Origin of the sequence: Methanosarcina sp. 1.H.A.2.2 (assembly GCF_000979975.1) — an archaeon.
Taxonomy (GTDB): domain Archaea; phylum Halobacteriota; class Methanosarcinia; order Methanosarcinales; family Methanosarcinaceae; genus Methanosarcina.
Map to the genome: position 1 here is coordinate 1 of NZ_JJQL01000070.1, position 57,671 is coordinate 57,671.

43 protein-coding genes, 1 tRNA gene and 1 pseudogene (1 of these 45 running past the window's edge) are annotated in these 57,671 nt (G+C 45.0%); 20 read left to right on the forward strand and 25 right to left on the reverse strand.

Annotated features, from left to right (window positions below):
• Positions 1-8: 8 nt before the first annotated feature.
• Positions 9-93: transfer RNA gene (locus EO93_RS10455), tRNA-Leu, on the forward strand.
• Positions 94-242: 149 nt separating this feature from the next.
• On the opposite strand, the gene EO93_RS10460 is transcribed toward EO93_RS10455, so the two are convergent.
• Positions 243-749, reverse strand: coding sequence for a gamma carbonic anhydrase family protein (locus EO93_RS10460; protein WP_048162491.1), 507 nt, complete (start codon positions 747-749; stop codon positions 243-245).
• Positions 750-939: 190 nt separating this feature from the next.
• Between EO93_RS10460 and EO93_RS17495 the strand changes: the two are divergent.
• Positions 940-1,090 (forward strand): annotated as a pseudogene (locus EO93_RS17495) (IS110 family transposase); the annotation flags it as partial.
• Positions 1,091-1,148: 58 nt separating this feature from the next.
• Here EO93_RS17495 and EO93_RS10465 read toward each other — a convergent pair.
• The 9 genes from EO93_RS10465 to EO93_RS10505 form a co-directional block, all read right to left on the reverse strand.
• Positions 1,149-3,041 carry a uroporphyrinogen decarboxylase family protein gene (locus tag EO93_RS10465; RefSeq protein ID WP_235284208.1) on the reverse strand — a complete coding sequence of 631 codons (1,893 nt, stop codon included), beginning with the start codon at positions 3,039-3,041 and terminating at the stop codon, positions 1,149-1,151.
• A 266-nt stretch (positions 3,042-3,307) separates the two neighbouring features.
• Complete coding sequence (locus tag EO93_RS10470) at positions 3,308-4,963, reverse strand: TCP-1/cpn60 chaperonin family protein (RefSeq protein WP_082107626.1); 1,656 nt, start codon at positions 4,961-4,963, stop codon at positions 3,308-3,310.
• On the reverse strand, positions 4,964-6,892 hold the full coding sequence (locus EO93_RS10475) for a hydantoinase/oxoprolinase family protein (RefSeq protein ID WP_048162493.1): 1,929 nt from the start codon (positions 6,890-6,892) through the stop codon (positions 4,964-4,966). It abuts the gene before it with no gap.
• 115 nt (positions 6,893-7,007) lie between these two features.
• Entirely contained in the window at positions 7,008-8,912 is a 1,905-nt protein-coding gene (locus EO93_RS10480) for a methyltransferase cognate corrinoid protein (RefSeq protein ID WP_048162494.1), read from the reverse strand.
• A gap of 339 nt (positions 8,913-9,251) precedes the next feature.
• Complete coding sequence (hypE, locus tag EO93_RS10485) at positions 9,252-10,298, reverse strand: hydrogenase expression/formation protein HypE (RefSeq protein WP_048162495.1); 1,047 nt, start codon at positions 10,296-10,298, stop codon at positions 9,252-9,254.
• Positions 10,299-10,347: 49 nt separating this feature from the next.
• Positions 10,348-11,019 carry a hydrogenase nickel incorporation protein HypB gene (gene hypB / locus EO93_RS10490; RefSeq protein WP_048136504.1) on the reverse strand — a complete coding sequence of 224 codons (672 nt, stop codon included), beginning with the start codon at positions 11,017-11,019 and terminating at the stop codon, positions 10,348-10,350.
• 219 nt (positions 11,020-11,238) lie between these two features.
• The gene (hypA, locus tag EO93_RS10495) at positions 11,239-11,640 is read right to left on the reverse strand and encodes a hydrogenase maturation nickel metallochaperone HypA (protein WP_048136493.1); all 402 of its coding nucleotides are present in this window, start codon (positions 11,638-11,640) and stop codon (positions 11,239-11,241) included.
• Entirely contained in the window at positions 11,633-12,751 is a 1,119-nt protein-coding gene (gene hypD / locus EO93_RS10500) for a hydrogenase formation protein HypD (RefSeq protein WP_048162496.1), read from the reverse strand. Before hypD ends, hypA begins: the two co-directional genes overlap by 8 nt.
• Position 12,752: 1 nt before the next feature.
• Positions 12,753-13,031 carry a HypC/HybG/HupF family hydrogenase formation chaperone gene (locus tag EO93_RS10505; RefSeq protein ID WP_048136492.1) on the reverse strand — a complete coding sequence of 93 codons (279 nt, stop codon included), beginning with the start codon at positions 13,029-13,031 and terminating at the stop codon, positions 12,753-12,755.
• Positions 13,032-13,888: 857 nt separating this feature from the next.
• On the opposite strand from EO93_RS10505, the gene EO93_RS10510 reads away from it, so the two are divergent.
• The 7 genes from EO93_RS10510 to EO93_RS10540 all read left to right on the forward strand — a co-directional run bounded on the left by EO93_RS10510 (position 13,889) and on the right by EO93_RS10540 (position 22,436).
• Positions 13,889-15,040 carry a hydrogenase small subunit gene (locus EO93_RS10510; protein WP_200898110.1) on the forward strand — a complete coding sequence of 384 codons (1,152 nt, stop codon included), beginning with the start codon at positions 13,889-13,891 and terminating at the stop codon, positions 15,038-15,040.
• Positions 15,041-15,047: 7 nt separating this feature from the next.
• Entirely contained in the window at positions 15,048-16,835 is a 1,788-nt protein-coding gene (locus EO93_RS10515; protein ID WP_048162498.1) for a nickel-dependent hydrogenase large subunit, read from the forward strand.
• 15 nt (positions 16,836-16,850) lie between these two features.
• On the forward strand, positions 16,851-17,663 hold the full coding sequence (locus tag EO93_RS10520) for a formate dehydrogenase subunit gamma (RefSeq protein ID WP_048136489.1): 813 nt from the start codon (positions 16,851-16,853) through the stop codon (positions 17,661-17,663).
• A gap of 99 nt (positions 17,664-17,762) precedes the next feature.
• The gene (locus EO93_RS10525; protein ID WP_048162499.1) at positions 17,763-18,248 is read left to right on the forward strand and encodes a hydrogenase maturation protease; all 486 of its coding nucleotides are present in this window, start codon (positions 17,763-17,765) and stop codon (positions 18,246-18,248) included.
• A gap of 348 nt (positions 18,249-18,596) precedes the next feature.
• A complete protein-coding gene (locus EO93_RS10530; protein WP_048136487.1) occupies positions 18,597-19,838 on the forward strand; it encodes a hydrogenase small subunit in 1,242 nt (413 codons plus the stop codon).
• The gene (locus tag EO93_RS10535; RefSeq protein WP_048162500.1) at positions 19,839-21,626 is read left to right on the forward strand and encodes a nickel-dependent hydrogenase large subunit; all 1,788 of its coding nucleotides are present in this window, start codon (positions 19,839-19,841) and stop codon (positions 21,624-21,626) included.
• A gap of 15 nt (positions 21,627-21,641) precedes the next feature.
• Positions 21,642-22,436, forward strand: coding sequence for a cytochrome B (locus EO93_RS10540; protein ID WP_235284209.1), 795 nt, complete (start codon positions 21,642-21,644; stop codon positions 22,434-22,436).
• A 485-nt stretch (positions 22,437-22,921) separates the two neighbouring features.
• On the opposite strand, the gene EO93_RS10545 is transcribed toward EO93_RS10540, so the two are convergent.
• A complete protein-coding gene (locus EO93_RS10545) occupies positions 22,922-25,420 on the reverse strand; it encodes a PAS domain S-box protein (protein ID WP_048162523.1) in 2,499 nt (832 codons plus the stop codon).
• 224 nt (positions 25,421-25,644) lie between these two features.
• Here EO93_RS10545 and cgi121 point away from each other — a divergent pair, with 224 nt between their 5' ends.
• The gene (gene cgi121 / locus EO93_RS10550) at positions 25,645-26,175 is read left to right on the forward strand and encodes a KEOPS complex subunit Cgi121 (protein WP_235283265.1); all 531 of its coding nucleotides are present in this window, start codon (positions 25,645-25,647) and stop codon (positions 26,173-26,175) included.
• 129 nt (positions 26,176-26,304) lie between these two features.
• Here the strand turns inward: cgi121 and EO93_RS10555 are convergent, their stop codons facing one another.
• Positions 26,305-27,033 carry a type 1 glutamine amidotransferase gene (locus EO93_RS10555; protein ID WP_048162501.1) on the reverse strand — a complete coding sequence of 243 codons (729 nt, stop codon included), beginning with the start codon at positions 27,031-27,033 and terminating at the stop codon, positions 26,305-26,307.
• 375 nt (positions 27,034-27,408) lie between these two features.
• Between EO93_RS10555 and glpX the strand changes: the two genes are divergently transcribed.
• From glpX to EO93_RS10580, 5 genes are all read left to right on the forward strand, one after another.
• A complete protein-coding gene (glpX, locus tag EO93_RS10560; RefSeq protein ID WP_048162502.1) occupies positions 27,409-28,497 on the forward strand; it encodes a class II fructose-bisphosphatase in 1,089 nt (362 codons plus the stop codon).
• Between the two features lie 279 nt (positions 28,498-28,776).
• Positions 28,777-30,084: a tRNA (N(6)-L-threonylcarbamoyladenosine(37)-C(2))-methylthiotransferase gene (locus tag EO93_RS10565; RefSeq protein WP_048162503.1), complete on the forward strand. Its 1,308-nt coding sequence runs from the start codon at positions 28,777-28,779 to the stop codon at positions 30,082-30,084.
• A gap of 381 nt (positions 30,085-30,465) precedes the next feature.
• Positions 30,466-34,596 (forward strand): hypothetical protein, encoded by a 4,131-nt coding sequence (locus tag EO93_RS10570; protein WP_048162525.1) that lies wholly within the window; start codon positions 30,466-30,468, stop codon positions 34,594-34,596.
• Complete coding sequence (locus EO93_RS10575) at positions 34,593-35,201, forward strand: sarcinarray family MAST domain-containing protein (RefSeq protein ID WP_048162504.1); 609 nt, start codon at positions 34,593-34,595, stop codon at positions 35,199-35,201. Before EO93_RS10570 ends, EO93_RS10575 begins: the two co-directional genes overlap by 4 nt.
• A 196-nt stretch (positions 35,202-35,397) precedes the next feature.
• A complete protein-coding gene (locus EO93_RS10580; RefSeq protein ID WP_052735439.1) occupies positions 35,398-35,751 on the forward strand; it encodes a sarcinarray family MAST domain-containing protein in 354 nt (117 codons plus the stop codon).
• Here the strand turns inward: EO93_RS10580 and EO93_RS16895 are convergent.
• Together EO93_RS16895 and EO93_RS18670 are read right to left on the reverse strand one after the other, a co-directional pair.
• A complete protein-coding gene (locus EO93_RS16895) occupies positions 35,681-36,088 on the reverse strand; it encodes a transposase (RefSeq protein ID WP_082107627.1) in 408 nt (135 codons plus the stop codon). The genes EO93_RS10580 and EO93_RS16895 overlap by 71 nt on opposite strands.
• Before the next feature lie 218 nt (positions 36,089-36,306).
• Complete coding sequence (locus EO93_RS18670; RefSeq protein WP_156161298.1) at positions 36,307-36,483, reverse strand: transposase; 177 nt, start codon at positions 36,481-36,483, stop codon at positions 36,307-36,309.
• Between the two features lie 53 nt (positions 36,484-36,536).
• Here EO93_RS18670 and EO93_RS18180 point away from each other — a divergent pair, with 53 nt between their 5' ends.
• Positions 36,537-36,713: a sarcinarray family MAST domain-containing protein gene (locus EO93_RS18180; RefSeq protein WP_235284213.1), complete on the forward strand. Its 177-nt coding sequence runs from the start codon at positions 36,537-36,539 to the stop codon at positions 36,711-36,713.
• Between the two features lie 210 nt (positions 36,714-36,923).
• Here the strand turns inward: EO93_RS18180 and EO93_RS10585 are convergent, their stop codons facing one another.
• The 3 genes from EO93_RS10585 to mmrce1 all read right to left on the reverse strand — a co-directional run bounded on the left by EO93_RS10585 (position 36,924) and on the right by mmrce1 (position 39,852).
• A complete protein-coding gene (locus EO93_RS10585) occupies positions 36,924-38,171 on the reverse strand; it encodes a nitrous oxide reductase family maturation protein NosD (protein WP_048162505.1) in 1,248 nt (415 codons plus the stop codon).
• A gap of 341 nt (positions 38,172-38,512) precedes the next feature.
• Positions 38,513-38,986: an MFS transporter gene (locus EO93_RS16910; protein WP_235284210.1), complete on the reverse strand. Its 474-nt coding sequence runs from the start codon at positions 38,984-38,986 to the stop codon at positions 38,513-38,515.
• Positions 38,983-39,852, reverse strand: a complete 870-nt coding sequence (gene mmrce1 / locus EO93_RS10595; protein ID WP_048162507.1) for an MmRce1 family CPBP family CAAX prenyl protease — start codon at positions 39,850-39,852, stop codon at positions 38,983-38,985. The genes EO93_RS16910 and mmrce1 overlap by 4 nt, the downstream gene beginning before the upstream one ends.
• A 414-nt stretch (positions 39,853-40,266) precedes the next feature.
• On the opposite strand from mmrce1, the gene EO93_RS10600 reads away from it, so the two are divergent.
• On the forward strand, positions 40,267-42,243 hold the full coding sequence (locus tag EO93_RS10600) for a metallophosphoesterase (RefSeq protein WP_048162508.1): 1,977 nt from the start codon (positions 40,267-40,269) through the stop codon (positions 42,241-42,243).
• Positions 42,240-45,476, forward strand: coding sequence for a DNA double-strand break repair ATPase Rad50 (locus EO93_RS10605; RefSeq protein WP_048162509.1), 3,237 nt, complete (start codon positions 42,240-42,242; stop codon positions 45,474-45,476). The genes EO93_RS10600 and EO93_RS10605 overlap by 4 nt, the downstream gene beginning before the upstream one ends.
• A 7-nt stretch (positions 45,477-45,483) precedes the next feature.
• Here the strand turns inward: EO93_RS10605 and EO93_RS10610 are convergent, their stop codons facing one another.
• From EO93_RS10610 to EO93_RS10635, 7 genes are all read right to left on the reverse strand, one after another.
• Entirely contained in the window at positions 45,484-46,278 is a 795-nt protein-coding gene (locus EO93_RS10610) for a C15orf41 family protein (protein ID WP_048162527.1), read from the reverse strand.
• 730 nt (positions 46,279-47,008) lie between these two features.
• Entirely contained in the window at positions 47,009-47,761 is a 753-nt protein-coding gene (locus tag EO93_RS10615; protein ID WP_048162510.1) for a hypothetical protein, read from the reverse strand.
• 60 nt (positions 47,762-47,821) lie between these two features.
• Positions 47,822-48,673, reverse strand: coding sequence for a ribose-phosphate diphosphokinase (locus EO93_RS10620; RefSeq protein ID WP_048136473.1), 852 nt, complete (start codon positions 48,671-48,673; stop codon positions 47,822-47,824).
• Between the two features lie 97 nt (positions 48,674-48,770).
• On the reverse strand, positions 48,771-49,238 hold the full coding sequence (gene moaC / locus EO93_RS10625) for a cyclic pyranopterin monophosphate synthase MoaC (RefSeq protein ID WP_048136472.1): 468 nt from the start codon (positions 49,236-49,238) through the stop codon (positions 48,771-48,773).
• 103 nt (positions 49,239-49,341) lie between these two features.
• Positions 49,342-49,527 (reverse strand): hypothetical protein, encoded by a 186-nt coding sequence (locus EO93_RS10630; RefSeq protein WP_048162511.1) that lies wholly within the window; start codon positions 49,525-49,527, stop codon positions 49,342-49,344.
• A 147-nt stretch (positions 49,528-49,674) separates the two neighbouring features.
• Positions 49,675-49,809 (reverse strand): hypothetical protein, encoded by a 135-nt coding sequence (locus EO93_RS18495; RefSeq protein ID WP_255350220.1) that lies wholly within the window; start codon positions 49,807-49,809, stop codon positions 49,675-49,677.
• Between the two features lie 53 nt (positions 49,810-49,862).
• Positions 49,863-51,365 carry a bifunctional ADP-dependent NAD(P)H-hydrate dehydratase/NAD(P)H-hydrate epimerase gene (locus tag EO93_RS10635; RefSeq protein ID WP_048162512.1) on the reverse strand — a complete coding sequence of 501 codons (1,503 nt, stop codon included), beginning with the start codon at positions 51,363-51,365 and terminating at the stop codon, positions 49,863-49,865.
• 1,008 nt (positions 51,366-52,373) lie between these two features.
• On the opposite strand from EO93_RS10635, the gene EO93_RS10640 reads away from it, so the two are divergent.
• Positions 52,374-53,840: a DHH family phosphoesterase gene (locus EO93_RS10640; protein WP_048162513.1), complete on the forward strand. Its 1,467-nt coding sequence runs from the start codon at positions 52,374-52,376 to the stop codon at positions 53,838-53,840.
• Positions 53,841-54,036: 196 nt separating this feature from the next.
• Here the strand turns inward: EO93_RS10640 and EO93_RS10645 are convergent, their stop codons facing one another.
• Positions 54,037-56,544 carry an oligosaccharyl transferase, archaeosortase A system-associated gene (locus EO93_RS10645; RefSeq protein ID WP_048162514.1) on the reverse strand — a complete coding sequence of 836 codons (2,508 nt, stop codon included), beginning with the start codon at positions 56,542-56,544 and terminating at the stop codon, positions 54,037-54,039.
• Positions 56,545-57,279: 735 nt separating this feature from the next.
• Here EO93_RS10645 and wecB point away from each other — a divergent pair.
• Positions 57,280-57,671, forward strand: the beginning of a protein-coding gene (gene wecB / locus EO93_RS10650; RefSeq protein WP_235284211.1) for a non-hydrolyzing UDP-N-acetylglucosamine 2-epimerase. 733 nt of this gene lie beyond the right edge of the window; 392 of the gene's 1,125 nt are visible here — the first part of the coding sequence; the start codon lies at positions 57,280-57,282; the stop codon falls past the right edge of the window.

Genomic DNA, 57,671 nt, shown 5'->3' on the forward strand with positions numbered 1-57,671 from the left:
ATCTAAATGCGAGGGTTGCCCAGCCAGGTCAAAGGCGCTAGGTTGAGGGCCTAGTCTTGTAGGAGTTCGTGGGTTCGAATCCCATCCCTCGCACTATAAAACTTTTTTTAATGGCAATTGGGATACACAGGTCTTAAATCGTTAATAGGATCTTCTTAAAATATATGGGAAAAACCCGTGTTTCTGCCATGATTGCCTACTATTCAGTTCATTGGGTTTGATATTGTAAAGGCATTATTTCTTCATCTTTTCCTATACTCTCGAACCATCTCTACGTACTCAGCCGCATTTTCTTTTATAGCCTCAACCTCTGCCTCGTTTGTCTCCCTTTTTACCGTCCCGGGGACTCCGATAATAAGGCTGTTAGCCGGGAACTTCTTTCCCTGGGGCACAAGCGCATTTGCTCCTACGATTGAGTTTTTTCCTATCTCAGCTCCGTTCAGCACAGTTGAGTTCATGCCGATGAGTACATTATCTTCTATCTTGCACCCGTGAAGCACAGCCCCGTGCCCTACTGACACATTATCTCCAACCTGGACTCCGTTTTCGGGGTCTGCATGAATCACCACGCCGTCCTGGATACTTGTCCTGTTTCCTATCTTTATTTTGTTCTGATCTCCCCGAAGCACTGCATTGAACCATATGCTTGAAAAATCCCCTACCTCAACATCCCCTATTATGTCTGCAGAATCCGCAACAAAAGCCGTTTCGGAGATTTTCGGGCTTTTGCCTTTAAAATCCATTATCATCTTTATCCTCCGCTTTCAAGATGCTATTTTTTTTTCTATATTTTTCTTCTTTACCGTCATTGTTTATGTCGTTTTTCGATTATAGCTCCTGCTATGCGTGGGGTCTTCTTTCTACAGCCTTAAAAACAGTTCTTACTTCAGATCGCATAACGATAAACAAGTGTCCATGAAAATGAGGGAGTAATGTAAATTGGCAGGAAAAATAAACAAATCTTGCGGTTTAGATATCCACAAACGTTTTGTCATTGCTACTCTCCAGTAGATCTGGTGATAAATAGCAACAACGTTTCGCCAGAGATGATGATGGAATATTAGACCTTAAAAATTGGGTAACATCAAAAAATGAAAAGGAAGGTGAGACTATTTGAGAAACATAGTCTCAACCATTTTCATGCTAAATCAGGCACACTGCCTGATGATTCTCTTCTGGAGTTCCGGCCCTTTCTCGGCAACCAGGTATGTTTCCGCGGTAACGGAATCGCATGGAGCGCCAGGCGGGACTTCACAGCCCGTGGAGATCACGTACTTGGACTGCATTCCATTGTCCTTCAGAGTATTCAGGACGCCTTCCATGAGCTGCATGGTGTTTTCCTGGATGTTCTTGATGCCTTCGGGTGAGTTGTCCAGGAACATGATGGGGCTCGTCTGGCCCATGAACATTGTTTCCTTGCCGTGGTTGTTGATGAGGTACCTGTAGTCCTTTGACCCCTTGTCAGCTTCGTGCGGGTAGTAGGTGTAGCTGTAAGCCTTTGTGTCCCATTTATGGATAAGGTCCCAGTGTGGGGCATCGGAACAGTTGTGGATCACGACAGGCTTGTTGTATCTCTTGTAGAGGGGTGCGATCCTGTTCTGCATTACAGCACCTTCGGTCATCATGTATTCATCGGCACTCAGGATGAAGTTGTTTGTCCAGAGGGTGACCATACAGAGGTTGTCTGGCTGGGCTTCCTCAAACATCATTTTCATGATGTTCTCCACATATTCGGTAGTCTTTTCAAGCCCTTTCTTCACGACATCCGGATTTGTCTTGATATCGGCAAGGACGCGGGATGCGCCCATGATCTGGGTAAGGGCAACCATCGGGCCTTCAATGAGTGCAGTCATCGTGGCATTCAGGCTATGGGCTTTTTCGGTTGCAAACTTGTTGCCCATGACCAGGTTATGGGCACGAGTGCCCTCCTTAAGGTCCGGGACCTCCAGTTTCTCATAGTCCTCAAGATGTCCCTTTGCAGCCGGGGTGTCCTCTTCCGGGTACCTTACATCTGCGCCGAAGTCGGCAGCGTCCACACAGAGGTCGGTCAGGCCCACGAAAGTGTCCAGGTTGAAGTACTTGATACCCGTGTAGACGCACTCTGCGTACTTTTCGGCGTTGGTTGAGTAATCCTTGTAGGTGCAGGGCACAAACTTCCTTGATACGCCGCAGGCAAGAGGTGCTATTGGCAGTCTGTCGACGTTCTTATCCTGGAAGGCGGCCGTGAACCTCTCAGCCTTAGTCATGGTTGATACGAATTTCGGCACAACAGCGTCGAACTCTTTCATGACCTTTTCAGCCGTCACCCTGCCAATATCCACAGAGGTTTTCGGAACCTTTGCGGCAAGGATCTTTCTGTATTTGGTCCTGGCAAGCGCAATCTGCTGTTCGCTCCACCTTTCCTCGGACGCTGGGAGTGTCTTTACCGCTTCAAGCGCCCACTCGGTTGCCGAGCTTGCGTCATGCCTCATTGCATCGGCCCCAATTTTCTCTGCAAAGTCTTCAGAGATCGGGGCTCCGCCCACAATGACCTTTACGGCGTCCCTGAGCCCTTCTTCCTGAAGCATTTCTATGACCTCCTCCATGCCTGTCATGGTGGTGGTCATAAGCGAACTCATGGAAATGATATCGGCCTTGTTCTCTTTTGCAGCTTCGACAAACTTTTCCAGGGGCGCGTCAGCCCCAAGGTCAATCACCTTAAAACCGGCAGCAGACATCAATGTTTTTACAAGGTTCTTCCCGATGTCGTGCACGTCTCCTTCAACTGAACCGATCACAAGGACCGCCGGTTTTTCCGCTCCCTCAACCTTCACATGAGGGGTCAGGATATCCATCCCTGCATACATTGCAGTGGAAGCGATTAGCAGTTGTGGAACATAAGCTTCTCCTTTTTCATACTGCTCACTAACAATTAACATCCCCCTGGAAAGCCCATGAATAATCGCATCATAGGCGTCTACCCCTTCATCGAGAGCTTTTTGTGCTAGTTCTTCTGCGAGTTCATCGTCTCCTTCGACGACAGCATCCGCTAAACCTTTCAATATTTCTTCCTTTGTCAGTATATAACCCCCTTAAATTGAATCTATCAGATTTCCAGCACTCTCCTTCCCGCAATAATGAAAAAAAATAACCGTCATCAAACGGGAAGAGTCGACAATCATTCTTTGTCGAGATATAAATAATCCTCAAAAATATAAAATTATATCATAACCCAGAAATAGGAACGGAAATCATAAGTCAAAAGCAAGAGAATGGGGGAAATCTCAAGAAAAAGCAGAAAAAGAGACCGGGTTTTATTTTTTGGCATCTACTTTTTTAGCCTGATCTCATCAACCCGCAGCACGCTGCAGGCGGTTTCTGTAGCGGAAATGATTGCTAGTTTTTTGATGCTCGCAAGATCGTAGACAAAAGGTGCGTCTGCCCGGACTTTACCTGATAGGTCGATTCTGGCTTCCTCCCCCCTGCTGTAGCAGGCAGCCATTTCGGTCATGGCGTCCAGCACGTTCATCCCTGCGTTTCGGGCCAGAGCCCTCGGGATTTCTTCAAGGGCATTTGCATACTCGAGTACTGCAAGCTGTTCCTTGCCTGCAAGGGTAAACGCATAAAGCCTGAGCATCTGTGCGAGGTCGAACTCGGCCCCCCCTCCGCCGGTGACGATCATTTTGTTCTTGAAAAGAAAAGCCGCATTGTTCAGGGCATCGTCCACGGCTTCCTCTACCTTCCCCAGGTCATATTTGACAGGTTCCCAGACCAGGATGCTCGTAATTGGCTGGTCCCTGACCCGGATAAACACGAAGTTTTCATAGCACTTCTTTTTGACCTCCAGGCTGTCAGCCCTGCCCAGCCTTTCGGGGACAAGCTCGTCGCTGATGGCCATGATCTGAGTTCCTGTGGCTTTTGAGAGTTTTTCCAGGTCTTTGAGTTTGAGTTTTTTAAAGAGCAGGATATCTTCCCGTGCCAGGGCCTCCTCTATGAGCGGGTCAACATCCCCCTCACAGAAGACCACATCTGCCTTGCTTCCGATGATTTTGTCCGCAAAGCCCCGCATAACTTCTTTTTGCTTATCCCTGAAGCTGTAGGCAGTCTCAAGGTCCAGAGCCCTCTTGTCATGCCTGGGGCTGAGGTACTCGCTTTTGAATTTAAGGTCATAGTTCAGGATCAGGATGGAAGGTCCGCTGAAAGCCCTGGGCATATCAGGCCTTGCAGGAGACTCGTCCATGATCACACCTTCAAGGTAATCGACCTCAGGCCCCCCGGATTTTTTGAGGACCTTGACATTTTCGTTCAGGTCCAGGCGCCCCTCTGGAGAGAGGCTGTTGAGGCGTTCGACCACCTTGAGGACCACATGTGTGAGTTCTTTTGCAAGCCCAGGCTGCATGCCCTTGCCAAGAGCAGCACCCAGCACGGCAGCATAGCTTTCTTCATACGACTTTGCAGGCCTGCTGCTGTATTCCAGCAGCTCGTAAGCCTTGTAAAACGCAAGCCGATACCCCCTAACAACCGTATTCGGGTGAACCCCGTGCCTGATAAGTTTGACCCCATTTGTGATCAGGGCCGCCGCCAGGATCACCGCAGTCTTGGTCCCGTCCCCGCAGGCTTTGTCCATTGACTTTGCCAGGTTTTTCAACGCCGTTACGGCTGGGTGCAGGATATCGATCTCTTCCAGGATGGTCTTTCCGTCACTGGTCACAACGATCTCGTTTACGGGATTGATGATGAGCTTGTCAAAACCTTTCGGGCCAAACGAAGAGCGAAGAAGCCTGTTAACCTCCCCGCACACCAGTTCAAGGTGTTCGGCCAGTTCCTCTCCTTTCACGAGCCCTTTTATCCCTATTTTTTCCCTGACGCTTTCAGCTAGCTGATCAAAAGCAGTGCCTGGAACTGTCTGTGACGTTTTTCCGGCTGCTTTATTAGACGCAGACTTGATAGCTGTTTGCGGGGCAGGCCTGATGTTCGATGCCATTTATTCCAACCTCAGAAGTGTTCCGATTCCAATTGCCGATAATCTCGTTTCAACAGGCTGGCCAAGGGTCGGCCCGATATTATCCTTTTTCAGATCAAAGTGAACCCTGTCAGGCCCCAGCCTGTAGGCAGCCATATGTTCCTCCACAAGGCTTCGCGTAAGCCCGAGCCCATACTCAAGCGCCTCCTCATAGTCCCCAAATACCACCCGTTCTTTTTCCGAAAACACAGCGTACTCGCGGCTTCCCGCTTCAAGCTGCCTGATCAGGATTTCAACCCTTTTGATAACTTTTCCCACCAGGGCCCCGATCGCATTTCCAACTTCATGGTGCTCGGGAACCCGGATCTCTGCATCAATTATTTGCTTCAATTCGCTTACATAGGCTTTTACAGGCGCCCCGATCAGGACAACAGGCACGTTTATCCTGAACCTGATGTACTCTGGCTGATCCATCACTTTTTCAAGATCAGTTTTCTGGAGTCCTTCTACAAAAAAGGATACAAGGTTCAGGGCAATATTTTTTGCAACCTGCTGCTTCACCCTGGAAGCAAAAGCCTCCCTGTCCAGCTTCAAATACCTGGCAAGAATCCCTGCTCCCTTTAAGGCTGCCTCCCGGTCCCAGGCGGTGTATTCCCCTAGCACGTGCAGGGCATCAGTCGGCGTAAATCCTATCTGGCTTATGGCCCGCCTTTGAAGGAGCGCCTTTAAGCTGTCTGAAAAGATAATAGGATGGCTTCCGATCTTCTCGGAGATTTCAAAAATCGAGACCGGCTCTTCCCCTATGATCTTTAAAAGCTCCTCTTCGGCAGGGCTGAAGTCCGCAGCCTTCAAACCTGCAGGCCCCCTATGCCTTACAAAAAAGTTTGTGGGCTGAATGACCTCTGTCATGATCCGGGGCTGGAATGTCTCTGTCCTATCCAGCTTTTCAAGGAGAGCCGGATAGCTGGAAGCAGTAAGGCACAGAGGTAGGACCCGCTGCGGCCCGATAAAGGCCTTTCGTTGCACCCAGACATGGCTGTCCCCTCCCATGGCTGAGGTATTCATTTTGATCGCCTTGACCATGGTCTTCCAGTCCCCCACAACAGCTCCGGAATCACTGATCTCGGGGATCCCTTCGGAGATCAGGGCGATATCCGTGCTCGTCCCCCCCACATCGACTGTGGCACAGGTCCTGAGACGGGTTATGTGGGCAGCCCCGACCAGGCTTGCCGCAGGCCCGGAAAAGATGGACTCCACAGGCCTTTCCAGGGCATCCTCGATTCGCACGAGGGAGCCGTCGCATTTCATCATCATAAGCCGTGCATCGATGTTTTTTTCCTGTATCACGGCCTTGACCGATTTTATAAAGCTTTCATTGATGGGGATCAGCTGGGCATTTAAAAGGGCAGTTACCGCCCTTTCATAGGCCCCCAGACCCTGGGAAAGCTCATGCCCGCAGACCACAGGAAGGTCGGTCAGGCTCCGGATGATTTCTTTTACTTTAAGTTCGTGTTCCGGGTTCCTGACTCCAAAATAGGAAGAAACGGCAAAGGATGAAACCCTGCTTTCAGTCTGGATCACAAAATTCCTGACAGTTTCGGTGTCAAGATCATCTATTTCATTTCCAGAGGTATCATGCCCACCGCTTACGGAAACCATGTGCCGTGTAGAAAGCTGCCGGGGAATTGAGTACCCTACCAGAATCAACCCTGCAGGGTACCCTTTGCCTTCGAGGGTGGAATTGGTGGCCAGGGTTGTGGAAACCGATACCAGATGTACTTCTTTCAGGTACTCCGGATTAAGGCCTGAAATTACATTCTTTATCCCTATTATCAGGTCAGAATAGGTTGTCAAAGCTTTATTCGAATCAAGAATTTCCCCGGTTGAAAGATCCATTACAGCGGCATCAGTATAAGTCCCACCAGTATCGATGCCAAGCCCCAGATTCATATTGCCCCCCAGAACCAGGATTAATATTGTCCCTAATTTCTATTGTTTTTTACTGCTTTATACCCTTACTTTCCCAATTTTCTTAAAAATCAGAAAAAAGAAATGGGGTGTCCGATTACCCCATGATCTGCTTCTGGAGGTCAGGCCCAAGCTCCTTTACCACGTTTACCATGGCTTGCACAGTATCCAGGGGAGCTCCCGGAGGTACCTCACACCCCGTTGACATGATATACTTGGACTGCTTCCCGTTTTCCTTCAGGACAGGCAAGACGTCACGGAGCAGGGTCTCGGTATCGTTCTTTATCTTCTGGACGCTTTCAGGCGAATTGTCCATGAACTGTACCGGGTTGACTTCTCCCATCATGCAGCAGATGTCCCCGTACCTGGGGATGAGGTCGGCATAGTTCTTGGAGCCTTTTTCCCTCAAGCTCGGGTAGTAGGCATAGCTGAACAGGGCCGTCTCGAATTTTTTGATCTGGATGTCGTAGTGGACGGCATCGGCACAGCTGTGGATGATGTACGGCTGGTTATATTCTTTAAAGAGCGGGACATGCCTCCTGGAGACGAGTTCCCCTTCGAACTTCCAGTAATCATCGTAACTCATGATGACGTTATTGGACCAGAGGTTATCTACGCAGAGCCCGTCACAGGCATCCTCCTCAAAGAACTTCTCCGTAACCGCACAAACATAATCCGCACACTTTTCCACGGCTTCCAGCACAAGCTTTGGATTGGTCTGCATATCCATAAAGACGCGGCTTGCCCCCATCAGCTGGGTCAGGGTCAGAAGCGGGCCTTCCTGGAAGCCAACCATCGGGGCGTTAAGTTCTTTCAGTTTTTCTCTTGCCTGTTTGGTGGCCTGGACCATTTCATAGGCGCGGGTACCTTCCTTGATTTCGGGGATCTCAATCTTTTCATAGGCCTCCAGATGCCCCGCCGAGGCAGGTGTGTCTTCGTCTGGGATCGTAATCTTACAGCCGAGATCTGCGGAGGTCACCGAGAGGTCGGCAAGTCCCACGAACATGTCAAGGTCCAGATACTTTACCCCGGCATAGGCGCTTGCTGCAAACTTCTCGGGGACTGTTGTGTATTCCCTGTAGGATGCAGGCACGAATTTCCGGAGGACGCCGCAGGCAAGCGGATACACAGGCAGGCGATCCACTTTCTTGTCCTGGAGAGCCCCAAAGGACCGATCGATGTGGGTCATCGCTTCTTTAGCCTTGACCTTCACGCTCTCAAACTCTTTTATGATCTTTTCAGCCGTCATCCTGCCTACGTCGACTCCGACCGATACCTTCCTTTTTGCCAGGATATCCATGTATTTCCGTTTGGTCAGGCTGATCTTTTCCTCACTCCACCGGTCAGCCACGGGCTCAAGCTCTTTTACGGCTTCAAGTGCCCACTCTACGGCAGCGGCAGCATCGGGCTGTGTGGCATCGGCCCCAATGGCGTGTGCAAACTTTTCCGAAACCGGAGCGCCTCCTACCATGACCTTAATGGCATCCCTGATCCCTTCCTCTTGAAGCTGTTCTATCACTTTCTCCATCCCGACCATGGTGGTGGTCATAAGAGCACTCATCGAGATCAGGTCGGCTTTGTGTTCCCTTGCGGTTTCAACGAATTTGCTGACTAGAACATCCGCGCCCAGGTCGATCATGTTAAATCCGGCCGCAGTAAGCATTGTCTTAACAAGGTTCTTGCCAATGTCGTGCACATCTCCCTCGATGGTCCCGATCACTGCAGTTGAAGGCCGTTCTGCCTCTATGACTTTCACATGAGGAATAAGGACGTCCATCCCCGCATACATCGCACTCGAAGAAATCATCAGCTGGGGAACAAAAGCTTCACCTCGTTCATATTTCTCACTCATGACTGTCATTCCCCTTGCAAGCCCGTTTATGATTGCCTCGCGTGCATCAACCCCTTCCTTAAGAGCCTGGTTTGCAAGCTCTACCGCTGTATCGTCGTCTCCTTCAATGACAGCATCCGCTAATCCTTTCAAAATTTCTTCTTTTGTCATGTAACCCCCCAAGGTTATTTTCAGTTGGATATTTCAGGATATTGAACGTTCTTACACAGAAAATGGTGAATAAAATTTATTGCTAATCGCAAAAAAACCATTATCTGCTTAATTAATATAAACTACCAAACTTATATAAATGTCTCTTTATATAACTTTGAAAAAATATCTCTCTATATACTAATTATTCGACTTCAATTCCAAAACCTGGTCAAAGATGGTGAGAAATAATGACATAAAGAGACCGAAATCAAAAAGGAGAAACGAGTAAATAAGTCCGCTTGAGCGAGCGCAGCGAGTGAAAAGGATGAGGGCTGTTGTGATTACATCGCAACTCGATTAACATACTCTGGGGATCGGATCTCCAGCCGGCACGTCCACATAGCGCATGCCGCCGAAGCGGTTTCTCAGGATTACTTCTCCTTTGTTTTCCGCAGTAATTTCTCCGATAAGGGCTGCGTCTTTGCCGTAGGGGTGCTTTCTGAGGATAGAGAGGACTTCTTCTTCAAAGCCGGCTTTCACTCCGATTACCGCCTTTCCCTCGTTTGCAACTTCGAGGGGATCCAGGCCCAGCATTTCGCAGGCTGCTGTGACTGCGGGCTTGAAGGGGATCAGGTCTTCTTCGAGGAGGATCCCTGTTCCGGCTTTTGCTGCCATTTCGTTGAGGGCATTTGCAAGCCCTCCGCGGGTCGGGTCTTTCATAGCTGTAATTACCGGTTCCCCTTCCTGCGTCCGGAGTTTCAGGATTGGTTCTATGAGTTTCCAGAGGGGCGCGGAGTCCGAGACAAGGTCGGTATCGAAGTCAAAACCTTCCCTGTGAGCCATAAGAGAGATCCCGTGGTCGCCGATCGTGCCTGTGACAAGGAGCCGGTCTCCTGGCTTCAGTCCCGAATCCCTTACAGGGCTGTCCGTTATGCCGAGGCCTGCTGTGTTCAGGATGATTGAGTCAAGGGCAGTTTTTTCCACGGTTTTTGTGTCGCCTGTAATTATAGGGACTCCAACTTCCGCAGCAGTTTTGTCCATTGTTTTGATTATCTCTTCAAACTCATGAATTGGAAAACCTTCAGGGACTATGACTGCGCAGGTAAGGGCAAGGGGCTTTGCTCCCATCACCGTGAGGTCGTTGATGGTGCCTGAAACTGCCAGACGTCCTATATTGGTGTCCGGGAAGAAAGCAGGGGTTATCACATGGCTGTCCGTTGTCAGCACAAGTTCGGAAGCGGGGTTAAAGTTCTCAAGTCTGACCGTAGACCCGTCATCAAGGCTTTCAAGGCCTATTGAGCCTGCGCTTTTGTTGCGGAAGTTTTTAAGGATAATCTCCCCTATAAGCTCCTGCATTACCTCTCCGCCTGCACCGTGTTCCAGGGAAATGGCATTTGCTTTCATATCCGGTCTCCTTTTACTTTTATCCGCGTTTAAACCGCTTTGAATTGCTTTACTTTCTCTGAGCTTCCTGTGCTCTTCCGATTCCAAGTTCAATAAAGCTTATCCAGGTCTCAAGGCTCTCCCAGTCGTGCTTTGAAGTAAGGATGACCGGCACATCAGGGTTTAAGGAAAGGATGTCATCCCTCATTTTCTCGGCGTCAACGTCAACAGCATGTGCAATGTCAACCTTATTTATTACCGCAAGTTCTGCAGTTTTGAAAATCATAGGATGCTTGAGGATGATATCGTCTCCTTCAGTGACGCTCACCACAACCACCCTGAGGTGTTCTCCAAGCTTGAAGTCTACAGGGCAGATCAGATTGCCCACATTTTCAATAATAAGGAGATCCGTATTGTCAAGGTCGATCTCATCGAGGGCTTTCTCCACCAGTTTTGCGTCCAGGTGGCATTCCTTTCCAGTGTTTACAGGGATTGTCTGCACCCCGAGTTTCCTGAAACGTGAGGCATCCATCTCTGCGATGACGTCACCTGCGATTACCACTGTTCTGTACTTTTCTTTGAGGTACCTGACTGCCTCTTCGATCAGAGTGGTCTTTCCTGACCCGATGGCTCCCATAACGTTGACTGAGAAGACTCCGTGTTTGTCAAGGGCCGTCTTGTTTTTTTCGGCAATCTTATCATTTGCCTTGAACACATCGTGTCCCATGTGGATTACATGCATTAACATAAACATCACTCGGGGTTGCTTGATTATCTCGATGAAAAAATCCGTTTGTTGTTTGTGAATTAAATTTTACGGATCAGGATGTCTGTTTAGGTAGGTATGTTTGAATGTTTAGGTAGTATGTTTGAATGAGAGTTGAAATGAGTATTTTTAAGTGACTATATTTGATAGACCTGCTACCTTTTACTACATTTATATATTTGTCTGCCTGGAGGTTCACTTTTCTACTTCTGTCTCAATATCAATGCTTTTTATAATCAGTTCTCTGCCCCCTGTGATGCGAGCATTTTTTCCGCATACAGGGCATTCAAGCGCTGCGATGTATTCCAGAAGTTCGCTTCGGAGTTCGCCATCCTTTCCTATCTGTGTTTCATCCACAGTGCCGGTGTATCCGCACTCGCATTCCAGGGAGGGTGGGATCATCTCTACAATGAACTCCGCATTTTCAGCAATGCTCCCTTCGGCAATGGCCTTAAAACAGAAGCTCAGTTGCTCCGGATTTGTATGGGCAAGCCTCCCCATTTCCAGGATTACATGCCTGACTTCCTGGGCTTCGTGAGCTTCGGCAGTTGCTATTACCTGCTCAAAGATCTCACAGGCGATGGAATACTCATGCAAGCCTGCTTCCTCCTTCCCGCGAGTACCTGAACCAGTTGTAGCACATACCTTCCTGACTGACCATACAGGGTCCCGTCGGATTTTTCGGGGTGCAGTCTTTCCCGAAGTTGGGGCACTGGGATGGTTTTGCTTTCCCTGTGAGGATAGCTGCACAGATACAGCGCTTCTTATCCTTTTTCTCCGCTTTTGCCCTTATCTCTGCAAGGGAAGCAGAATAAAGGTCTTCATGCTTCTTTGAGGCGTCTTTTTCCTCATACTCTTTCCTGAGCACTAGCCCCGAACCCTCTATATTTCCAATTCCCCTCCACTCGGACTCCGAGGTTTCGAATACCTCATTCATCATTTTCAGGGCTATTGTGTTCCCTTCTGGCTTTACGACCCTTGGATATCCATTGTCTACCCTTGAGACTCCTTTCTCTGCCTGTGCCAGGAGCAGGTTTATTCCGAGGAGGATATCTCTTGCCTCAAACCCGCTCACAACAACAGGAAAGCTTTTTTCTGCAAGATGTTCGAAAGGCTTTGTCCCTATAATGGTTGCTACATGCCCTGGGGCAATAAAAGCATCAACTTCGGCATCGCTGGCAAGAAGTTCGACTGCTGGAGGAGTCTGTTTCTGGGAGGCAAGGAGGCTGAAGTTTTCGGGCGGATTTCTGAGAAGGGCAGCTGCATTAGCAGGGACCGTGGTCTCAAAGCCGACTCCGAAAAAGACCACTTTGAGCTCAGGTTTTTTGTTTGCAAGGGATACGGCATCATCAATGCTGTACACCATCCTTACGTCTGCTCCCTCAGACTTTGCATCTAGCAGGCTTTCTGCCGAACCAGGGACCCTCATCATATCCCCGAAAGTGACTACAGTTGCTCCACTCTTTGCAAGAGCAATCGCAATGTCAATGTCTTTTTCGGGAGTGACGCATACGGGACATCCGGGCCCGCTTATTACGTCTATATTCTGTGGGAGCACGCTTCTGAGCCCGTATTTTGCTATAGTCCTTTCGTGCGTACCGCAGACATGCATTACACGGAGTGAGATTCCGGAGGCTTGAATTCTTTCCAGAAGCTTTTTTTCAAGTTCAGGCATACTGGGCTTTAAAGAAGAATCCTCGTTTTTCATTTCACTCAACGTCCGTTTCTTCGGAGGACCTCGTTTCAGAGATATCCGAATCTTCAAGGCCTGATATCTGCCTGAGGAGGCGCATGGTTTCTTCACTCTCTTCTTTTGAGATTTCAGATATTGCGTATCCTACATGGACAAGGACATATTTCCCTAGCAGAGCTTCACTGGCACCTCCAAGCAGGTCCATGTTTACATCTCTGCAGATCCCACCCATATCAACCGTGGCAGTGTTTTCGTTGACTATGGCCTTGATTTTTCCTGGAATAGCTATACACATATTACCTCTACTGTTTTTCGTCCATATTTTTCTTTTCAAAATCTGATAATTACGATATCTAATTTTCAGTGAGAACAATACTTTGAGAACAATACTTTGAGAACAATACTTTGAGAACAATACTTTGAGAACAATACTTTGAGAACAATATTTTAAGAACAATACTTTAAGAGGACTGGCCTTAATGCGATTACTTGTCATTTGAATTGATACTCAAATTCTCAGGGTTAGTATGCTAGAATATGCCGGGAACTAAATCCCTGGGCTTTATAATAAAGTGTATTGGTGAATATTATTTTGCGCAATTGTATAGTTCTCTATTATATCTTTTTTGTTTTTAATTTCGCCTTCAAAATTGATACCTGTTTTTTGCTCTTATTTTTGAGCCGACTTAGGAAATTATTTTTACAATGTTCGATAACCCGTTTTGACTATTATTAAGGTTAATTTAATTCAAGATTTATATTTAATCTAAGTTGTGCTGGAGCACTCCGCTGCAAACAACGGGGTATGTTTGCACTCCCTCCAAATGCCATAAAAATAAACAATAACCCTAATACGACTTAGTTCGAGCAGAAGTTAACAAACAAAAAATGGAATCGATAAATCGTATTATCACTAACGGTTCTCGGGGAAGTTTTCCATCCCCGCAGCAAGCTAGCTGGGTATTCGACTGAAATCAAACTTCTTTTACATCATTAATATATTTATTCTATAGTGTAAAAATCCTTAAATACTATTCCCTCATTGAAAACATTATTGGTATATTTATATACATGATTATATAATTATAACAAATTTAAATTAAATATGTCTTTAGTACATATATTTTGGGTAAAAAACAAGATGTGGTAGAGATGAGTACTGGAATGAAAAATCTTATTCGTACACTGGATAGTTTAGATTTTTTAAAACTAGACCGGCGTACTTTCATGAAGGCTGTAGGCGTGCTTGGCGCAACTACATTTCTTGGCACCTATAAAACAGAGATCGCAAGTGCGCTTGAGTTTGCAGAGACAAAGATTATCTGGCTTCATGGTGCTGAGTGCACTGGCTGTTCCGAATCCATTTTAAACGGAGGCAATCCTGATATTGTCCAGGCAATCAGCAAGCTCAATGTCAACATTGCTTACCATGAAACTCTTCTTGCCCAGCAGGGGCTATTTGTCGATGGCGAGCCTGTAAACACCTCTGAACTGAACTCCGAGCTTCTCGTTGACGAACTTATCGAAGAAGGCAACTATATCCTTGTCGTGGAAGGCGCAATTGCAAACGGTCCGGATGGCTCGGGGCGCTACTGCGTTATCGGGAACAGGACTTTCAAAGAGCTCTTTGCAAAAGCTGCAACACGTGCCAACGCTATCCTTGCAGTTGGAACCTGTGCCACTTATGGGGGAATTGCCTGCGCTGACAGTGCTGTTTCCCAGGTTACGGATTACAGGGGAGTGGCTTTCACAAAGGAAGATAGCTCAAAAGGCATGCTCACAGAGCTTGGGATCCACAAGCCCGTAATTAACATCCCTGGCTGTCCTGCACACCCGGACTGGATTCTCCTTACCGTAGGTGCGATAATCCTTAACAAGATTAAGGTTCCCGAAGACCTGGAGACCATCCTTGACCAGTACGGAAGGCCCAAGGTCTTTTTCCCTACCGACCACACAGTACATGAAAACTGCCCTCGCCGCGGCTACTATGACCGTGGAGAGTTCGATGAGCAGATTGGCGGAGAAAAGTGCCTCTGGAAATTAGGCTGTAAAGCTCCTTATTCTCACGCCGACTGTGCCATTCGCCGCTGGAATGGTTCCGTAAGTATGTGTACTCAGGCAGGTTCCCCCTGTATTGCCTGCGTTGAACCCGGCTTCCCTGACTCATCAAGGCCTTTTTATGTTGAAGCTGAAGACAAGGGCGTGCTTCTTGGGGCAAATATTGACACATTATCCAAGGTTGCAGTCGGTGCTGCTACCGTAGCTGCAGGGGTACATGCTGTTCGGAGAATGAAAGGAGAGTGAGTAAAAAATGGTAAACGTTACAGTCGACCCCTTAACAAGAATTGAAGGTCACCTTCGCCTGTCCACTGAAGTAAATGCTGAGGGCGTTATAACTGATGCCCAGAGTTCCTGCCTCATGTTCAGAGGCTTTGAACGCATCCTGCAGAATCAAGACCCGAGGGATGCAGCCCTTCTTGTCCAGAGGATCTGCGGGGTATGTCCTACTTCTCATTCCCTCACAGCCGCCAACGCCCTTGACCAGCTCTTCGGTGTGGCTGATACCATTCCAAAAGATGCACTTGTAGCAAGGAACATTAACCAGGCTTTAAACTTCATTGCAAGCCATGCAACCCACATATACATACTCTGGGGCCCTGACCTTGCAAACCCTGCATACCGTGATGTCCTTACCCCTCTCGGGGAAACCGGAAATGCCGTCTGGAAAGAAATGGTCGGCAGATTTGCCCCGATCAGCTACAAGATCGACGGGGAATCCGTGCCTGTAGGGTCCTCCTACCTTGCAGCAATTCCTGAAAAGAAACGCCTTCAGGAAGCAATTGCGGTAATTGGCGGAAAAATGCCCCACCAGGTCACATCCTATCCGGGCGGATATACCTACAAGCCAAACGTGGCAGATATTGGCAAACTTTCCTCTTATTATCTTCAGGTCATGGACTTCGTTTCGAATTACACTTTAAAGGTTCCATTCGAGACCTGGATTGAAAACACTTACAATGCAAGCTCCCCTCAGAAGGCAGTAAGCTTCGTGGTTGAACACCTCAAAGGCCTTGTTGAGAAATCCGTAGCCTCAAATGACTTCTCCAGGGAAGCAGGCTGGGGAGATGCGGAGTTCTATGCAGCCTTTGGTTCCGAACTTGTTGGAGAAACTCTGCTTGGTCTTCCTGCAAGCCTTAAGCACGACAAAATAGGCGGATATAGCGACCCCTCAAAGATCGCCTTCCTTTCATACGGTGGGTTCTACAAACCTGAGAATGGGGACGGATATGATCCGAACAGCCCTGCAGGAGACCGCTTCCTGACTTCAGGTGTTGTGACCGGAAGCCTCGAATATCAGAATTTTGATGCAAGCAAGATTACTGAAAGCGTTGCTCACGCCTTCTATGATGACACAGCTGACCTCCACCCCTCAAAAGGTGAAACCAATCCGTTTACCGATCCCGAGGCAATCCGCTTTGACCAGGGCTCCGAGAGCAGGTACACCTGGAATAAGGCTCCGAGATATGACGGAACTCCCTGTGAGGTTGGGCCTCTTGCACGTATGCTTGCAGCTAAAGAGCCGCTCGTGACCGGACTTGCTCTGGCCTTTAACGAGAAAGGTTACTCTGCAGCTAACGTTTACACAAGAATGATGGCTCGTATCCAGGAAACCGCAATTCTCGCAAACGAGCTCCTTAAGTGGGTAACTGTCGATTACGATCCTAACGGCAAGATTGCTGTTGACACCGACCTTTCAATGGCAAAGAATTCGGAAGGCATGGGTCTCTGGGAAGCTCCACGTGGTGCTCTCGGGCACTGGGTTTCCACTGACAGCAACTCTAAGGTTATCACCTACCAGCCTGTAGTTCCGAGCACCTGGAATCTCTCCCCGAGAGATGGTGCAGGCGTACCCGGTCCTCTTGAGCAGGCTCTGATAGGGGCAAAAATCAATGCCGTAGACAATGCTCTTGGTGTCAATTACACCAATCCTGTTAACATCCTCCATATCGGTAGGTCCTATGACCCGTGTGTTTCATGCGCAGTCCATACCATTGACCTAACCGGGAAAAACGCTCCACGTACTTTAAGAATAGTATAAGGAGATGACCTATAAATGAAATCCAAAGACAACCCGATGGTTGTTGAGCGGTATACCGTCCTTGACAGGACGGCCCATACCATCCACGCTATTTCAATGCTGGTGCTCATCATTACCGGGTTAAAAATCTACGCAGGCTGGGACTTTATGAGTTTCCACAATGCCCGCGCCCTTCACATGATCACAGTTCCTGCTCTGCTTGCAGTGAACTGGATCCTTATTCCGTACAACATCTTCTCTTCAAGTGAAGGTGGAGTTCAGGAAAAAATTGCACATTTCATGGACCATTACGTCTTCGGTCCTGAAGATGCAAAGCGCCTGAAGGCAATAATCCTCAATTTCTTCGGAAAGGGTGAGTACCCCGCATTCACCATTTATGATGAGGTGTCGGGACACTATAAGACCAAACTCCACCCCTTAATGAAGATCCTTATTGTGCTCGAAGGCACCGCTATCTTCGTGATTGCCGTTTCAGGTATTGTCATTTACAGGCTTGACTGGGCACTCTTAGGCCTCCCTATAGGGTCATGGATCCTTACGGCAGGAGACCTGGTTGCACCTGCTTTCAATATGTCTTCCCTGCAGTTTTACAGGGCTCTCCACCTGGTAATGACGTATTTTTTTGTATTTGAACTGGTTGTCCACGTGGGTATCCTTGAGTTTAACCCGCATGTCTGGAAGAATCACAAAGCAATCTTCTGGTCCGGAAAAGAGGACCTTTCAGATTCCCGTTACGCAGAAATCGTTAAACCCAAACCAAAACAACTTTCTGACAGTGAGATCTGGCACGAATCGTCCGATACGCCTTCTGAAGTCGTAAAAGATTAATGCCAGGGGAATTCCAAAGTCCGGGAAAAATGTAATATAGGCATAGAAAGCTGCTAGAAAAGAATGAAAAACAGATGTTCAACTTCGTAACGTGAAAATATGTCTATATTACATGCTCCTGTAAGGATCCTGGGCTGCGGAAGCCCGCTAATGGGCGATGATGGCGTCGGCCTGAAAGTTATCGAAGTCCTTAAAAAAACGGAACTTGAAGGGCTTGAAGGCCTCGATATAGCAGATGCGGGGGTCTGCGGGCTTGACCTCCTGAACCTGCTTGACGATGCGAGAAAAGTCATAATAGTTGATGCAGTCCTTACAGGCAGCCGGACAGGTTCAGTACACCGCATCGAAGGCAGGGACCTGATAAAGGGCACTGAGCCGCACACACTGGTCTCGGTGCACGATCTCACAATTACCGATGTGTTGAGAATTGGGGAACAGGTGCAGTCCCTTCCGGAAATTGTGGTAATAGGAATAGAGATTGGAGAATTAGCTACTGAAATCTCCCGGGATATCAGTCCTGAAGTCCTTAAGGCTGTAGATGAAGCAATAAAGCTGATAAGGGAAGAAATCTCTGAGCTTATCTGAATTTTTTTATTCTTCTTTCTGTTTTTACTATTCTTCTTTCCGTTTTTTGTAATTCTTCTTTCTGTTTTTTGTAATTCTTCTTTCTTTTTTTTGTAATTCTTCTTTCTTTTTTTTGTAATTCTTCTTTCCGTTTTTGTTATTTTACTCTCTGGTTTCTTTTTCCTCAGTACCTTTCCTTTTATGAGAGCAAAATTCGATTATCAGAGTGTTTTCAGGAAAATATCAACTTATCAATAATGGAGTACTTATTTTTTGAGTTACTTTTTTATCAATTGGGTCTGCTATTAATGATATATTATCTACTATCTTTTGTACTAAATTATTCTATTTTTACATGAGGGGTGTGGAATGAGTGGGGAAGGGGATCTTGACAGGTTCAAGAATCTGGATTTCATGAAGATGGATAGGCGTACCTTTCTTAAAGCCATCGGGGCTCTTGGGGCATCTTTGTTTTTGCAAACCTATCGAGGCGACATTGTACGAGCTCTGGAATTTGCGGAGACAAGGATTGTCTGGGTCCACGGCGGGGAATGTACCGGCTGTTCAATTTCTCTGTTGAATGGGGGTGAGCCTGATGTGCTTCAGGCCTTCTCTCGCCTTAACCTGAGGCTTGCGTACCACGAAGTCCTGCTCGGCCAGCAGGGGATTTACGTGGACGGAAAAATGGAAGGCACTTCTGAACTCAATTCCGAGATCCTTTTTGAAGAAGTGATTGCGGAAAAAGGGTACATTCTTGTTGCCGAAGGAGCAATTGCTAACGGGCCGAAAGGCACTGGCAAGTACTGTTTCCTGGGTGGGAAGACCTACAAGGATATTTTCCGGAGGGCTGCGGAAAATGCTGCTTTCATCGTGGCTGTGGGGCAGTGTGCAACCAATGGCGGAGTTAATTCAGCAGACAGCGAGATCCGGGACCTTATGGACTTCAGGGGAGTTGCCTTCACCATGGAGGACCGGGACAGGGGTATCCTCACGGAATACGGGCTTGAAAAACCGGTAATCAATATCAACGGCTGTCCTCCCCATCCGGACTGGATGCTCCTTACTCTTGCCGCAGTTGTGCTCGGGAAAATTAAGGTCCCTGACGACCTTCCCTACGTGCTTGACGAATGGCTGCGTCCGAAGGTCTTTTTCCCTCCGGATCACGTCATCCATGACAACTGCCCGAGGAGGGGCTACTATGACAAAGGGGAGTTTGATACTGTGGTCAGCGGCCCAAAGTGCCTCTGGAAACTGGGGTGCAAGGCTCCATACACCCATGCGGATTGTGCTATACGCCGCTGGAACGGTTACCACAGCCTCTGCCCTCAGTCAGGGTCTCCCTGCATTTCATGTGTCTCTCCGGGTTTTCCTGAGAGTTCACGCCCCTTCTTCCAGGAAATTGAAGATGTTGGGATTGTAGGCATCAATATTGGTACCGTCGCAAAAGTTGCCATCGGGGCTTCCCTGCTTGCGGCAGGCGCCCATGCAGTCCGGAGAATTGCCATAAAAGAAAAGCCTGAAGAAAAGGGAAAACAGCCTGAAGAAAGGGAAGAAAAAAGCGAGGAGGACGAAAAAAGTGAGACCGCAAAAAAAGATCAGGGGGATGAGTAAATGGTCGAGGTTACGGTTGATCAGCTTACCAGGATTGAAGGGCACTACCGGATTACTACCCAGGTCAATGAGGAAGGGATAGTTACCGAAGCCCAGAGTATGGGGCTCATGCTCAGGGGCTTTGAACGCTTCCTCCAGAACCAGGACCCCAGGGATGCTGCCCTCCTTACCCAGAGGATCTGCGGGGTCTGCCCGACTACCCACTCCATTGCAGCGGCAAATGCCCTTGACCAGCTCTTCGGGGTTGAGGATACAGTTCCCAAAGATGCTCTTGTAATGCGCAACATCCACCAGGCTTTGAACCTAATAGCCAGTCACGCAACTCACGTCTACGTCCTCTGGGGCCCGGATCTTGCAAACCCCGCATACAGAACCCTTTTAGGAAACTATGGAGATTCCGGAAAAGCTGTCTGGGACGAACTGCTCGGAAGGTTTACCCCCATCAGTTACAGGCTCGATGGAGTTGATATTCCGGTTGGAAGTGGGTACGTAGCTGCACTCGGGGAAAAGCGGCGGCTGCATGAAGCTATTTCCCTCTTCGGAGCAAAGATGCCCCATTCTGTCGCTGCGCATGTCGGAGGTGTGACCTACGGGCCCACCGCTGCAGATATAGGGCAGCTTGCTGCTTATTACTGGAAATTTATGGATTTTGTAGAGAACGTCGCTCTTGGAGTTTCCCCTGAGACCTGGGTCGAAAACACGCGGTTTGCCTCTTCCCCACAAAAAGCTGTAGGTTTCGTGGTTGACCGCCTGCAGGAACTTGTGGATGCTTCTCTCGTTTCAAATGACTTTTCCTATGCGGCAGGCTGGGGTGATGTCCCGCTGTACGCGGCTTTCGGCTCTGAGCTCATAGGCGAGGAAGTCCTGGGGCTTCCGGTGAGTATGAAACTTGACCGGATAGGAGGGTACAGTGACCCCTCAAAGATTGGTTACCTTGTTTACGGGCTTTTCTTCAAGCCTGAACTCGGAGATGGGTATGACCCTACAAGCCCTCCCGATTCCAGGGTTATTCCTTCGGGTTTTCTGAACGGAAATCTTGAGCTTCAGAAGTTCGATCACAGAAAAATTACTGAGAGTATTGCCCATTCCTTCTACGTGGACTCCGAGTCTGACCGGTCCCCTCTGGAAGGGACCACTCAGCCGGAACCGGAACCCGATGAAATAGATTATTCTCGGGGGGTTGAAAGCCGGTATTCCTGGGTAAAAGCCCCTCACTACGACGGAATCCCCTGCGAGGTTGGGCCTCTTTCCCGTATGCTTGTCATGAAAGATCCTCTTATCACGGGCCTCGCAGAGATGTTCAGGGAAAAGGGTTACCCGATTACCAATACCTACCTGCGCATGCTTGCCCGGATGCAGGAGATCCTGGTGGTGTCCTCCGAACTCATTAAATGGTTGGCCGAGGATTTGAACCCCAATGGAAAATTTGCGGTTCCCACCGATCTTTCAATGGCAAAGGATTCGGAAGGCATGGGGCTTTGGGAAGCTCCGAGGGGCGCTCTGGGGCACTGGATAAAAACAGGGCCGGACTCAAAAGTCACGCTCTATCAGGCTGTTGTGCCGAGCACCTGGAACATGGCACCGCGAAACTCCGCTGGAATTCCGGGCCCCGTGGAGCAGGCTCTTTCAGGCTCAAAGATTTCGGCTGCAGAAAATGCGCTCGGAGTTGATTATACAAACCCTCTCAGCATCCTTCACACTTCCCGATCTTACGATCCCTGTCTGGCCTGTGCGATTCATGCTATTGACCTCAAAGGGCAGCAAAAAGGGCAGTTCAGGGTGGTCTGATCAGGGGGCGAGGATATGGGTGGACAAAAAGAAAATCCGGGTATGGAGTACAGTCTGGTCGTTGAGCGCTATACGTTGCTTGAACGGGTGACACACCTTGTCCACCTGCTCTCTATGCTGATTCTCGTTGTTACCGGACTTAAAATTTATCTCGGCTGGGATTTCATGGAGTTTCATACAGCCCGCACCCTTCATATGATTTCAGTCCCGTTTTTCCTGGTCGCAAACTGGATTCTTGTCCCTTATAATGTCTTTTCGTGTCCGGGAACGTGCAGTCTAAAGATCCGCTTCAACCATTTTTTTGAAAGCTACATTTTCGGGGTCGAGGATGCAAAACGTCTGAAGGCAATTATCCTTAATTTCTTTGGTAGGAGGGAGTATCCGGCATTTACCATCTATGATGTAAAAGAAGGGCATTACATAACAAAACTGCACCCCATGCTCAAGCTACTTATCATCATCGAAAGCACGGCAATCTTCTTTATCGCTGTCACAGGTATAGTGCTTTACAACCTTAACTGGTCTCTTTTAGGGCTTCCTGTGGCTCAGTGGATCATCTCCATTGCCGGATACTTCGCACCTTATCTGGGTGTATCTGCATTGGGCCTTATCCGTCTGGTTCACCTGGCTGCAACTTACTGGTTCCTGCTTGAACTAACGCTCCACGTTGGGATTCTCGAGTTTGACCCTAAAGTATGGAAATACCACAAAGCGATCTTCTGGTCCGGAAAAGAAGATCTCTCAGACAGGAATTTTGTCAGGGTAATTGAAGAAAATGATACAAAATTATTCCTGAAAGATCAAAAATGATTACTGGAAGAGCATTAATGGTGGTAATAAGTAATAAATGGCTGATTAGTGTCAGAAATCAATTACAGTGCAGAGTAAATCGCTAAAAGAGTAAGAACCTGAAACTTCTTTTCTAACCGGATTTTCAGGCGCACCTATTTGGAAGTAGGGTGATTTCCATATGGTTATATACTGTCCCTTTCATATTTATATATGGGAATCCATATGCATGAACTGGCGGCAATCAGGACAAAAGTCGGCCAGATCATCCTCAACCTTTTTATTCTTTTTTTGGTGGTGATGCTAGGGTTAGTTGTGGTTGAGGTTGTTCTCAAATGTTTGGTAATTCGGAGCCCATAATGAAAACTTCGGCTTTTTTTCTATTTTTATTTTTTTCTATTTTTTCCTATTTTTCCTCTACCCTCTAATTCTATTCATTTTTCTCCGATTACCTTTAATTTTCTTTCTTCTCTAACTGTTTCTTTTTCCTTTTCAATTTCAGGGTTCTACAAGATCTGTAAAGGATTCGTGACTTCCTTTTCCGGGATTTTGTTTTCAGGTCTTTTTGGAATTCTGAAGGTGAAGGTACTGCCTTTCCCGGGGCTGGCTTTAACCCATACCTTTCCTCCGTGGAGTTCGACAAACTTTTTGACGAGTGCAAGCCCAAGCCCTACTCCTTCATATTTCTTGGATATGGACTCATCAATCTGTACGAAAGGCTGGAAAACTCTTTCATAATCATCTTCATTTATGCCGATACCGTCATCCTTTACACTGATCTCAATCATGTCTTCCTTAAGCTCTGCAGTGATGTTTACTTTCCCGCCTTCGGATGAGAACTTAATTGCATTGTTCAAAATGTTGTATAGGATCTGTTTGAGCTTTACCCTGTCAGCAATTGTGGTTTTCAGTCCCTGCTCAATATTATATTCTATGCTGATATTTTTCTCAGCTGAGATGGGATAAAGCACTCTCTGAACTTCTTCAATTACTCCGGATATGTTCACTGTTTCGTAATAAAGCTCAATATTTCCCAGCTCAAGCCTTGAGATATCCAGAACATTATTGATCACGTCAAGAAGATGTGCTCCACTGTTTGAAATATTTTCAGTATACCTCTTTTGTTTCTCGTTAAGGGGCCCGAAAGTCTCACTTAAGAGGAGGTCTGAGAACCCTATAACCGCGTTCAGGGGAGTCCTCAGTTCGTGGCTCATGTTGACAATGAAAGTAGTTTTCGCTCTGTTTGCAGTTTCAGCAGCCATTTTTGCCTGAAGCAATTTTTCTTCGGCCTGCTTGCGTTCGGTTATGTCAATCATAATGCCGATGAGCACGGAGTCTTCCTCTATAAGGCCATTGAATACAAATTTGTTGATTATGACCTGATGCATTGAGCCGTCGGCAAATTTAAGAGAGGACTCGTAGACCTGATTTTTTCCTTGTTTTACCAGTGATTTATCCATAGGATGGTATTTTTCGGCAATCTCTATGGGGGCAAAATCATATAGTGACTTTCCAAGGATATCTATTTTTTCTAACCCAATAAAAGTTTTAAAAGCCCGATTACAGGCAACATAAATTCCGTTCTTATCCTTACAGAATACAGGCGTTGGGATTGAATCTATCATTTTTTTAAGGGCTTCACTCTGCTGAAGCCGTACAATTTCCAGCCTCTTTACCTCAGTCAGGTCTTCCACAAGAATAATGCCACCGTTAAATCTGGAATTTTCCGAAATAAGAGGTTTGTAGGTTATCTCACCAGGTATACTTTCGTTCTTAAGGCTGGAAATATATTTTATGTCGCAATGGATAGGAACTTCGGGGAGGCATGTAAAGCTTTTTTCTTCCGGCTTCTTCTCTTCTGGAGGGTTCAACAAATTGAAAATTAGTTTTTCGTTCTCACTACTGCCTGTAAAGTTTACAAAGTTTTCGTTGCATACGATGATAGTTCCATACTTGTCGAACTGGGCGATTCCTCCGGGAAACTCTTCAAAAAGCATGCGATATTTTCTTTCGGAATCCTTCAGGGCTTTTTCGGTCCGTTTGCGTTGGCTAATATCCCTCCCTATGGATATTACGGCTGCTTCTCCTTCGTATTCAATTAGCCTGTTATTGATTTCCTGAGGTGTGACCGTGCCGTCCCTCCGCAGGGAATCCATTTCAAAAGTAAAATATCCTGTTTGCTTTAGCTTCTCTATCTGTTGTCCGAATTCAGTCAGGTGGATATTAGTCCTTAAATCTTTTATGTGCTTTCCGAGCATTTTACTGCGTGTATATCCGAAAAGTTCGCAGGCTATATGGTTTGCTTCCATGACCCTGCCTTTCATATCATGTATCAGAATAGAGTCACTTGAACTCTCAAGTAATGTCTTAAATTTTTTGTCCGTACTTTCTTGCTTTATTCGAAGAAATTTCCATTTCCCATCTTTTTTGATCACCAATTTCTCCCCGGCTTCTATAAGGTCGAAGACATCCCCTGAGGAAATATCTCCCTCTTTAATCATAAAGAGTGGCCTGATTTTCTTTTCAGGCATATTCTCAGCAAGGATACGTCTTAGTTCCTTAAGGGAGCTGGTAATTGACTTTCCGACGGTTTTAACTTCAAGATTGATGCGCAGGTATCGCCAGTTTCCTGTGTGAATAAACTTAATAATCTCTTTCTGCGGAACCCCTGCTTTCCAATCAAAATAAATCCCTGAAGTTTCTGGCTGTTTGGCGGAAAGGGCTTCTGTTTCCTGCAGGGGAATTATCTTAAGCCTGGCTTTCGTTATGCAGCTTTCGGCATCTAACTCTGAGTTTGAAAGCAAATCTTTTGCTAATTCTGCACTCTCGGGATCCGGGACAATCCAGATGCAGCGTTCTTTTTGTTGTAATCCTGCTTTAATATAAGCTGCTGTAAGTTCTGTCCTGTCTTCTGTTTCCTTATAGACTGCAGTAAGGCCATTGGGTGGAATAGCCGAACAGAAACAGAACTCAGACTTAGTCTTTTTATTTATTATGTTTAACACCTTCCCGAAAACCCACAAACTCAGTTCTCTTGACTTCTTATGTGCAAAATATTTTATGATATTTTATAATATATTTATAATCACTTCATTCATTTTATTACTCACTAAGTCTATACATTGGAAGAATAAAAGCTTTTATATCAGGATCCGGAGTGCCTGCTCATTTTATCATACATTTTTCCCAACCGAAATCCTTATTGTAAAGCCCGGGATATGGCAGGAGTATGGAAATACAAAGGGAAATCCAGGTTATTTGTGGAGCGGTGAGAATCCCCAACCTTCCCGGTTTTCTTAAAATAATAACCACAATCGCTTCCGAAAACAAAGTAACCATTCAGGGCTTGAATGCTGACCTGATCGCGGGCGAAAGGCATCTTCATTTTGCAGTAGGGAAGGCTCTCAGGGCTGTCGCAGCAGGCAGCAACGTAGCAAAAGATCCAGGCATCGAGATCATGCGTTATGCAGCCGGAGAGAGGCAGATTGAAAGGAGTTTTTCTATAGGGCTGCATGAAGGAGAAAATAATGCGATTTTCGTGCTGCTTGGGAAAATGGATGATGTAATTCTTGCTTTCTCCGAAATTCGGAAGCTCATTGAAGAAAAACCATGTTCCGAACTGCTTGCTTATTCCAGTTATAAACGAAAAGGAATTCTTTCTCTCTTCAGAATCACAGATGCAGAAATAGAAGCTTCAGGAGAAGAACGTATCCCGGAACTCGTGATCGAGAGGGTGGCGCTGGCAGATTTCTTAAAATGAGAGAGATTTCTTAAAATGAGAGAGATTTCTTAAAATGAGCAGGATTTTTATTAATCTTCATACCTGCCCAAATAATTTTAGCTCCTCATTAATAGCCAGCTGTTAGTTTATACTTCGACTTTTTCGCCTTTACTTCCAAATTTCGCACTTTTTCTCAAACCAGTCCATCAGGGAAAAAGCAAGATCATTTGAATCTTCAAAAAGGCTTTCCTGCCCATAGATTTCCTTTTCGGACTGGATGAACTTTCCTTCAACAAGCTCATGCCCCGAATCATCGATAATATTTCTTATCCACCACCTGTCAGCTTCAGGGTGAAACTGCAGCCCGATAATGTTTCCTTTGTAAATAAAACCCTGGTTCGGACAGGCTTCGCTTTCGAAAAGTCTTACTGCGCCTGGCGGAATTTCAAAAGTGTCTCCATGCCACATGAATGCGGTAAATTCGGGAAATAAGCCTGCTGGAAGCTCTGAGTTTATCCCTCTCCCATTGTTCAGGTTTTCTTCTGCCAGAGCTTTTACCCTGTGCCAGCCTATTTCCTTGAACCTGTTTCTGGTAACCTTTCCACCCAGAACCTCTGCGATCATCTGTGCTCCAAAACAGCTCCCAAGCACAGGTTTGCCTGTATCTATCACCTTTTTTACAAACTCTTTTTCAGGCCTTAGCCATGGGAACTCCTTCTCCTGATAAACACTCATCGTGCCCCCCATTATCAGGAGCATATCGAACTCTTCAGGCTCAGGAAAGACAGGTTTTTCATAAAGCATAGTTTTTGTAAGGCTGTGCCCTTTTAGAGCTGCCCAGGTCCCTATGTTTCCAAGGGTCTCGTTTTTAAGGTGCTGGAGGCAATGTATTTTCATGTTTTTTCACTTTAGTTATGAAGTGGAATCAGTGGTTGTCCTGTTTTAAATATAGAGGTTTTTTCAGTAATCATAAGGTATTTTATATAAATCTAATTATATGGATTTTTTATTTGTCAGGAATAAGTACAGGTGTGATTTTGAAACGAGTTCAGTGTGATTTTGAAATGAGTTCAATGGGATACGAGTTCAAGGAATTTTACCGACAGGGCTTGCTTCGATAAACATTTAATGAGATATTTGTATCTGGATTCTTCCAATAGATATTAATATACTATTGTGTTAACAGATCACATTAACAGATTAAGGGAATATTCAGAACAGGATTTTATTCTCAGGATATTATCAGGAATCAGGAAATAAGAGTCGATTATCATGCCTCATCCAAAGACAGTAGAAGAAATGATTGAGTGCGCTGGGCCCATTGAATGTGAGTTACTTCCAAGGCTTATTCAGGTAACAGAAACTGCTGCCATTGCCGCAGCCTATCAGATGGGACGCGGGGACAAGCACTTTGCTGATCAGGTGGCAGTTGCCTCCATGCGAAGGATGCTGAATAAACTTGACATGAAGGGCATAATAAAAATAGGGGAAGGAGAAAGAGACGAAGCTCCTATGCTTTATATCGGGGAAGAGGTCGGGACAGGAATAGGAGACCTTGAGGTTGATATTGCAGTCGACCCCCTGGAAGGTACAAACCTCACCGCAGACGGCTTCCCGGGTTCGGTTGCAGTAATGGCAATGGCTGAAAGGGGAGGGATCTTCCACGGCCCGGATATTTATATGGACAAGATAGTTGTCGGTCCCGATGTCGTTCGTTATGAAAAGAACCATCCTGATGAAAGGATCGACCTTGATGCTCCTGTCAGGCACAACCTCGAAATTGTTGCAAAAGCGCTTGGAAGAAGCGTTGAAGAACTCGTTGTCGTAATCCTCGACCGCCCCAGGCATGCCCAGAAGATAACTGAAATTCGGGAAGCCGGAGCCCGTGTAAGGCTGGTTACTGACGGAGACCTCATGCCGGGCGTTGCAACCGCTATCCGCGGCTCAGGCATCCATGTAGTCATGGGTGCAGGTGGCTCGGGAGAGGCTGTCCTGACAGCTGCTGCAATCAAGATCCTGGGTGGAAAAATCCTTGCAAGGCTTGTCCTGCCAACTGTTGCAAATGGGAAACCCAAGGACAAGATTGATGAAGAAATAGAGGAAAAAATGCCCCGGCTCGAAAAGATGGGGATCACCTCTGAGAGACTTAATGATGTCCTTGATACCAACAAACTTGTTCCAGGTAATGATGTCATTTTTTCCGCAACAGCCGTAACTCCGGGCCATTTCCTGCGTGAAGTCAACCTCTTCGGCAGTGGAGATGCCAGAGTACACACGGTTTCCATGGGTGCATCCGGAGCTGTCAGGTTCACAGACAGTATTTATATCAAGGATAAGCGGGAGACTCCTCTCTACCTGTAAATCCTTTTTTCATATTTTCATTTTTAATCCTTTTTTGAAACACGGACCAGTATGAATCAGGTATCTTCTGGTATAATCAGAAAATGCGGATTATGAATGTCAGTTCTAAATCTCAGTTCTAAATTTCAGTTCTAAATTTCAGTTCTAAGTTTCAGTTCTAAATTTCAGGACAAACTGTAAAATTTCGAGTCGAAGTATTAATTCAAAGTTTTAAGTCAAATAATTCAAAATTTTAAGTCAAAGAATTCAAAGTATTAAATCAAAGCGTGAAGGCAGAGTATGAAAGTCTATCTTGAGAGTTTTGGTTGTTCTGCAAGCCAGGCATCAGCCGAGATTATGAAAGCAAGCGTGGAGAGGCTAGGGCACGAATTATTGAGCCCTGATGCTGCCGGCCAGGCAGAGGTCTATATATGCAACTCCTGTACGGTCAAGTACACAACAGAACAGAAGATTCTCTATAAGATCCGCATTATGGGCGAAAAGGGTGTACAGGTAATTGTTTCTGGCTGCATGCCCGAAGTCCAGCTTGAAGACATTCTGCATGCAAACCCCGAAGCCCATATTCTTGGAGTAAATGCGGTTTCTCGTCTGGGCGAGCTTCTTTCCTCAATCGAAAAGAGGAGAATGGAAGGGTTACCTGGGGGAGAGCATCTGGAACTGCGGACTTCCGAGCCTCTCGGCTTCCTTAATGTTCCGCGCGAGCGCTCAAATCCAAATATCCATATCTGCCAGATCTCCCAGGGCTGCAATTTCGCCTGCTCTTACTGTATCGTAAAGCATGCAAGGGGCAAGCTCCGTTCTTTCCCACCTGAGGAAATTGTAAAAGACATTCGCTCCGCAGTTGCAGAGGGCTGCAGGGAAATCTGGCTCACCTCACAGGACGACAGTCAGTACGGTATGGATACAGGCGTCAAACTCCCTGAACTCCTGCGTATGATCTCGGAAATCCCCGGCGACTTCAAGGTGAGGGTCGGAATGATGAATCCCTTTTCCGTCCTCCCTATCCTGGACGATCTTGTGGATGCCTTTGACTCTGATAAGGTTTTCAAACTCCTCCATCTCCCGATCCAGTCCGCCTCTCACTCTGTCCTGAAAAATATGAACCGCCTGCATAAAATGGATTCCGTGGACACAATCATTACGAAATTCCGTGCTCGCTTCGAGGACCTCTCCCTTTTTACCGACATAATTGTTGGCTTCTGTTATGAAACCGATGAGGATTCCGAAGAAACCATAGAATGGGTAAAAAAGTACCGCCCGGAAAAGATCAATATTTCCAGATACTCCCCCCGCCCGCACACTAAAGCCTTTTCTTTCCGGAACCTCGATTCCCGGATTTCCGCGCAGCGTTCCCACGACCTGCACAAAGTATGCGAGCAGATAAAGCTTAAGTCCAAGCAGGAGATGATTGGCTGGAAAGGCAGAGCTTTTGTTTCAAAATACACGGAAATGGGGGATGTCCTCACACGTACAGACTCTTATCGTCCTGTTGTGATTAGCGGATCTACTCTCAAGCCCGGTGAATACACGAAAGTGGAAATTACAAGCGCGAAGCCCGGCTATTTCCTTGGAAGGATTATCAGTTAAGGGTGAAGTATATCCTCATCAGTAAATGAAATATCGGTGCTCTCTGATTAATTGGTTGGGATTATTCCGAAATGACCGCAAATGGCATCTCGCGTTCTTTCTTTTCACGCGCCGCGCAAGGCTTGAGCCCGCCTGCGTACAGTAGATAAAACAAACTCTATGACCAGTGCTGGGAGCTCTAATACCAAAATATCAACCATGGAGCAGGGAACGACCTTTGTTCTTTACTTAGTTTTTTTACTTTTTTCTTTGTTTTTTACTTGCCTATCTTTTATTTTTATTTATAAATCTCTCCAGTATAAAGTAAACTATTTATGCATAAAACTATCTAATATTTTTTACATTAATCTCTTAATTTTTTATAATCTTCAATTTTCCGGAGTGAGGCATATAGCTGGGAAACAATCTATTAAATGTTCTAAATGTTCTTGGTTTTTTCAGGATACCAGCGCCTATATTCCTTATGCCATAATCGGAATTTTCATTGTCCTTGCTGCAACCTTTACCTCGGTCTACCTTTTGAAAATGGACAGCGAGGTTGCCGAAACAATCTATACTACAGAGAAAAGCGATCCCAGGCAGACAGCTATATCCCTTGCGGCATCTGACCTTGCTCGCTGCCTTAACTATGCCGGGACGGAAGCCCTGGAGTGGCAGGGAGAACATCCTGTGATCCTGCCCGATGGTGCTCCGGTTGAAAGGTTCTCTGAAGATCATTTTATGGTAATTCCGCAAAACCAGAACCTTGAGAAGGGAGACACACTTCAAATCTTCATAAACCTGCCCTCAGACGTCTGGGGTAAAGTCGAATCGCTATGGAAAAACAGGGACGTTGTCCTGGTTGTAAATGACTCTTCTGGACAGGAAATTAAACGTGTGAACTATGGACAAGCTACCGGTTTTCTTCAAAAAGTTTCCTTTGACGAATACATGGAAATTCCGGAAACTGCAGAATCCGGGTATGCATCCATTGAACTCTATTATGGAGACGAACTCAAAGCCTCAGACTGGTTCCGGATTGAAGCAAGCCCCATAAAGGATATTGCGGCAGAGGCTTTTAACCGGCTGCTTTCGACAAACTACCAGGGCAACAGCCACACCTTCATGGAATATGCCATTAATGTAGAACCTGAAATAGAACCCGAGCAGATCAAGGTAAGAAAAGTTAACGGGACCCTGCAGCGGGAAATATCTCCCTCTGGCAAAAAATATACGATTTACTATATCTTCGAAATTCCTCTTTTGAATTACACCCTTGTGGACCTCGAATCCGGAGAAACGCTCAACATGAGTATGAATCTCTCCACCCTTATCACCTCAAGGGAACCTCTGCTCGAAGAACTTGTCAGGGAATATGAAACCGCACTTGGGACATCCTCAAGCCTGGACTCCACTTCCAATCTCGTACTCGGGGCAACAAACCTGAGGACTTTCATCTACGGCCCCTGGCAGCACTATGCACATGGCCCTCTCAATATTCTGACCAACCCTGCCCTTGCAAGCTCGGTTAACGGAGCCACCCTCTATACCCAGAAAAAGGTTTTTGACTCGGTTGACCCCCTGGCTCTTACATACACCACTTACTACAACGGAAAAGTCCTGTATGAAGACATCCGCGCCTCCAGCAATTCAAAAACCAGCCCGAGCCTTCTGAACTCAACCGGTTCGAATGCTTCTGGAATCTTCTATGAAGCAGATGAAGGCGTAAACCTTACGACTACCTACGCTTCCCTTGCAGCAAACAGGTCTTTTTCCCTGGACGTGGAAGACGGCATAGAAGAATCCCTTGCGGAAGCAAACACTTCTTATGACGAGCTTTCCGAATATTCTGAAATAACAGTCTCAGCCTCGGACTACACAGAAGGAGTCCTCGACGGCTGGGTCTTCAATGACCATGTGTGGGAAGAGGAAACCCCTGACCTTATCCATGATGTTGCAGACAGCGTTTACACGGCTCCGGTTCAGGGACAGATTTTAAGGGACGGTCTCAACTCTCCTGACCCTCTGGCTTCAACAATCACAGCGGATTTTGACCGGGATTCGGTTTCATACAGCGGGCATACCGTTAGCTGGGACTCTGATTATCTTGCATCGGGTACGCATGCAGGGTCACGTGTGCCCTCTTACTCCTGGAGTAACCCTGTTACGAATTTCTATTCTGAGACTATGGACCCTGAAATAGACCCTCCAAGAGGGAAGCTGAAAAGCTGGTATATTACGGATGCCTCTGTTAGATTGAGTTCCGTGGAAATAACCGACGTAAGAGTCGAGCCCCATTACGAGTACAGGGGTAATGACGTGCTTGTTGCCGAGTACAGGACCGACGACGGCTATCTCAGTAGAGAGGACCATATTTTTGATTGGGGCATCCGGTATGATATATATTATAACATCAGGACAACCTGGAAAATTAATTATGACTATACATACAAGTATGTCTGGCACACTATCGTCAAGCATAAGGATGGCACCAGCACCACAGAAGCACGTTATGCCATATCAAGCGGCTCGGATTTGGAATTTGTAAGCAAAACAGACCCCGAATCCCTTTTCCACACCGAAACAGAATCCGAAAACTTTACGATAATTTACCACCAGCGCCCTCCCACAGGCGGCTATACGGGCATATCAATCTATACCGACCCTACAGAAAGGGAATACAGGAAAACAACCCTGTATACTGCCGGTGCAGAGAGGTTTGACCCCTGCTGTTCCGATGCCGCAGATAAATACAGGGATGCTTATGTGAATATCAGGACGCTCGAAAGCACTTTCTGGACTTACCCTGACGGGATGTATCTCGCACAGCGCGCCGTCAACTGCGATATTCCACCCTGGCTGCACAGGGTGATGGCTGACGAAGTCCTGGCAATGCTTGATGCTGTTGAAAGTGACAACCCTACCTTCAGCTACTCTCTCCTTGACTCTCCAGGCCAGGACCCGACAGACCTTCAGGTGGAAACTGCCGAAAAACTAATTTTTGACCTTGAAGCAAGCCGGGAAGCCTACGTAAATAAAGAGCAGTACCTCACCTCTTCCGGAGATATGTATGCATCCAGCGACTCCGCCCGTTACATTGCAAGAAACGAAGCCTACAACAGGCTGCTGGACGACATCGAGCAGAAGAACAAAAAACTGGATTCCGACCTTAACTCCTACATCCTTGATGCCCTTGAGGAAAAAGGCCTCAGTACCGGCGCGTTTGACAGTGTGACCTCAGGTCCAATGACCCTTTTCGATAACCCTGCAATGGATATGGCTGCCTCCGCGCTTGGGCAGGAAATGGGCATCATCTCCACAATGAAAGTCACAGGCCAGCCTGAAAGCAAATACAACTGGACTGAAAACCTGACCCTCATCGTTGACCAGAAGCCGAACTACCTCTACCACGACCCGGACTTCGACCTCAGGGGAGAATACGAGTGGGCTGATTCCATGGGTGGGAAAACAATCTACCCCCTCGGCGTCCGGAACACCTGCATTTTCACAACCAACATCTCCGAAGAAATTGCAGACGCCATATCCTCAAGCGGCGAATACGTAAAAACCGAAACCGCACAGCAGATCAGCCAGAGCATTTCCACCCTTAACGCAGAAGTTTACCTGCTGGAACAGAACCTCAGCGAACAGGAAATTTCCCTGGACACAGCCCGACTTAACACGGAAGTCTACAACCTGAAACTGGTCTATGCCCGGGAAATGAGGCTTCAGATAACTGAAGAGGTAGCTTCCGAAGTAAGTTCAAATCCGGTTGTTTCAGGCTGGATAGAAGAAGACCGCGTCCGTGCAGTCACAGTTAGCTATCTTAACAGCCTCTCCGATGAAGAGATAATTGAAAAATCCACCACAGACCAGCTCGCAACTGAACTTGCCGCCGCCGTAATAACTGAAATCAGAAACTCAAATCCTTCGGTGGAACCCGATGAGCTGGAAGCTACTTTGAACAGGGTCGATACAGATATTAGAATGGGCGTTGCAAACGGCATCTGTGCAGTCACGGAAAGCAAAGGTGAGGCTATTGATATTCTTTTTGGGAAAATTGACGGTGAACTGAAAAATATGGCAAATGAAACCGTGGATAGGTATTCTGGGGAGATAGCAGACAAAGTCACAAAAAGGCTGGACAGGACGATGGCAGCTGTTCCTTGCGGGCTGCCGGTACTGCCCCCGCATTGGATTTTTACGGTTAATGTGTGGACTTATGAGGTGATGGGAGAATATGAGGTGTTTACTGTTGTCGATAATGATAACGAGGTGATTCCTAAACCTTATTTCGGGCATGAAGGGCAGAAGTACATTAGACAAGATGAGCTTATTTTTCATCCAGGTGATACTCAAAATGGAACTTTTCTCCGGCTCGGAAAAAATACACCAATTACATTTCAGATGAATGGATATTCTGCGACAGTTGTTGGACCAGGGCCAAAAGGAGTTGGAGATAAGATTGGTGGAAGTTTGGAAGAATCAATTGGCTATGATGATCTAGTGGAAGAGTTAGGAGGAGAGACATGAACAAGAAATTTTTCTTAGTAAGTCTATTTATTATTTTGATACTAATCCCAAGTATAGCTACAGCAAGTAGCCCTTATGGTAAAATGGGCGTTTATTATAATGGAAAACTATTACCAGGAGAAGAGGTCGCAAAACCAGTTTTGAAGGTTGGGGAGCCATTTGATATCGGGATTAATTTAACAGTCAATCAAAAATGTCATGTCTCCGTAATGTTGTCCGAAATTGGAGATGATAATTTTGAGATAGTTTCTGGTCCAACTTCAAAAATGAAAGATTATGGAACAGAAGTTTTGGATAAAAATTCTAGTAAAATGTATGAATGGACTGTTAAAGCCACGGATAACTGGGTAGGGGGATCTTTACCAATTAACTTAGTATATCAAATTAATGATTTCGATACGGGCGATATTTTAGTAAAAGGAAAATTCACAGTCGCTTACTGTACCATATCTAAAGAATATTACGAAGGCGAAATTCCCACTTCTGAGGAGCAACCAGTTTCAGAAACCGAACCTTCGTCCACATCCGCATCCACGCCAGCTTTCAGTTTAGTAACCGCCATTTCGGCACTTGTACTTGTATTCCTCAGATTCTCCCGCCAGTAAATGCTGTGATGGGGGATGAAATTTATTTTTAACTCGATTAACTCCAGTTATTCTGAATACCGGGTAGATTACATTTCATCTACAGATAATCTGCTACAATCGTTTGGCCTGGACCAAAGGGATTTTGAGATCAATAGGAGCTGAAATTGAAAATCGATATGTATGATGCTCTTTTAACAAAGCTTCGAGGGTAAGCATGAGACGAAAAGTAGCAATAATTGGGATAGTTTTAATTTTATTTACGGACATAACGTCTGCATATAATCCTTATGGAGAAGTCTATGAATATGATCTTTATTTCAATAGCAAACTTTTAGATACTACAGAAGTCCCAAAACCGATATTGAAGATAAATGAACCATTTACAGTGGGCATTGATTTTAAGATGTATAAAAAATGTGAATTGTCTGTGATGCTAAGCGAGACCGAAAAGAATAATTTTTATGTGATAAATGGTTCAACGCAAAAAATGAATGAGCTCATCCCAAAACTTGATTTAACCTCATTATTGCTGCTAACATTACAACTCCCAAGTATGATCTTTCTTTGATTTCATATCTTGGAAATACTTTCTTGCATGACTCTATCCAGCTAAAGAACCTTTCTACTGCACTTTTCTTTTTGAATTCGTCCCAATCTACCTTTATTGGTCTTCCTCTCTTCTTTTTCTTTCGATTTCTTATGTTTACTGGTATATTGGACTTTATTCCTCTTCTTCTTTTATATTTTCGAATTTCATCGGTATCATATATTACATCAGCTGTCACTTTGGAAGGCCTGTTTACAGGCCTTCCTATAGGTCTCTGTATCTTGAAATTTTTAAGTGTAGGTACATAAAGTGTGGAGTCGTTCTCATTTGCAGGAACAACAATTATAGAGAGGGGCAGACCCTATAAATCTACTAAAACACTTCTTTTTACTCCTTTTACTTTCTTGTAGCCATCATAACCGATGTTTCCCCTTTTTTAGCAGGAACATCCTTTGTATCAGTAAAGCAATGAGAAAGATCTATTTTCTTCAAGTCATAACCTTTGTTTAAAAGTTCATTGAAATTCTTCTGATAGGTACCATGTTCACACAGGTAGAGATGAAATCTATGAACTGTTTACTTAGAGCCATAGATACGAGGAACATCTTTCCAAGTACAACCTGTTGTAACGACATACAAAATTCCATTCATTAACTTCCTTAAGTCTGCATGAGGCCGGCCTGTGTGTGGTTTCTGTGGAGGAAGATAAGGTTCTATGGATTTCCACAGAACATCATCGATTCCCTGAATAATATGACACTAAATATATAATTTCAACACAATAGTAGTTTCGGGATCGGCTCAATATCTATACCGGGGATGTTGTAGAGGAGAATTCCGTTAAATCATATGAATGGACAGTTGCTCCAACCGAAAGTTGGGCAGGTGGATCCTTACCAATCGATTTAGTATACCAAATTAATGATTTTGAAACGGGAAAAATTTTAGTTACAGCGGGTTCACCATTGCTTACCCATATATAAGTACCGAATACTATGAAGGCCAGACTCCTGTCTCAACATCACCAAAAACTACAACTTTCCCTGACTCAACTCCTGACTTCACAGCTATAGGCACTCTCCTTTCACTGACAATGATCCTTGCAGTATTCCGCCGCTATAAATTTCCCCAACGCTCGGAATCCTTAATAAGTTTCATTGTTGGCGTAAACTGAATACCGTATATGGTAGTTCTCATTTTCCTCTCCTTTTTTTAACAATTATAGCTGCTAATAAAAGAGCATTGATTATTAAATCAAAATTTATAGGTGCTTGCTTAATTTCTGTATGATTTCTTTGGGGTATTTTTCCATTGTCTTTTAATGGAAGGTAATCCCATCCATCATACTCTACGTCATACCCTTCATCGCAAATCCCATCACCATTTAAATCTGGCAGTTCGTGACTTATCCCATTTCCACCGTCATCTAACCAGCAATTTCCGGCAATATAAGATTCGCCAATTATGTTTTCTCCGGGTGTTTTGCTAACGTTCCAAGTGTTAAGGCCATCGCCCCATGCAATATTTGTTGGGTTTCGGAAATAATTGTTGTAGATTAGATTGGAATAAGCACTTGCAAACTCTATACCATATGTATTATCCATAACCACATTGCTGCTGATGTTGTTATGTTTTGAATCATATATGTTAATTCCCTGTCCATTTTCAATAATCCAGTTATTGACAATTACATTATTATCTGCCCAGCTTATAGAAATACCATCATTTTCATTTCCTTGTATCAAATTGTCGTATACCAAACTATTATCTGAATCATGAATCAAGGTAATCCCGTTCCAGTTCTCAGATAAGTTGTTTTCGTGGTATACGTTACCAATTTCGCAGTAATCTTCCCATATTGCACCACCCGATTTTGTAATTGTATTTCTTCGAATTAAATTATTTCCTGCTAAATATAGGTCGATTCCTTTTCCACCTTTTTTGCCTTCCATATAGTTATCTTCAATTATACAGTTGTAAGACCTTACTATTGTAATCCCTTTCTTACACCCAGTAAATATATTATTTTCAACAGTAACATTTTCATTATCCATAATAACTATGCCATAATCTTGACCAAGTCTGTAGTACGAAGTGATAGTAATTCCTTTAAATACAGTATTGTTAGCATCGATCTCTACTGCAACAACATCTGGAAGAGGAGCTTTTATTGTCACATCTGTTGGATCTCCGGTTTTAGAAACTATAGTCAAAGGTTTGTCGATGACCAAATTTTCAATATATACTCCGGATAAGACAATTATGTTGTCTCCATTCGATGATTCGTTAATTGCAGCCTGTATAGATGTATATTTCTCAGAGCCATTAACATCAACAGTTATATCTCCGGCACAAGCAATAGGTATGCTTGCGGGTATCGCTATCACCAAGAAGGCTAAAAAGAAAAATTTCTTTACAGACTCTAGTAATTTTTCTACCATGTTCCTTGGAACGTCGAGTAAACTAATAAATGTAATGAAGAAAAATATCTTCAAAAATATTCGTTGACATATATTTTATATTTTGAACTTAAAGTACAGGCAATGATAAAATTTCATTTAACTACTTTCCGCAGTAGTTTTTTGAAAATAAATATTTTCACAATAGCTTTTCAAAACATATTTACTGCATCCATGCCAGCTTTTACACTTGCCGGCGCGATTTCAATTCTTGCATTGGCTTTTGTCCTTTTTCGCAGGTGAAAATCCTGCATGGAGACTTATTTTTGGGCCTATCCTATATACATTCTAAAAATACGAAATTCAAAAAAGTGAGTTTTGAGTTACAGGATAAGCTCGCCTTTTGGAAATTTTCTAAAAGCTGCCATGCTGTTTGCGACAAAGCCCCCGCTGAGGTGTTTTAATGCTTTGTAATGGTCGCCTGCATGTATGTATTCAGCATGGGAGATTGCACGGAATAAGATTGCAATCCCAAGATAAATTTGCCAGAGTTCAATATTGCCTTTTAGCATCATAATAAATATGAAGAGAAGCCCAAGCGTTGATCCAAAATCCCCGAAAATCATCATTAAACGTCTATCATGACGGTCTGCCAGTATACCTCCATAGGGTTTCAGTAAGAAGGGGGGCAAAAAAGCACACATGAGTATAAAGACATAACTTGAAGTTGTACCGGTTTGTTGATATACGTATACTCCTAAGGAAAAAGTAGTAAGGCCACTACCTATTATTGAGATAAATTGTCCAAACCAGATAAGAAGGAATTTGGAATAGTGATCTGTAGAATTATTTGTCACTCAGTTAACTCCGGTGATCCTGTAATTCTCGGTAACTCGTCAACTCCAGTAGTAAGATGTTCTTTCGAAAAAGCCATCTTTTTGTCTAATATGATAATAATTGCAGCAACGATAGTAATAAGCACAGTTTCAATGCACTTTGCAAATTGGGTCATTTGCAGAGCTTCCTGCGAGAAATTGATGACAATGTGAATGAGAATCACTGCCAGAACACTTTTTCCATTTTTTATGTAGAACCAGCTGATAATCACTCCCATAGGGATGATGCTGACAAAAAAATTCACCGCATACCAGATGTTTTCGTGGAAAATCACGTACTGATACATGCCATTGACAAAGATCAGCGGGAAGTGCCAGAGCGACCAGAGTATACTGAAAACAATCGCTGCCGTAAAGAAAGTGCGCCGGCTTTGCAGACTTTCAAAGCCGTATCCTCTCCATCCAAGCTCTTCAAAAATTGAAGCCAGGATAAGAGTAAGAAACGCAGGGATAAGCCCTGATGAAAAAGAGTATTTTTCAGCAAATTGAAATTGAGAGGTCGATCCTCCAAATGGAAGAGACAGAAAGATAGATACCAGAATAGTGAGTGGCATTATTAAAAAAAATGCAAGTAGTACTTTTGGCCTTATTAACCTGAGATTGATAAGCCGGTTGATAAAATCCTTTTTTAGATCCGAATTCTTAGACGTAAATATCATAAAAAGTGATATAAGAAAAGGTGTCATCATTCCAGCTAATATTAATAACGTACCCAGTCCGCTATCATCCTGAAAACTTAAATATGCCCCTGCAAACCAGAGAGCATAGGTTATAATAAAAGTCGCAGTAAAATATACTCCGGGTTTGTACTTATAGTTAGGAATCATTTTATTCACCTAAATTTTAAACGCTTTGGTATTGGCCTTATTTTTTGTACTTATATTCATTTTTAATAGTCAAAGATATAAAAAATTTATTACTTCTTTTTATTTTAAATAAAAACGTGCGAATAATATAACAAGTTATGTAATGCCGAATATATCATCAGTCCTTATTGTGGAAATTTGTTCGATAGTAAAAAAGGCATATCAGTTCACCTTTATCCCTGCCTGAAGCGTTCCTGTTTTGATATGTACATGAGAGGACAGGGCAAGCAGCGAAGAAGTGAAAGTGATAAGATTCCGATTTTTTGACGGGTTATTTGCATTAGTTTCCATATTCGGCTGAAACGTGTTTCTGTAGAAATGAGTTAAATACTAATATACAAACCCTTATACCGTTAAAACCAGAGACTGATATTCATGGTTCAGGAAACAAGGATACTCCACACAGCAGACACGCACCTGGGATACCGGCAGTACCACAGCGAGGTACGGAGGCAGGACTTTTTTAAGGCTTTTGAGGTAGTCATTCAGGACGCGGTTGACATGCAGGTTGATGCTGTCGTGCATGCGGGGGACCTTTTTGATTCGAGGAACCCGACCCTTGAAGACCTCCTTGAGACGATGAACCTCCTGTTCCGGTTGAAGGCTGCAAACATACCTTTTTTTGGAATTGTCGGAAATCACGAGAGCAAGCAAAATACCCAGTGGCTGGACCTCTTTGAGGAAATGGGGCTTGCAATAAGGCTCGGAAAAACACCCCAACTGGTAGGGGATACAGCAATATACGGGATAGACAGCGTCCCGAAGTCAAAGATTCCTCTTTACGATTATTCAGGGTTTGAAGTTCCGGAATCCCTGCCGGAAAACTGCAGGAACCTGCTTGTAATGCACCAGACCGTGCAGCCTTTTCCTTATGCGGACTGGGACTGCGCCGAGACGCTTGCAAACCTTCCTTTTAAGGTTGATGCAATTCTCCTCGGGGACTACCACAAGTACGAGAAAATAAAGGTGGGGGAAACCGAGACCTGGGCTACATACCCGGGCAGTACCGAACGCAACAGTGCATCCGAAAATGATCCCCGTTCTTACAATATTATCACTCTTTCCGGGGAAGGGCTGGAAATCAGCAGACGGACCATCCCTACCCGAAACTTCCTGTTCATTCCGGCAAAACTTGACGGGGAAGAAAAGCCTTATGAACAGATTTATTCTGCCGTTAACGAGCACCTCGAAGAACTCCCGGACTCTGTTGTGTTCCTGGACATCTCAGGAGACTCAGGTCCAGTCCTTTCCTTCAGTGAGATTGAAGAATACCTGTTGAGCAAAGGAGTGCTGGTGGCAAGGGTCAAAGACCTCAGGATAAAAGAGGCCCTCCTCGATGAGGTTGTGAAAGTTGCATTTTCCGACCCTGACCATGCGGTTGCCGAAGAAATCAACAGGCTGAGCTTAAACGACGGTGGGCTGATAGTCGATGAGATTATCCGGAACCCGGGCGTGTCAAGGTCAAGGGTGGACGAAGAAACAGAGAGCCGGCTTTCGGGATTGATTGAAGCACTGGATTTCAAAGACCCTAATTTCAGGATAGAGATTCCTGTCAACCCTGTTATCCCGGTCAGCTCTGCCAGCCCTGTTAGCCCTGTCAGGATTGGAGAGCCTGAAGAATTCAAACCGGTGGGTGCGGCTGAACCGGTTGAAAATCCAGAGCCCGCCGGAGGGGCTGAATTTGAGGCGGCAATTGCCGAAAAATCTAAATTCCTGAGGGCTTTTGCAAGAATTGAAAGCTCCGAATCTCTCAATAATAGTTTTGAAGATTCTGATGAGAGTCCTGAATCTCTTGATAAGGTCTGTGAATCTCCTGTTGAGGGTCATGAACCTCCTCATGTCCCCGTAATATGCGGAAATACTGAATCACTTAAAGCCGCCGGTTCATGTGAAAATGCTGAATCTGTAGGGGCATCCGTAGAGATCGAAACGCCCAAAACTGCTGTTAATTCTTTGGCTGAAGCCCCCTTCCCATCCGATATTTCGCAGGAAACTCCCGGAACCCCTGTAGAAATCCCTCCAGTAATCCCTTCCGAAGGTGGAAAAAGAGCTGAGCTAGGGATAAATACCGGAAATAAAACCGAAGCAGAAGACGCAGAGTCTGGAAAGCTTCCCGGGTCCGGGGGAGAAGCAAGTCCCGAAAAAGATGGAGAGGGCAAAACCGAAGAGCCTGCGGATGAAAAGTCCCCGGATGAAAAGTTCCCGGATGAAAAGTTCCCGGATGAAAAGTTCCCGGATGAAAAGCCAGCCCAGGCTCCGGATAGAGCCGGAAAACCGATAAAACAAAGCCATAAAAAAGGAAAAGAAAAGCCTGCTGTGCCCAAACAGTATAACCTTGGTGATTACCTGTGAAGCTGAAAAATCTGTACATAGAAAATATCCGGAGCTACAAAAAGCTGGACTTCACTTTCGAAGACGGAGTGACAGTCATTTCCGGGGTAAACGGGAGCGGGAAATCAAGCTTGCTCGAAGCCTGCTTCATGGGGCTTTTCGGAAGCAAGATCCTTTCAAAGGACTTTGTGCTTGCGGACATGATCTTCAAAGGGGCCGAGAATGCAAAAATCAACCTCGGCTTTGAACATATGGGGCGGGAATATCTTCTTGAGCAGGCTTTCAGGTACTCTTCGAAAAGTGAAAACGCTTCAAGCTCAAGGTGCGTGCTCTATGCTGACGGGGAGAATATTGTCGACCAGGCGACCCGCACCTATGATGAGGTCTGTTCCCTCCTGAACATGGATGAAGAGGCGTACAGGAACTGCGCTTACATCCGGCAGGGGGAAATTGATGTGCTTATCAATGCAAAGCCAAAGGACAGGCAGCGCATGATTGATGACCTGCTCCAGCTCGGAAAGCTTGAGGAGTACCGCGAAAGGGCAGGCTATGCGAAGACGGCTGTCCGAAGGCTTGAGAGGGATGCAAAAAACAGCCTTTCAGGCGTGAAAGCCGAAATCGAAGGGCTTGAAGGCACGGAGCCCGTAGCAGCCCTTAACAGGCTCAGGCAAAAAGTGAAAGAAACTGACGCTGCCTTAAACGATCTTAATGACAAAAAAGAGTTTGCGGTTGCTCGTAAAGGAGAACTCGACCTCAAGATTGCAGACTACAGGGAACGACTGCAGGAAATTGAGGCTTTGAAACAGGCTATCCATAAGTCTCAGGAGGATAAGGCTGGCTGTTTCAGGGAAAAGGAAGCTTTTTCAGGGGAAGTGCAGGGACAAAGGCGTGTTTTGCTCGAACTCGGGGACGAAAATGCCGGTCTGAGAGACGAATACGGTTTTGGAGACATCGAAATTGAAGCTCTGCTTCTGGGCCAGGAAAAAGAGGAGTTTTCTGCCAGGGAAAAAGTAAATGCCGCATCAAAAGAACTTGCCCTTCTCCTTAAAGAAGAAGAAACCGGCGTACAGGCATTACGCGAGCTTGAAAAAGAGAAAGCTGACGCTGAGCGCACCCTGATTGAGTGCAGGGCAAGTATTGGGGCTGCAAATAAGGAAATTGAAGAGCACAGGGAAAACATAAGGAAGCTCGAAGAGGAAAACAAAGGGCTGAGAGAAAAAGCAGGCTTTAAAATAGGCTTTAAAGCAGATTCCGGAGCTGATGATGACATAATTTCAGTCATAAAGGAACTTGAAGAAAAGGAAAGCCTTCTCAGGGACCGGAAAAATGAGGTTTCTACAAAGCTTGGCTTCGCCTTTAAGGAAAAAGAAACCGGCAATCTGAACCTACTCGATCTTGAAAAGGAACTGCAAAACAGCAGGGCTGCAGTCCTGAAAGAAAGTACGGAAATCGAGGTTCTTGAAAAGGAACTCAAGAATAACTCAAAGGAAGTACTGGAAGTCCAGGAGCAGAAGTCCGGGGTTTTAGCGGGGCTGGAGGGGCTCGGCTTTACCGGAGACCAGCTCGAAAACCTGGAAGATTTCAGCGAGCTTCTGCTGGAAAACAAAAACAGGCTGCATGGGAAAGAAAAAGAGCTTGAGGCTACTTTAAGGGAACTTGAAAACAGCCTCCGTAAAAACCGGGAACTGCTTGCCGAGGGGAAGTGCCCTACTTGCGGGCAGGAACTTAAAGGGTCAGAAATCGCATGTACAACAGAAGAATGCGAACAGAAAAAAGAAAAGCTTGCCTCGGAACTCACGGATATAAAGCTCCAGAACGCTGAACTTGAGAAAAAACTCAATCGGCTCAAGGATGCAAAGAAGCTGGAGAAGCGAATCTCCGATTATGACATTGAAATTGAAAAGCTCCTGGAGAAGGCAAAAGCTTCCGGGAAACTGATAGAGACCCACAGAGCTCGGATAGAGGAGGACTCCCTGAAGCTTGAGAGCCTTGGTAAGCGAAAACAGGAACTCGAAGCCGCAATGAGTCAGCTCCTCCCTGACATTAAAGCTCTGCAAGATCAGGAAGAAGCGGCTCAAACCGCGCACAGTGAAGGTGAAAAAGCTCTCCGTGAGGCAAAAGCTTTTGAAAGAAAGCTTGCCGAAAATGCCTCTGAAATTGAAGCCCTGAACGGAAAAATCCGGACATCTCTTGCGCTTATAGAAAATTACGGGCAGAGGCTTGGAGAACTCAATGAAAAATTAAAGGCATTTGCAGAAAAGGAAGCCCTGTCAAAAGAAAAACTCAAAGTTCTTGAACTTGCCCTTGAAGCTATGCGGAAAAAGGAAGATGAAGCAAAAAGAGCCCATACCGAAAGTGAAAAGCTTCTCGGCCAGGCCAAAAAGCTCCAGGCTAACCTGCTCCGCATGGAAAATCTCAAACATAAAATCTCCGAGCTTGAGACTGCCATAAGGAACCTGGCAGAAAAGGTGGGTTTCTTTGACCGCGAAATCATTGAACGCGGTGAGAGGATAAGGCAACTGAAAGAAAAACTGGAAGGAAAAGAGCTTGAACATCTCCAGCATGACCGCGCCCAGTTTGAACTTGCCCATACAAAAATTATAGAGAAAATCCGGGAAACAACCGCTGAAAAAGATGTTCTTCTTAAAGAAATCGGCATGATTGAAAACAGCTTAAAACGTCTCCGGGAACTCAAAGAAGAACTGAAAGCTCTTGAAAACAGGCGGTTGTACCTTGAAGCCGTATACAGCAATGCCGAAGAGCTTGAAAATACCTATCTGCGCGTCCGGGCTGATATGCGGGCAAGGAACATAGGTGCCCTTTCCGTCCTCTTAAATGAGATGTTTGGTTTCATGTATACAAACAATGCTTACTCCCATATCGAGCTTGACCCCGAGTACAATCTGACTGTCTACAGAAAAGACGGCACCCCCCTCGAGCCCAAACTCCTCAGCGGAGGCGAGCGTGCAATCTTCAACCTTGTCCTGCGCTGTGCCATCTACAGGCTCCTTGCCCTTGGTTTTGCCGGAGACCGTGCAGAAGGGCTTCCTCCTATGATCCTCGACGAACCCACCGTTTTTCTGGACCGCGGGCACATCCAGCAGCTTTTGAAACTCATAGACATGATGCGCAGCATCGGAGTAGGCCAGATCATAGTGGTTTCCCATGACGAGTCCCTGATCGATTCGGCAGACCATGTCTTCCAGGTAGAAAAAGACCCTCTTACCAATATGTCCTCAATTACAAGGCTCTGAAAAGTCCTTACCAGTACACAAGGTAGTTGAACAGTTCGTCAGTCTGCTCTTTATATTCCCCAAAAAAGCTATGGTCCTTTACAAGGTAACCTTCGCCTTCGGATGGAAGGTCTTCCAGGTAACCATACCAGTAGACAACCATGCCTTCTCCGAAAATATTGGCATACTCCCCGAACTGTTTCTTTGCGTAATGCTTATGCTCTAAGTCGTCCCCGAAGAGGGCTTTGCTTTCAATCCACCTGACCATACGGTCCTCTATGCAGATCGGGTCTGCAAGGACAAAATCCGGGGTCTTTCCGTCTCCCTGAGCCCTGATTTCAGCTTCAGTGCAGTAGGAAATCTCCCTGTCATCAAGCCATTTGCGGATAATCTCCTCTCCCATTTCACCTTTTTTGCACTGCATCTCATGGGCGCGGGGAGAAAAGAAATAGTCCGCATCAAGGGCTTTTCCAATCTCTTTTCTCAGGCGGCGGTTTTCGATGCAGTCGAGGTGCTTGAAGAGCCAGTTTATGCTTTTTCGGGACAGGTCACAGTTCTTGAGGATCAGGGAAGCCATGAGGGTCGGAGGGAAAAATGTATACTCCGCAAGTTCAAGAATAGACCGCCCCTGCTCCCACCTCAAAAAGAGTTCCTTTTCTCTGGAATAGATCCTCCTGTGCTTGAACCTTGTCATTTTCACTATTTTCTGGTTAAGAACGGTAGCAAGCATGCCTGCAGGTCTGGAATATTCCTCTGAGATGCGAAAAACGTCTCCAAAGTTATTCAGTGAACTGTATATCTTCTGGTATGTCTGGCGGTCCATCCTCAATCATCATATTCCTGTTCTTGTTTTTAACATAGAAAATAAAATCGAATAACATGAATTGTTTTTAACATCGGAAATTAAATCAAATAACATGAACGAAAAGTGAGTGTTTTACAACCCGCAGGGACTTTATTAAATCCGTAATTGTTTATCTCTTCTTCTATATAAGTCTCTGACAGTAACTCTTTACCATGTTTCAAGAAGCCTACTGTGCTTCAAGAAGCAAAATCTCAGAAGGCATAAAGCGGAATCAAGCCACAATCCCGAGAAGATATTCATAAAATCTCAGCAGGAAACCCGTTAAATCTTTAGATTTAGCGGGTAATTGACCAGGTAGGCTCTGCAGGCCTGCTTGGAAACTCAGGAAACGAAGAAAGCATTTTCTCCTTTTTTCGGGCTCTAAACGTTTTTTCCGAAACTCCGGCCTGCGGCTCCATTATAAGTTCATTTGAATAATTCTGAGTAATAACTTTACTCTAATCAATTCGGTTAACTTTACTCTAATCAATTCGGTTAACTTTACTCTAATCAATTCGGTTAACTTTACTCTAATCAGTTCGGTTAACTTTACTCTAATCAATTCGGTTAACTTTACTCTAATCAATTCGGTTAACTCTAGTTAGCTCTGCTAACCCTAAGTTTACCTGGAGTTACCCTAAATTAATTCTGCTCTTATAAGTTAATTTTGAGTTATTCTAAGTTATCTCTTTCCGCGACAGAGGATCTTTTAACTCCAGAACTCCTCTTCGTAATTCTCGGGGAGGTCTATTTCCATTACTTCATCAAGTTTTTTGCGTTTGTCCCTGTATTCAGTCGCTTTTACTGGTTTTTCTTCCCTGTCGGAAGGATAAATATTTTTCTTTTCTTCTTCGTCACAGGATACAAAAATTGTTGTATGCTTATCCCTGGAGAGTACTTTTTCCTGGGTTTTTGGTTTTTCCGGAGCCTTTGGCTGCGGCTTTGCGTATATAATCGAGTTTTCAATAGGTTTTTCTTCGACAGGATCTTTTTTCAGCCTGGCCTCCAGTCTAAGGGAAGCTGTCTCAGCCTCGCTGGAAACCTGTCTTCCTTGCAGCCTTTTCTCGGGACCTTCTTCAAAACATTTATCCGTTTTTGCATCCATGGGTGCTTCACGGCATCCGAAGAAATATTTGCCGTTTTCCGTAGTTTGAGAAGGCTTTTCTTCCCTTCTTTCAACAGGCTTTTCAGGGGGTATTTCAACTGGCCTGGTAGGAAACCAATCTCCTTTTTCCGAGACGTTTTTCATTCTGGGTAGGGGCTGTCTACCTAACTTGCGGAATGTGTCTTCAGCATAGGTATCTTTTTTACGGCCGTCATTGCCGGACCTGATTTTACTTGTTACATTGTAGCCTATAAGGCAGGTAGGTTCCCTTGTTCTCCATTCCAGACAGAAGAGATGGCATTCCAGCCCTTTACATGTCTGGTTTTCATCAAGTGGACAAATTTCTGGAAGGGTCATACTACTAAGAATACACAGACTGTAAAAAATAGTTAACGGTAATGAAACTGGAGTAAATGATTAAAGCCCGGAAAGGGCTTCTGCAATAAGAGGGGCAACACTCAACCTGCTTTCGGCTTTCTCAAGGGTGTCGGTTGCGATTATATCTTTTACTCCTGCATTGAACAACCTTAAAGTTGCATTTCTTGTAAGGACGGGGTGCACGCAGGCAAGGTGGACATCAATTGCTCCCTGTGCTTTAAGCATCCTAATTGACTCCGCCATTGTCCCCCCGGTCGCAATCATGTCATCTACAAGGACAACGTGCCTGCCGGTTACATCAAGGTTTTTTGTCTTGATCACAACGGTATCTCCGCTGAGCCTTGTTTTCTGAAGATGGTCATGATCAAAACCATTCTCTGAAGACACATTCTTTACAAGCCCCTGAGCCCCTTCATCGGGAGCAACCAGCATGGGGTTTTCAAGGCCAAAGCCAGCGATGTATGCACCCAGCAGGTTTGCCGCATCAAGATTTCTGGCAGGGCAGGGGAAATACTCAAGTACACTCTTCTCATGAATGTTTACTGTAAAAACTCGGTCAGCGTTAATGCAGCGGGCAATAGCGCGGGAACTTATGGGTTCGCCTGGCTTGAACTTCTTGTCCTGCCTGGCATAGCCCATGTAGGGGATCACAACATTGATTTCAGCTGCCCCCTCACAGGCATCAATAAGCTGGAGCAGAGCAACAAGATCGGAGTCTGTGGGCGTGCTCTGGATAATGGTCACTTTTTCGTTTTCTGTTTCTTCTGCGATTCTAAGGTAAAGTTCCCCGTCAGGGAAACAATTAAATTCGCAGAGTACGGGCTCTGTCCCGAGAGCCCTGGCCGTGCGGCTGGCAAGTAACTGTGATGCTGGTCCACCTATGATCTTCAAAATACATACCTCAGTTTGCCGTCTTGATATATCCCATCCTTTAAAAAGCTTATTTTAAATGGACCCTTATTTTTCCGGTTTTTACCTCTTTGAACCTTTACCCTTTGAGCTTTTCAAGCACCCTGATATTTCGTATCAGTGTATGCGGGTAATTTCCTGTTTCATCTTTCTCGGCAGATTTTACCATATCCCAGACAGTAAGCAGCGCAACCGAAACTCCCGTCAGAGCTTCCATTTCAACTCCTGTTTTCCCGACAGTCCGGACCTCCACAATTGCAGAAACCGCATCATCCCCTACCTCCAAATCCACATCTATCCCCGTTATCGGAATCTGGTGGCACATGGGAATTGTTTCCGGGGTCTTCTTTACAGCAAGCACGGCTGCAACCCTTGCAGTTGCAAACACACTTCCTTTCTCAACGGTCCCTGTCCTTATTTTCTCCAGGGTTTCTGCGGAAAGTACGATTTCTCCTGCAGCCCGTGCCAGCCTGGAAACATTATTTTTTTCGCTTATATCGACCATTCGCGCTCTGCCGTCTTCAATATGAGTAAATGTCTTTCCCACAAAATCACCGCGTTTTTCGTATCTATCTGGAATTCCATATAACTTTTAATTTTTTTAATTTCTAATCTTTTTGCCCGCAATCCCCGGTCTCTTAATTTCCGGTTCAGTCAATCCGGATTTGTTTTCGCTGCGAGTAATCCTCAATCGCCTGTTCCAGTTTTTCTGCAAGTTCCTCGGCTTCTTCAAGGTTAAGCTTTACAACTTCTTCGTCTTCCCCGTGAAAAACAGTGATCCTGATCCTTGTCCTTTCGATTTCCACATCTATTCTCCTCTCAAAATCATGTACCATATTCTGTTACCCCCTTCCCTGTATACAGTTTTATATTATTTACAATACAGGACTACTGTTGCAATAGTCCAGGTTTTCAGGTATTGCTTGAATTTTCTGGATATTATCTGATTAATGAGTGGTTATTATTTGAATATTGTTTGATTATTATTTGAGTATTATCTGAACATTGTTCCACCTGAACATTGTTCCACCTGAACATTGTTCCACCTGAACATTGTTCCACCTGAACATTGTTCCATCTGAACATTGTTCCATCTGAACATTGTTCCATCTGAACATTGTTTCTACATCAATTTGCCCTTTTTTAAGCTGTTTTTGTGGCTATAACTCTTTCACCCTATTTCTGCCTCTTTGATTATTTCTGGAATCTTTTCAATCACGTCAGTTGCTAGCAGTGCATTTCCCGCTTTCTCGAACGCCAGGTCGCCGGCTGCCCCATTAATGTAAGCTGCACAGGCTGCGGCAAGAAATGCAGGGTTTTTTGAAAACAGAGATCCTGTCAAGCCTGCAAGGACATCTCCAGTGCCTCCTACAGTCATGCCTGGGTTTCCTGTCCTGTTCAGAAGGGTCTGTTTCCCGTCTGAAATGATGTCGATCTTTCCCTTCAGGAGTGTTACCACTCCCTTTTCCTCTGAAAATTCCCTGACAGCTTTTTCACGGGTTTCCGGGGTATCGGGGATGTCCATATCCCTCAGGCGTGCAAATTCTCCTGAATGCGGGGTTACTATTATTTCACAGTTCCCCGCAAGGGTTTCAAAGAGAGTGCCTGACAGGGCTGAAAGGGCGTCGGCATCAAGGACTGCTTTCCTGCAGAAGGGCAGGATCTTTCTGACAGCTTCAAGGGTCTCTGCTGCTCTCCCAAGCCCCATCCCCATTACAACCACATCATGAGAATTGATAAGGTCAGGGAGGATGGACAGGTCTTCGGGGCAGAGCACGCTTGAGGAAAGTTTTCGGACAATGAGGTCAGGAGAGTAAGAAGCTACAATCCCGGCTACAGATTCAGGCACTGCTGCTGTTACCAGGTCTGCTCCTGCCCTGAGGGCTGCAAGCGCTGCAAGCGCCGGAGCTCCGGAGTAAGGTCCGCCCCCTATGATAAGGACCCTTCCGGCATTTCCTTTATGCGCTTCAGGTGTCCTTTTCTGAAGCATCTGCAGATCACCGGGACCTACATAGTGTTCAGCATCCGCGCAGACTCCGATATCTGCAACCTTTACCGTGCCTGTATACTTTTTTGCCTGCTCACCCAGGAGCCCTGTTTTCATGCGGTGGAAGGTTACTGTAAGGTCTGCGTATACGGCTTTTTCAAAGCCTCCCCCATCAGGGTCAAGCCCGGAAGGGATATCTACGGCAATTACGGTTTTTCCGGCTTTTCCTTCGCTGTTTATAAGGTCAATTGCAGTTGATTCGAGCTCCTTTATGTTTCCCTTAATGCCTGTGCCAAAGATGGCATCCACCAGTATGTCGGCTTCTGAAAACCATCCCGAGGCTGCAAGTTGGCTTGAATCTCTGATCTCAAGTGTCTGAACCCTGCTGAACCTCAACAGGGAGAAATTGTGAAATGCTTCTTCAGTCCCTATATCCCTGTCTTTTCCGAGCAGAATCATCCTTACATTGTATCCGGGAATGCCGGCAAGGTGCCTGGCAGCAACAAAAGCATCGCCTCCGTTATTTCCCCTGCCTGCCACAAACAGTACCTTTCCGCTGCCAAGCTTTTCCTTTACATTCTGTGCAATAGCCGCGCCCGCATTTTCCATTAACTGAAGCGGGAACAGTCCCAAATATAAACAGTTGGCATCGATCGCCTTCATCCGTAAAGAACTGATATACTTCATGCTAATAGCCTGCATGTCTTTTTTTATTGAGGTTATTCAATATTTTTATTGAGGTTATTCAATAATCTGTATAATTCTATTTAATTCACTTATCTTTTTACGAAATTCCGTATTCCAATAGAACCGGGTGTTTTCACGGATTTCTGTGTTTTCATGGCGCACGGTGTTTTTATGGACATGGGATTTTTACGTGGCTCGTTGCTAATCGGTTGATATTATTACAGGGCAACCTGAATACTATCTTTCAGTTTCTCTGTCCCGAGCAAAGCGCTGTTTGAGCCGGAGTGGCTTCCAGTAATTTAAAATGCAATCTTCAGTCGCGCTCAAAAAATAGAGCATCAAAATATCAACTGCTTAATAATAAAAGACCTATTTTTATGGAACTGGAAAGTATTTAATGCCGGTCCTGAATTATCCATATAATCTGAACTATCGATATAATTTGAACTATCGATATAATCTGAACTTATTTGCTGCTTTTATACTGAGATTATTTCTACTGAGGAAAACTCATCTAGTGTCATTAACTATATACGCTATATTCCAATATAACATGTATACCGGCAGAATTCAGGTTAAAACCTTAAGAACCCAGGCTATGTCGTAAGAATCCGGGCTATGCCGTAAGAAACAGGTTTATAATGGAAATTAAGGCAAGTTTGTTGCCTGGAATGTTAATTCCGTAATAAGTAACTTCATAAATAGTGACAAATGTAAAGTAAGAGGAGTTAATAGCTAAAGTTAGCATATTTGAGAATTACATGTTAATATTGCATTTAAATTGTAAAAACGAAGATGAATCTGATTTAATATTATATTATAAAGCAGATTCAGTATTGAAATAATCTTAAATAGCCTTATGTCTAACAATGTAATGTTTTTACCTTATTCCTTTATTGAGATTTAAATAGAGAAAAAAGTAAAAAATTGTAAGCAGGCAGGAATCTGATTAAATGTTTGCTTTCCTTTGCACGTGTCTGGACTTACATAAGAATAGGAGGATGACTTTTGTCAAATTCTTCAAAAGATGCGGATAGCAGCCTTAAGAGCACAGTTAAATCCAGGTATCTTATCCTGGGCAGCGGTAGTATTGGTTTTGCGCTTGCAAAAGAGCTCAGGGAAAGCAATAAGCTTGTAGTCATTGTAGATAACGACGAAGCTAAGGTTGAGACTCTCAGAGAAGAAGGCTTTGAAACTATTCTCGGAGATATCTCTGACCCTGAGCTCATTAATAATATTGATCTTAAAAATGTCGTTGCAATACTCTTCCTGAGTTCCAACAATGAGGCAAACAGGAAAGGAATTGAAAACTTTAAGAAAATCGTAAACCCGGATATCCAGATATTTTCCCGTGCCTCGGATATCATCAATAAAGAAAAGATGGAAGATCTGGGGTCTGATTACGTTTTTATGCCCTCCAAGCTGGTCGCAAGCTCCCTTTCCCGTTCCCTTGAGAGAGCTGAGTCTGTCCACAGGGGCAACAGGCTCGCCAGGTGGCTGAAAGGAATAAGGGATAAAAAACTTGCTATCGTAATCCACGATAATCCTGACCCGGATGCGATATCCAGCGGGCTTGCATTAAAGGAAATCGCAAAAAGCCTTGGGGTTGAAGCAAATATCCTCTACCACGGAAGGATAGGGCATCAGGAAAACAAGGCTTTCGTAAACCTTCTCGGGATTGACCTCAGCAAGATGGAAGATCACGACCCTGATAACTTTGACGAAATTGCCCTGATAGACTGCTCACTCCCCGGTGTTAATAATATGGTTCCTCTGAATTCATATGTAGGCATTGTGATAGACCATCACCCACCCGGAGAAACCGAGATAAAGGCTGAATATATAGACATCCGGCCCAACTTTGGGGCAACAGCCACTATCATGACAAAGTACCTGCAGCAGCTAAATATCAATATATCGAAGACCCTGGCAACGGCTCTACTTTACGGAATCAGGACTGACACGCAGGACTTCAAGAGGAAAACCGACCCTGCAGACCTCTCAGCTGCTTCGTACCTCTATCCCCTTTCAAATCACGGGATCCTGGATCAGCTCGAGCAGCCTTCAATGGCTATTGAAACCCTTGAAGTGCTCGGGGAAGCTATCCGGAACCGGCAGGTACTCGGGAGTTACCTTCTCTCAAATGTCGGGAACATACGGGATAGGGATACTCTTCCTCAGGCTGCGGATTACCTCCTGAGCCTTGAAGGAATCTCCACAACTGTTGTCTTTGGGGTCACCGATGACCGCATCTATATATCGGGCCGCAGCAATGATATCAGGGTCAACCTTGGAGAGATTATGCGCCAGGCCTTCGGAGAAGACGCGGGAGGGCATGCAAATGCAGCAGGTGCCCAGATACCTCTCGGAGTTTTCAGTGCCACAAAAGACCGGCAGACACTCTTAAGGCTCGTTAACGAAGCAGTCGTCAAGAGATTCCTGAGTGCCGTCGGAGTTGAAAGTACAGGAGAATAAGCTATCGGAAAAAAGGCAGGCGTTTTCAGTAGAACCGCCACCATTGAATTTTCTAAAAGAGAAAAGAAGGAGGGATTTTTTTCTCTCCTTCATTTTTTTTCAGATTTCTTTTTTATTTCAGTCGAATACCCCGCTAGCTTGCTGCGGGGTGTGCCGCCGCAACTTTGATTTCCCGATTTTTCACTTCTAACGCTTATTATACGTTTTCTGCTTCAGTAAAGGGAAAGTTTGACTCTATTCTATTTCCGTTCAAAATGTCGCTCTCAGTTACCTGAATTCCTGCAATAGTTGAGTTTTTTCCTGTGGTCAGTGAATAAACAGAGGTTGCATGAACTCCTTTTCCTGTGTTTTCGGTCGAATAGGGCACGGTTATCTCAAATATACCGTTCTCATCTGCCAAGTCACCTTTCTGATATGTGAATTTCCTGCCTGTATTTGAGCTGAGCTCAAGTGTTGCCATCACGGACTGGTTAGGGCTTGCAGTGCCTGAAATCGTGGCTCCCTTGACATATTCGAATACCTTTACAGTATTTTCTTTACTATTCTTATTCTCTGTGGAATTTATAGTACTTTCATGGATCAGCCTGTAATTCCCCAGGGAGGTTCCATCAAGTTTATGTAGCTTATATACCTGGGTTTGCAGGAGAGCATGTTTAGGAGTTGCAACGGTTTTGAGGCCTGTATTTTCTTTCGCGGTTTTGACTTCGTAATAGTCTCCGATATTTTTTCCTGCTATTTTGGTAATAGCACTAAACTTACCTTCTGCCATCAGTGTGTCAGTTATTACGTATTTTACATTGAGTTTTTCAATTATTGTTTTTGCTTCCTTTTCGGAATCCGTTATAAAGAAGCGTGCAGAATCTTCTATACCTGTCTGGAAGTTATTGGAGACTGCAGGCCGTTTTCCCACATATACAATCCAGTTTCCGTAGTCCCACCAGCTAAGAACCCCGTACTCAGGGGTTTCTGAAGGCTCAAGATAATAAGAAGTTGCAGGTGTTGAGGCTTCAAGCCATTCGAGGGAGTCCTGCCATTCAGGATCAATTGAGACTGCATCCTTTGCAAAAGTAGCACCTAACCATACGGAGGGCACAAAGATCAGGCCTATCAGTGCCATCCCTGAAGCAAGTTTGAAGTAGTCAGGTCCGGCATCCGTAATCTTTGACTCTGCTGCATGTCTGGTTTTTGATTTTGAGTTCGTTTTTGATACTGACCTTTTACCCGTTTGAAAGGCAGATTCCAGATCATTCTCCGTTACCTTTCCGGATTTTGCCAGCTTATTTACTTCTTTTCCGAAATCAAGGGATTCCAGCAAAATCCAGAGAATATATGCGGTAAGGATTGAGATATTTACCGCAAAAAGATAGGAAAACCGCCTCTGGGAAAAGGTGAGGTATGCATAAAAAAGTGTCCATACAAGGAAAAATACTCCTTCTGGCTTTAACTTTTCGCCCTTCAACTCAAGGCCGAACAGGAAAAATCCTGCCAGTGCCGCCAGGAAGGAAAGCCCAAAACTTCCTAATGTCGGGGCGAAAGTAAGTTTTCCCTGTGAAGTCAAAAAGAGGGGCACTGCTTCTACAACTGTGCCTATATATTCACCTTTTCCAGAAAAGAACCTCAGTCCTTCAATAATGAAAGCGTAGTATTCGACGGAAAATATCCGGAGGAAAAGAAGCCCTGCGCCGAATACGAGTATTAACACGCCAGGATAGTACTTCCAGTCCATTCCCTTCTTTGCGATATATGCTGAAAAACCCCATAAAAGGAATATTCCGGTGAGCAGGATCAGTACAAAGACAACCTGGAACCAGGAAAGATACATTGCACTCATCTCAAGCCCCTGACGGGCTGCTCCTGCTGAGAGAGGGATGGTAAACAAGAGTGTTGCAAACAGAGCTGCAGTCGAGCACATGAAGAGGTAATCTGACTCTTTCCCTGCTTTAAGATCGAGTGTTGCCTGAACCAATGCATAAAGGACAACAAAGCCGATAAGGGCAGGAGCTCCTACCCATGTAAAGATAAGGAGTGAAAAAAAGAGTCCTGAAGCCGCTGCAAGAAGCAGGGGATTTATGAGTTTCTTATCCGAGGATATGTTTTTGAGTGAACTTAATGAAAGTTTTCTCTCCCCTGCTAGCTTTATGGCAAGTATGAAAAATGCATAGGCTGCCGTTGAGAGGAGTACTTCAGCTACGTGATGGTCAACTGCCCCAAAACGGGATGTGTATACATGGGCAGGTATAACCGCAAAAATTAAAGCTCCAAGAAGCCCTATTTTTTTGTCAAAGACTGAAGCCGCTACCACATAAACCGGAATTACTGTAAGGACTCCGAGCAGTACCGGTAAAAGAGCCCCTGCAAATTCGACAGTATGTGTGTCAGGCTGTCCTCCTCCCAGAATTATTGCAAGCATGGCGCCTAACAGGTCAAAGAATGGCGGCCACCCAATCTCAAAACCATAAGGATAGTTAAGATAGGTATCAAAGTTAAGAAAATTAGGGAAACTGGAGGTTGTATATAGAATGCGCCGCATATGATAAAACTCATCAAATCCCGTAAAGGTTATGCCACCGTCTGCAGTGAGTGAAGCATAGGAGAGCATGCGCATGAGAAAAGCAACTGCTATTACAGCGATAAGTGAAATGATTTTAAATCTTGAACTATAAGTTGATGGTTTTGACTCCAGATGCCTCATGTTTTTATTCATAGCGACCACTTCATTGTATTTTTTGATTTTTTCAATAGTTCCATCTTTTTTACTACTTCTTAAAGGAGAGAGTGCGTAAAAATAGTCCTTTAACTTTCGTTTGATTTTTTAATATTCTCTTATTTAATCCAACACCTTGTTATCTTAGTGATATAATTGTTACGTTCACGGCTTTCCGCCAATTCATACTTTTTATTGTGATGTCTGCTTAATTCAATACGCAAACAATTAATACTTTGATTTTTATGGGCATATTCACTCTATGTAGTCTATTTTCGGCAGTGTCACGAATTTGCTGTAAATTCAAAGTCAATTTTTGCCTATTGTATAAAATTTGGTTCTTCGGATGTGGGATATCCTATTCATTTACTTCTTGAAATCTGTGATTGTAATGAAAAATCGACACACAGCCTACTCCTGGCTGTTTGAATTACTTCTAGATTATCAAATTACAAGTACCGCTATAAATCAATATTTATATTGTTTGTCGTAGAAAGGATTATACACATGTTTCTATGATTATTAAAAAATTATTAGTTTTATGTTAATTTTTTGAGTAGAACTTGTCATATTTGTCATTATACATTGGTTAAAAATATACTCATGAGTTCACTTAAAATAAATATTTTGCGTGTAGAGATCTCTCCAGATCGGGATTTGAGTTGTAAAATACATACCATTAAATCAATTTAATGAGTTTGAGATCTCGTACATAAGCTCTTAAAAGTCCAAACTTTGATAAAATCAATTTTAGTCCAATATTATTCTTTAAATGGAGACCTTAAAATGAAGCTTTCAATAATCTTAGGCACAAGACCAGAAATTATTAAAATGTCTCCTCTGATAAGAGAATGTGAAAAAAGGAACCTTGATTATTTCGTTCTGCACACTGGCCAACACTACTCCTATGAGATGGATAGGGCTTTCTTCGATGATCTTGAGTTGCCGAAACCAGCCTATAATCTCGATGTAGGTTCCGGAAGCCATGCAGAGCAAACAGGTAAAATCATGGAGGGTATCGAGAAAGTCATTATTGAAGAAAAGCCAGACGTGGTTTTAGTTCAGGGTGATACAAATACTGTACTTGCCGGCACTCTTGCTGCTTCTAAAGTACATATAAAAGTAGG

What these genes read in the sequence shown, in the direction of transcription:
- EO93_RS10475 (WP_048162493.1), bottom strand. Translation starts at nt 6,892, where the DNA reads ATGAATCTGGGGCTTGGCATCGATACTGGTGGGACTTATACTGATGCC.
- EO93_RS18495 (WP_255350220.1), bottom strand. Translation starts at nt 49,809, where the DNA reads ATGTTCAGATGGAACAATGTTCAGATGGAACAATGTTCAGATGGAACA.
- EO93_RS10510 (WP_200898110.1), top strand. Translation starts at nt 13,889, where the DNA reads ATGAGTACTGGAATGAAAAATCTTATTCGTACACTGGATAGTTTAGAT.
- glpX (WP_048162502.1), top strand. Translation starts at nt 27,409, where the DNA reads ATGCCTCATCCAAAGACAGTAGAAGAAATGATTGAGTGCGCTGGGCCC.
- EO93_RS10630 (WP_048162511.1), bottom strand. Translation starts at nt 49,527, where the DNA reads ATGGTACATGATTTTGAGAGGAGAATAGATGTGGAAATCGAAAGGACA.
- EO93_RS10635 (WP_048162512.1), bottom strand. Translation starts at nt 51,365, where the DNA reads ATGAAGTATATCAGTTCTTTACGGATGAAGGCGATCGATGCCAACTGT.
- EO93_RS10575 (WP_048162504.1), top strand. Translation starts at nt 34,593, where the DNA reads ATGAACAAGAAATTTTTCTTAGTAAGTCTATTTATTATTTTGATACTA.
- EO93_RS10540 (WP_235284209.1), top strand. Translation starts at nt 21,642, where the DNA reads ATGGGTGGACAAAAAGAAAATCCGGGTATGGAGTACAGTCTGGTCGTT.
- cgi121 (WP_235283265.1), top strand. Translation starts at nt 25,645, where the DNA reads ATGGAAATACAAAGGGAAATCCAGGTTATTTGTGGAGCGGTGAGAATC.
- EO93_RS10535 (WP_048162500.1), top strand. Translation starts at nt 19,839, where the DNA reads ATGGTCGAGGTTACGGTTGATCAGCTTACCAGGATTGAAGGGCACTAC.
- EO93_RS10565 (WP_048162503.1), top strand. Translation starts at nt 28,777, where the DNA reads ATGAAAGTCTATCTTGAGAGTTTTGGTTGTTCTGCAAGCCAGGCATCA.
- EO93_RS10525 (WP_048162499.1), top strand. Translation starts at nt 17,763, where the DNA reads ATGTCTATATTACATGCTCCTGTAAGGATCCTGGGCTGCGGAAGCCCG.
- hypE (WP_048162495.1), bottom strand. Translation starts at nt 10,298, where the DNA reads ATGAAAGCAAATGCCATTTCCCTGGAACACGGTGCAGGCGGAGAGGTA.
- EO93_RS10585 (WP_048162505.1), bottom strand. Translation starts at nt 38,171, where the DNA reads ATGGTAGAAAAATTACTAGAGTCTGTAAAGAAATTTTTCTTTTTAGCC.
- EO93_RS10580 (WP_052735439.1), top strand. Translation starts at nt 35,398, where the DNA reads ATGAGACGAAAAGTAGCAATAATTGGGATAGTTTTAATTTTATTTACG.
- EO93_RS10480 (WP_048162494.1), bottom strand. Translation starts at nt 8,912, where the DNA reads ATGACAAAAGAAGAAATTTTGAAAGGATTAGCGGATGCTGTCATTGAA.
- hypB (WP_048136504.1), bottom strand. Translation starts at nt 11,019, where the DNA reads ATGCATGTAATCCACATGGGACACGATGTGTTCAAGGCAAATGATAAG.
- EO93_RS10530 (WP_048136487.1), top strand. Translation starts at nt 18,597, where the DNA reads ATGAGTGGGGAAGGGGATCTTGACAGGTTCAAGAATCTGGATTTCATG.
- mmrce1 (WP_048162507.1), bottom strand. Translation starts at nt 39,852, where the DNA reads ATGATTCCTAACTATAAGTACAAACCCGGAGTATATTTTACTGCGACT.
- EO93_RS10515 (WP_048162498.1), top strand. Translation starts at nt 15,048, where the DNA reads ATGGTAAACGTTACAGTCGACCCCTTAACAAGAATTGAAGGTCACCTT.
- EO93_RS10505 (WP_048136492.1), bottom strand. Translation starts at nt 13,031, where the DNA reads ATGTGTATAGCTATTCCAGGAAAAATCAAGGCCATAGTCAACGAAAAC.
- EO93_RS10645 (WP_048162514.1), bottom strand. Translation starts at nt 56,544, where the DNA reads ATGAATAAAAACATGAGGCATCTGGAGTCAAAACCATCAACTTATAGT.
- EO93_RS10555 (WP_048162501.1), bottom strand. Translation starts at nt 27,033, where the DNA reads ATGAAAATACATTGCCTCCAGCACCTTAAAAACGAGACCCTTGGAAAC.
- EO93_RS10470 (WP_082107626.1), bottom strand. Translation starts at nt 4,963, where the DNA reads ATGGCATCGAACATCAGGCCTGCCCCGCAAACAGCTATCAAGTCTGCG.
- EO93_RS10600 (WP_048162508.1), top strand. Translation starts at nt 40,267, where the DNA reads ATGGTTCAGGAAACAAGGATACTCCACACAGCAGACACGCACCTGGGA.
- EO93_RS10460 (WP_048162491.1), bottom strand. Translation starts at nt 749, where the DNA reads ATGATAATGGATTTTAAAGGCAAAAGCCCGAAAATCTCCGAAACGGCT.
- EO93_RS10610 (WP_048162527.1), bottom strand. Translation starts at nt 46,278, where the DNA reads ATGGACCGCCAGACATACCAGAAGATATACAGTTCACTGAATAACTTT.
- hypD (WP_048162496.1), bottom strand. Translation starts at nt 12,751, where the DNA reads ATGAAAAACGAGGATTCTTCTTTAAAGCCCAGTATGCCTGAACTTGAA.
- EO93_RS10520 (WP_048136489.1), top strand. Translation starts at nt 16,851, where the DNA reads ATGAAATCCAAAGACAACCCGATGGTTGTTGAGCGGTATACCGTCCTT.
- EO93_RS10615 (WP_048162510.1), bottom strand. Translation starts at nt 47,761, where the DNA reads ATGACCCTTCCAGAAATTTGTCCACTTGATGAAAACCAGACATGTAAA.